Annotated in this window: 50 protein-coding genes, 2 other RNA genes and 2 pseudogenes (1 of these 54 only partly in view); 29 read left to right on the forward strand and 25 right to left on the reverse strand. The window is 67.2% G+C overall.

The window, feature by feature from the left end:
• Positions 1-238 precede the first annotated feature (238 nt).
• Both J2X52_RS06180 and J2X52_RS06185 read right to left on the reverse strand, forming a co-directional pair.
• Positions 239-619: a YraN family protein gene (locus J2X52_RS06180; RefSeq protein WP_310150311.1), complete on the reverse strand. Its 381-nt coding sequence runs from the start codon at positions 617-619 to the stop codon at positions 239-241.
• Positions 616-1854 (reverse strand): penicillin-binding protein activator, encoded by a 1239-nt coding sequence (locus tag J2X52_RS06185; RefSeq protein ID WP_310150312.1) that lies wholly within the window; start codon positions 1852-1854, stop codon positions 616-618. Before J2X52_RS06185 ends, J2X52_RS06180 begins: the two co-directional genes overlap by 4 nt.
• 56 nt (positions 1855-1910) lie before the next feature.
• Here J2X52_RS06185 and rsmI point away from each other — a divergent pair, with 56 nt between their 5' ends.
• From rsmI to lpxC, 17 genes are all read left to right on the forward strand, one after another.
• Positions 1911-2756 carry a 16S rRNA (cytidine(1402)-2'-O)-methyltransferase gene (rsmI, locus tag J2X52_RS06190; RefSeq protein WP_310150316.1) on the forward strand — a complete coding sequence of 282 codons (846 nt, stop codon included), beginning with the start codon at positions 1911-1913 and terminating at the stop codon, positions 2754-2756.
• Complete coding sequence (chrA, locus tag J2X52_RS06195; RefSeq protein WP_310150319.1) at positions 2753-3964, forward strand: chromate efflux transporter; 1212 nt, start codon at positions 2753-2755, stop codon at positions 3962-3964. The genes rsmI and chrA overlap by 4 nt, the downstream gene beginning before the upstream one ends.
• 115 nt (positions 3965-4079) lie before the next feature.
• An RNA gene (gene rnpB / locus J2X52_RS06200) (RNase P RNA component class A) lies at positions 4080-4443 on the forward strand.
• A gap of 813 nt (positions 4444-5256) precedes the next feature.
• The gene (mraZ, locus tag J2X52_RS06205) at positions 5257-5706 is read left to right on the forward strand and encodes a division/cell wall cluster transcriptional repressor MraZ (RefSeq protein ID WP_310150322.1); all 450 of its coding nucleotides are present in this window, start codon (positions 5257-5259) and stop codon (positions 5704-5706) included.
• Positions 5694-6752, forward strand: a complete 1059-nt coding sequence (gene rsmH / locus J2X52_RS06210; RefSeq protein ID WP_310151164.1) for a 16S rRNA (cytosine(1402)-N(4))-methyltransferase RsmH — start codon at positions 5694-5696, stop codon at positions 6750-6752. Before mraZ ends, rsmH begins: the two co-directional genes overlap by 13 nt.
• A 2-nt stretch (positions 6753-6754) precedes the next feature.
• Positions 6755-7018: a cell division protein FtsL gene (gene ftsL / locus J2X52_RS06215; protein WP_232134759.1), complete on the forward strand. Its 264-nt coding sequence runs from the start codon at positions 6755-6757 to the stop codon at positions 7016-7018.
• On the forward strand, positions 7015-8910 hold the full coding sequence (locus tag J2X52_RS06220) for a penicillin-binding protein 2 (RefSeq protein WP_310150324.1): 1896 nt from the start codon (positions 7015-7017) through the stop codon (positions 8908-8910). The genes ftsL and J2X52_RS06220 overlap by 4 nt, the downstream gene beginning before the upstream one ends.
• Positions 8907-10448 (forward strand): UDP-N-acetylmuramoyl-L-alanyl-D-glutamate--2,6-diaminopimelate ligase, encoded by a 1542-nt coding sequence (locus tag J2X52_RS06225; RefSeq protein WP_310150327.1) that lies wholly within the window; start codon positions 8907-8909, stop codon positions 10446-10448. Before J2X52_RS06220 ends, J2X52_RS06225 begins: the two co-directional genes overlap by 4 nt.
• A 71-nt stretch (positions 10449-10519) precedes the next feature.
• Positions 10520-11827, forward strand: coding sequence for a UDP-N-acetylmuramoyl-tripeptide--D-alanyl-D-alanine ligase (murF, locus tag J2X52_RS06230; RefSeq protein WP_310151169.1), 1308 nt, complete (start codon positions 10520-10522; stop codon positions 11825-11827).
• Positions 11817-12902, forward strand: a complete 1086-nt coding sequence (gene mraY / locus J2X52_RS06235; RefSeq protein WP_310150330.1) for a phospho-N-acetylmuramoyl-pentapeptide-transferase — start codon at positions 11817-11819, stop codon at positions 12900-12902. The genes murF and mraY overlap by 11 nt, the downstream gene beginning before the upstream one ends.
• A complete protein-coding gene (gene ftsW, locus J2X52_RS06240) occupies positions 12902-14242 on the forward strand; it encodes a putative lipid II flippase FtsW (protein ID WP_310150333.1) in 1341 nt (446 codons plus the stop codon). The genes mraY and ftsW overlap by 1 nt, the downstream gene beginning before the upstream one ends.
• Positions 14239-15693, forward strand: a complete 1455-nt coding sequence (gene murC, locus J2X52_RS06245) for a UDP-N-acetylmuramate--L-alanine ligase (protein ID WP_310150337.1) — start codon at positions 14239-14241, stop codon at positions 15691-15693. Before ftsW ends, murC begins: the two co-directional genes overlap by 4 nt.
• Complete coding sequence (locus J2X52_RS06250; protein ID WP_310150340.1) at positions 15690-16664, forward strand: D-alanine--D-alanine ligase; 975 nt, start codon at positions 15690-15692, stop codon at positions 16662-16664. The genes murC and J2X52_RS06250 overlap by 4 nt, the downstream gene beginning before the upstream one ends.
• A complete protein-coding gene (locus J2X52_RS06255; protein WP_310150343.1) occupies positions 16661-17485 on the forward strand; it encodes a cell division protein FtsQ/DivIB in 825 nt (274 codons plus the stop codon). The genes J2X52_RS06250 and J2X52_RS06255 overlap by 4 nt, the downstream gene beginning before the upstream one ends.
• Positions 17482-18717, forward strand: a complete 1236-nt coding sequence (ftsA, locus tag J2X52_RS06260; protein WP_310150348.1) for a cell division protein FtsA — start codon at positions 17482-17484, stop codon at positions 18715-18717. Before J2X52_RS06255 ends, ftsA begins: the two co-directional genes overlap by 4 nt.
• A gap of 137 nt (positions 18718-18854) precedes the next feature.
• Positions 18855-20138: a cell division protein FtsZ gene (gene ftsZ, locus J2X52_RS06265; protein WP_310150352.1), complete on the forward strand. Its 1284-nt coding sequence runs from the start codon at positions 18855-18857 to the stop codon at positions 20136-20138.
• Positions 20139-20457: 319 nt separating this feature from the next.
• On the forward strand, positions 20458-21366 hold the full coding sequence (gene lpxC, locus J2X52_RS06270; RefSeq protein ID WP_310150355.1) for a UDP-3-O-acyl-N-acetylglucosamine deacetylase: 909 nt from the start codon (positions 20458-20460) through the stop codon (positions 21364-21366).
• A gap of 213 nt (positions 21367-21579) precedes the next feature.
• Here lpxC and J2X52_RS06275 read toward each other — a convergent pair whose 3' ends face one another.
• Complete coding sequence (locus J2X52_RS06275) at positions 21580-22044, reverse strand: DUF721 domain-containing protein (RefSeq protein WP_310150358.1); 465 nt, start codon at positions 22042-22044, stop codon at positions 21580-21582.
• Between the two features lie 35 nt (positions 22045-22079).
• Between J2X52_RS06275 and J2X52_RS06280 the strand changes: the two genes are divergently transcribed.
• The 3 genes from J2X52_RS06280 (at position 22080) to J2X52_RS06290 (ending at position 27788) form a co-directional block, all read left to right on the forward strand.
• Positions 22080-22964, forward strand: a complete 885-nt coding sequence (locus J2X52_RS06280) for a M23 family metallopeptidase (protein WP_310151171.1) — start codon at positions 22080-22082, stop codon at positions 22962-22964.
• A gap of 632 nt (positions 22965-23596) precedes the next feature.
• Positions 23597-26350, forward strand: a complete 2754-nt coding sequence (secA, locus tag J2X52_RS06285) for a preprotein translocase subunit SecA (protein WP_310150361.1) — start codon at positions 23597-23599, stop codon at positions 26348-26350.
• A gap of 490 nt (positions 26351-26840) precedes the next feature.
• Entirely contained in the window at positions 26841-27788 is a 948-nt protein-coding gene (locus J2X52_RS06290; RefSeq protein ID WP_310150364.1) for a Nudix family hydrolase, read from the forward strand.
• Positions 27789-28123: 335 nt separating this feature from the next.
• On the opposite strand, the gene coaE is transcribed toward J2X52_RS06290, so the two are convergent.
• The 12 genes and pseudogenes from coaE to J2X52_RS06350 form a co-directional block, all read right to left on the reverse strand.
• Positions 28124-28738: a dephospho-CoA kinase gene (gene coaE / locus J2X52_RS06295; protein ID WP_310150367.1), complete on the reverse strand. Its 615-nt coding sequence runs from the start codon at positions 28736-28738 to the stop codon at positions 28124-28126.
• A gap of 13 nt (positions 28739-28751) precedes the next feature.
• Positions 28752-29615, reverse strand: coding sequence for an A24 family peptidase (locus tag J2X52_RS06300; RefSeq protein ID WP_310150370.1), 864 nt, complete (start codon positions 29613-29615; stop codon positions 28752-28754).
• A gap of 3 nt (positions 29616-29618) precedes the next feature.
• Positions 29619-30896 (reverse strand): type II secretion system F family protein, encoded by a 1278-nt coding sequence (locus J2X52_RS06305; protein ID WP_310150373.1) that lies wholly within the window; start codon positions 30894-30896, stop codon positions 29619-29621.
• 142 nt (positions 30897-31038) lie between these two features.
• A complete protein-coding gene (pilB, locus tag J2X52_RS06310) occupies positions 31039-32766 on the reverse strand; it encodes a type IV-A pilus assembly ATPase PilB (RefSeq protein ID WP_310150376.1) in 1728 nt (575 codons plus the stop codon).
• Between the two features lie 77 nt (positions 32767-32843).
• Positions 32844-33179: a prepilin-type N-terminal cleavage/methylation domain-containing protein gene (locus J2X52_RS06315; protein WP_310150379.1), complete on the reverse strand. Its 336-nt coding sequence runs from the start codon at positions 33177-33179 to the stop codon at positions 32844-32846.
• Positions 33180-33735: 556 nt separating this feature from the next.
• A pseudogene (locus J2X52_RS06320) lies at positions 33736-33825 on the reverse strand (prepilin-type N-terminal cleavage/methylation domain-containing protein); the annotation flags it as partial.
• Positions 33826-34237: 412 nt separating this feature from the next.
• A pseudogene (locus J2X52_RS06325) lies at positions 34238-34390 on the reverse strand (helix-turn-helix domain-containing protein); the annotation flags it as partial.
• Between the two features lie 220 nt (positions 34391-34610).
• Positions 34611-35306, reverse strand: coding sequence for a nucleotidyl transferase AbiEii/AbiGii toxin family protein (locus tag J2X52_RS06330; protein ID WP_310150381.1), 696 nt, complete (start codon positions 35304-35306; stop codon positions 34611-34613).
• The gene (locus J2X52_RS06335) at positions 35299-35766 is read right to left on the reverse strand and encodes a helix-turn-helix transcriptional regulator (RefSeq protein ID WP_310150384.1); all 468 of its coding nucleotides are present in this window, start codon (positions 35764-35766) and stop codon (positions 35299-35301) included. Before J2X52_RS06335 ends, J2X52_RS06330 begins: the two co-directional genes overlap by 8 nt.
• 16 nt (positions 35767-35782) lie before the next feature.
• Complete coding sequence (locus tag J2X52_RS06340) at positions 35783-37213, reverse strand: sigma-54 dependent transcriptional regulator (RefSeq protein ID WP_310150387.1); 1431 nt, start codon at positions 37211-37213, stop codon at positions 35783-35785.
• A gap of 255 nt (positions 37214-37468) precedes the next feature.
• On the reverse strand, positions 37469-37681 hold the full coding sequence (locus J2X52_RS06345) for a hypothetical protein (RefSeq protein ID WP_310150390.1): 213 nt from the start codon (positions 37679-37681) through the stop codon (positions 37469-37471).
• Positions 37682-37791: 110 nt separating this feature from the next.
• Positions 37792-39414 (reverse strand): ATP-binding protein, encoded by a 1623-nt coding sequence (locus J2X52_RS06350; protein ID WP_310150393.1) that lies wholly within the window; start codon positions 39412-39414, stop codon positions 37792-37794.
• Positions 39415-39586: 172 nt separating this feature from the next.
• Here J2X52_RS06350 and sucC point away from each other — a divergent pair, with 172 nt between their 5' ends.
• From sucC to rpoD, 7 genes are all read left to right on the forward strand, one after another.
• Positions 39587-40747, forward strand: a complete 1161-nt coding sequence (gene sucC, locus J2X52_RS06355; RefSeq protein ID WP_310150396.1) for an ADP-forming succinate--CoA ligase subunit beta — start codon at positions 39587-39589, stop codon at positions 40745-40747.
• 134 nt (positions 40748-40881) lie between these two features.
• Positions 40882-41754 (forward strand): succinate--CoA ligase subunit alpha, encoded by an 873-nt coding sequence (sucD, locus tag J2X52_RS06360; RefSeq protein WP_096297267.1) that lies wholly within the window; start codon positions 40882-40884, stop codon positions 41752-41754.
• Between the two features lie 211 nt (positions 41755-41965).
• The gene (locus J2X52_RS06365; protein ID WP_310150401.1) at positions 41966-42232 is read left to right on the forward strand and encodes a type II toxin-antitoxin system CcdA family antitoxin; all 267 of its coding nucleotides are present in this window, start codon (positions 41966-41968) and stop codon (positions 42230-42232) included.
• Positions 42229-42543, forward strand: a complete 315-nt coding sequence (locus J2X52_RS06370; RefSeq protein ID WP_310150404.1) for a CcdB family protein — start codon at positions 42229-42231, stop codon at positions 42541-42543. Before J2X52_RS06365 ends, J2X52_RS06370 begins: the two co-directional genes overlap by 4 nt.
• A 1-nt stretch (position 42544) precedes the next feature.
• Positions 42545-44182, forward strand: a complete 1638-nt coding sequence (locus J2X52_RS06375) for an NAD+ synthase (RefSeq protein ID WP_310150407.1) — start codon at positions 42545-42547, stop codon at positions 44180-44182.
• Between the two features lie 169 nt (positions 44183-44351).
• Positions 44352-44789 carry a D-aminoacyl-tRNA deacylase gene (gene dtd, locus J2X52_RS06380; protein WP_310151173.1) on the forward strand — a complete coding sequence of 146 codons (438 nt, stop codon included), beginning with the start codon at positions 44352-44354 and terminating at the stop codon, positions 44787-44789.
• Positions 44790-44843: 54 nt separating this feature from the next.
• Positions 44844-46724 carry an RNA polymerase sigma factor RpoD gene (gene rpoD, locus J2X52_RS06385; RefSeq protein ID WP_310150410.1) on the forward strand — a complete coding sequence of 627 codons (1881 nt, stop codon included), beginning with the start codon at positions 44844-44846 and terminating at the stop codon, positions 46722-46724.
• A 191-nt stretch (positions 46725-46915) separates the two neighbouring features.
• Here the strand turns inward: rpoD and rpiA are convergent, their stop codons facing one another.
• From rpiA to J2X52_RS06420, 7 genes are all read right to left on the reverse strand, one after another.
• Positions 46916-47566, reverse strand: coding sequence for a ribose-5-phosphate isomerase RpiA (gene rpiA / locus J2X52_RS06390; RefSeq protein ID WP_310150413.1), 651 nt, complete (start codon positions 47564-47566; stop codon positions 46916-46918).
• A complete protein-coding gene (locus J2X52_RS06395; protein ID WP_310150416.1) occupies positions 47563-48042 on the reverse strand; it encodes an EVE domain-containing protein in 480 nt (159 codons plus the stop codon). Before J2X52_RS06395 ends, rpiA begins: the two co-directional genes overlap by 4 nt.
• A 10-nt stretch (positions 48043-48052) precedes the next feature.
• Complete coding sequence (locus tag J2X52_RS06400; protein WP_310150419.1) at positions 48053-48634, reverse strand: 5-formyltetrahydrofolate cyclo-ligase; 582 nt, start codon at positions 48632-48634, stop codon at positions 48053-48055.
• 54 nt (positions 48635-48688) lie between these two features.
• Positions 48689-48873, reverse strand: a non-coding RNA gene (gene ssrS / locus J2X52_RS06405) — 6S RNA.
• A gap of 112 nt (positions 48874-48985) precedes the next feature.
• On the reverse strand, positions 48986-49285 hold the full coding sequence (locus J2X52_RS06410; protein WP_310150422.1) for a cell division protein ZapA: 300 nt from the start codon (positions 49283-49285) through the stop codon (positions 48986-48988).
• The gene (locus J2X52_RS06415) at positions 49282-49503 is read right to left on the reverse strand and encodes a TIGR02449 family protein (RefSeq protein ID WP_310150425.1); all 222 of its coding nucleotides are present in this window, start codon (positions 49501-49503) and stop codon (positions 49282-49284) included. The genes J2X52_RS06410 and J2X52_RS06415 overlap by 4 nt, the downstream gene beginning before the upstream one ends.
• 31 nt (positions 49504-49534) lie before the next feature.
• Complete coding sequence (locus J2X52_RS06420; protein WP_310150428.1) at positions 49535-51742, reverse strand: EAL domain-containing protein; 2208 nt, start codon at positions 51740-51742, stop codon at positions 49535-49537.
• Positions 51743-51932: 190 nt separating this feature from the next.
• Between J2X52_RS06420 and J2X52_RS06425 the strand changes: the two genes are divergently transcribed.
• Together J2X52_RS06425 and J2X52_RS06430 are read left to right on the forward strand one after the other, a co-directional pair.
• Positions 51933-52421, forward strand: a complete 489-nt coding sequence (locus J2X52_RS06425; protein ID WP_310151176.1) for a UPF0149 family protein — start codon at positions 51933-51935, stop codon at positions 52419-52421.
• Positions 52375-53748 carry an aminopeptidase P N-terminal domain-containing protein gene (locus J2X52_RS06430; protein WP_310150432.1) on the forward strand — a complete coding sequence of 458 codons (1374 nt, stop codon included), beginning with the start codon at positions 52375-52377 and terminating at the stop codon, positions 53746-53748. Before J2X52_RS06425 ends, J2X52_RS06430 begins: the two co-directional genes overlap by 47 nt.
• Positions 53749-53831: 83 nt before the next feature.
• On the opposite strand, the gene pepQ is transcribed toward J2X52_RS06430, so the two are convergent.
• The 3 genes from pepQ to J2X52_RS06445 form a co-directional block, all read right to left on the reverse strand.
• Positions 53832-55181, reverse strand: coding sequence for a Xaa-Pro dipeptidase (pepQ, locus tag J2X52_RS06435; protein WP_310150435.1), 1350 nt, complete (start codon positions 55179-55181; stop codon positions 53832-53834).
• A gap of 649 nt (positions 55182-55830) precedes the next feature.
• Positions 55831-56172 (reverse strand): PilZ domain-containing protein, encoded by a 342-nt coding sequence (locus J2X52_RS06440; protein WP_310150438.1) that lies wholly within the window; start codon positions 56170-56172, stop codon positions 55831-55833.
• A protein-coding gene (locus tag J2X52_RS06445; protein WP_310150442.1) for a DUF1631 family protein crosses the window boundary here: on the reverse strand, positions 56172-57063 show its 3' end. Its footprint extends 1373 nt past the window's final position; the window shows 892 of its 2265 coding nt (coding positions 1374-2265); its start codon lies beyond the right edge, outside the window; it ends in the stop codon at positions 56172-56174. The genes J2X52_RS06440 and J2X52_RS06445 overlap by 1 nt, the downstream gene beginning before the upstream one ends.

Here is a 57063-nt window from a genome sequence, read left to right on the forward strand (position 1 = left end):
CGACGGGGCACGCAGCCCAAACTCGCTGCGCTCAGACATGGGCTGCTCTTCGACCCCGCCGCCCTGCGATGCTCGGCTCGCTCTACGGCTCGATTCAAGTCAAAAGCTGGAAGCCAAAGCCAAAGCCAAAGCCAAAGCCAAAGAAAAGAACAAAGCCGAGCCGAGCCGACGCCAGAGCAAGGTCGACGACGGAAGGAAAAACCGAAAGCAACCCGAAGCTGCGTACAACCCGGACGGATCAATCATCTGCGCGAAACGCATCCTCGATCCATCGCAACGTCGGCGCATCCGCCTCGCCGCTCGCCTCGACCACATCGAATCGGCAGGGCAGATCGCGCAGCCCGCGCTCGCGCATCAGGAATTGTTGCGCCGCCAGCACTAGGCGTCGGCGTTTGCCGGCATCGATCGACGCCGCGCCGCCGCCGAACGCTGCGGTGTGGCGGTGGCGGACTTCGACGAACACGACGACGCGCGACGCACCGCGCGTGTCGAGCATCACCAAATCGAGTTCGCCGCCGCGGAAACCCACGTTCGCGGCAAGGGGGCGCAGGCCGGCGGCCTGCAGGTGCGCAGCCGCTGCCCGCTCGACGGCAGCGCCATCGCGCCGCCGGTCATTCAACCGCCGGCGTCCGCCTGCGGTACCACCTGGCCATTGCGCCACGTCGCCCATGCGGGCTGGCGCATGACGTTGCCGTCGCCGGCGATGCGCAACATGCCGGTCGCGCCACCGATGGCGGCATCGGGCGTGCGGGCGAGGTGTTCGAGATAGCCGCTCAGCAACCAGGCGTCGAAACCGAATGCGAACAGGCGCGCCGCGCCGCCGCGTGCGGTTGGCAGATCGCGGGCGACTGTGGTCAGCGGCGGCAGCGAACGCGCGCTGGCGCCGGTCGACCAGCTTTCGGTCGGAAACACGATGCCGTCGAGGATCTGGTCCTCTTCGGCCTTGCCGGTGCCCTGCGTAAGCAGCGAACTACCAAGGCGCGGGCGCGTCGCCAAGCCGGCGACCGACAGCTGCGGTGCGATCACGCGCGCCTGGTTGCCGCGGATCGCGAGATACACCGCATCGACGCCGGTGCCGCTGGCCAGCGCGTTCTGCAGCGCCGGCACCTGGTCGAGCGGGCTGTCGCCGATGATCGCGAGCGTGCTGACCACACTGCCGCCGTTCTGGGCCAGACGTGCGGTCAATGCGTCGACGCTGCGGCGCGCGGCATCCTCGCCGTTGCTGAGCACCAGGACATGGCGCGCGTTGCGCTTGAGCAAATATTGGGCGGCGGCGTCGCCTTCGTCCTCGGGCGCCAGCGAGAACGCGGCGGCGTTGTCCGGGGCCTGTATGGAGCCGCGGTTGAGTGCGAGCACCGGCACCTGGGTGGGACTGCGGAACAGTGCATCGACCTCGTCGCGGCCGAGGGGGCCGACGATCTGGTCCGCGCCTTCGGCGATCGCGCGGCGGTAGGCCTCGGCGGTCCCGGCCGCGGTCCCGGCGGTGTCGTAGAACGCGAGTTCGGGCCGCTCGCGGCGCTCGCCGTAGTAGCCGGCGAGCAGCCCATCGCGCACGGGCGCAGCGGCGGTGGCCAGTGTGCCGCTCATCGGCAACAGCACGGCGAGCTTGCGCGCGGGACGGTAGCCATCGCGTTCGGCGGCGGGGCGGGTATCGTCGAAGGCCCAGCGGGCGTCCGCAGCCGGGGCCGAGGACGGCGTGGCGGCCGGATCGCCGCCGGTGGTCTGCACGGTCGCGCAGCTGGCCAGCATCGCGGCCAGTGCGGCGCCGGCAAGCAGGCGCCAAGCGCGGGGCTGGGTACCGACGGCGCGCGGCATGCGCGTGCGGGCATTCGAAGGCTGGACCGTTGCTGCCATGTCGCGGTTCCGCTACGGGATAATGGGCGCATTCTAGCGTTCCCGGTGTGCAGACGATGAGCGACCCTTCCCGTGCCCCCGGCGTCCTGCATGTCGTGGCGACGCCTATCGGCAATCTGGGCGATCTGTCGCCGCGCGCGCAGGCGGTGCTACGCAGCGTCGATGCGATCTGCGCCGAGGACACCCGCCACACGCGCCAGCTGCTCGGCCACTTCGGCATCGAGCGCCCACTCATCGCCCTGCACGAGCACAACGAGGACGGTCTGGCCGCGCGGCTGGTCGAGCGGCTGCAGGGTGGCGAATCGTTGGCAGTGGTCAGCGATGCCGGCACGCCGCTGGTCAGCGATCCCGGCTTCCGGCTGGTGCGCGCGGCGCGCCTCGCCGGCCTGCGGGTGTCGCCGGTGCCGGGGCCGAGTGCGTTGATCGCGGCCTTGAGCGTCGCCGGTCTGCCGAGCGACCGCTTCGTGTTCGAAGGCTTCCTGCCGGCCAAGGCCGGCGCGCGGCGCGAACGCCTGCAGACGCTCGCCTCCGAGCCGCGCACCGTGCTGTTCTACGAGTCCTCGCACCGCATCGAAGAGATGCTGGCCGACGCGGTGCAGGCCTTCGGCGGCGGACGTCCTGCCGTGGTCGCGCGCGAACTCACCAAACTGTTCGAGACCGTGCTCGACGGCCCGCTGGAGACGCTGGCCGCGCGTGTCGCCGGCGAGGCGGATCAGCGCAAGGGCGAGTTCGTGGTGCTGATCGAGGGCGCGGGCGACGACGTCGATGCGCGGCTGGCCGAAGGTCGCCGGGTCTATGCGCTGCTGTCGCGCGAGATGAAGCCGTCGCTGGCCGCGAAGCTCGCCGCCGACATCACCGGCGCGCCGCGCAAGTCCTTGTACGGCGCGCCGTCGGACCTGTGAGCGGGACCGACGGCGCTACCCGGCCCGGCATCACGGCCGGCCGTATCTTCCGGGTGTTCCTGCGCCTGGGGCTGACCTCGTTCGGCGGCCCGGTGGCGCATCTGGCGTTCTTCCGCGACGAATTCGTCGTGCGCCGGCGCTGGCTGGGGGAAGCGGAGTACGCGGAGCTGGTGGCGCTCTGCCAGTGCCTGCCCGGCCCAGCCAGCAGCCAGGTGGGCATGGCGCTGGGCCTGCGCTGGGCAGGGCTGCGCGGCGCCCTTGCGGCGTGGTGTGGCTTCACCCTGCCGTCTGCGCTGCTGATGATCGGCTTCGCGCTGGGCCTGCTGCATTCGGGCAACGGATTGCCCGCGGGTGTGGTGCACGGCCTGAAACTGGTGGCGGTGGCCGTGGTCGCGCAGGCCGTGTGGACGATGGGGCTGGTGTTCTGCCGTCGGCCTGCCGCCCTCGCCCTGGCGCTGTTTGCTGCCGCCGCATTGCTGCTCTGGCCTTTCGCTGGCATGCAACTGGTGGTGATTGGCGGGGGCGCGCTGCTGGGCGCCGGCTTGTGGCGCATCGACGACCGCCTGCCGAGCACAGACGTACCCGTCTCCGGCTCGCGATGGCCGGCGCGGATTGCGCTACTGCTGTTCACGGTCCTGCTGCTGGGCCTGCCAGTGCTGGCGCACGCGTTGCCGGCCTCCACCGCCGCCGTGTTCGCGGCCTTCTATCGCGCCGGCGCGTGGGTGTTCGGCGGCGGCCACGTCGTGCTGCCGCTGCTCGAAGCCAGCGTGGTGGCGCCCGGCTGGATGACGGAAAGCGCCTTTCTCGCCGGCTACGGCGCCGCCCAGGCACTGCCGGGACCGTTGTTTGCGTTCGCCGGTTTCCTTGGCGCGGGCATGCAGGCGGGACCGGGCGGTTGGGCCGGCGGTCTGCTGGCGCTGGTGGCGGTGTTCCTGCCGGGGTTGCTGCTGGTCGTCGGCGTGCAACCGGTGTGGCAGCGCGTGCGCCGCTGGCGCCGCATGCGTGCCGCGCTGGCGGGCGTCAACGCGGCGGTGGTCGGATTGCTGTTGGCCGCGCTCGTTGATCCGTTGTGGACGAGTGCCGTGGCGGGCTGGGGCGATGTGGCGCTGGTGTGCGTCGCGCTGCTGGCGCCGGTTGGCCTGCGCATGCCCGTGTGGCTGCTGGTGCCGGCCATGGCGTTGTGCGGGTGGGCGCTGGGCGCGATCTGACGGATCGACTGCCCGCACTCTTCTCTCTATGGCGCGGTGATGGAGCGCCGGACCACATACCGGCGGCAGGCATCGACGGCTGCGGCGGGTCGTCCCGTGCGAGAATGCGCGCGGCGGAGTCGGCCAGACAGTCGCGTCACCCCGGATGCTTGCATGCGGCGGTGCCGAGGAAAGTCCGGGCTCCACAGGGCAAGGTGCCAGGTAACGCCTGGGCGGCGCGAGCCGACGGAAAGTGCAACAGAAAGATACCGCCCAAGACTGCTTTAAGCAGGACGGCAAGGGTGAAATGGTGCGGTAAGAGCGCACCGCGAGCCTGGTAACAGGCCGGCACGGCAAACCCCACCTGGAGCAAGACCAAATAGGGACCTCATGACGTTGCCCGCGTCGGGTCCGGGTAGGTTGCTCGAGCGTACCGGTGACGGTGCGCCTAGAGGAATGACTGTCCACGACAGAACCCGGCTTATCGGCCGGCTCCGCCACCTATACAACGAAAGCCTCTGAAGGATTGGAGGCTGCTTCGTCAGCGTTGCTGTCGAGGCCGATTCCGCACGACACCGTCGCCCTTCTCGCTTCGGGACGACGTGCCGCCCGGGCTCTGCCCCTGCTATTCAACGACTCAGGCGTTAAAGCGTCTAGAGGCGGTTTTTTGGGGAATTGAAATCGAGGTCAGGAATCGCGCCATTGGCTTCTCTTCAGAAAAACGATGCCCCGAAAGCGGATGAGAGTGCCCATGTAGCTCTTTTTACAGAGCCCCGGCCCTCACCCGACGCGCTGTGCGCGTCGACCCCCGGATCACGTCCGAGGCAGGCCCTCTCCCTGAGGGAGAGGTGCTGGGTTGGCTGTTCTCTTCGTTGGAGGCTGAGCCTGATGCGCGGCGTCGTCCTCGATCGGGGCAGAGCGGGGTCCGAAGTAGCTGTTCGAGGCTCGAAGCGCCCGGAATTGATTCGAACGGGCTGCTGTTCGCGCAACGCGACGCCAAGCCGCTCTCGAAACAGGCCAGTGCCGCACTGCAGCAAGTCGATTTCGTGAAGCCCACGTGAGGGTTCCGTTCATTGCCAAAATCACTCGAATCTCAAAATTTGAGACGAAACAGGTGCTTGTGGATAAAGCTTGAACAAGTCTCTGAAGAGTGCTGCAAGTCATTGACCAGACAGGTGAAAAGTTCTCGACAAAGCTGTTGACAACCCAAATGGCGGGTCCTAAGGTGGCGACTCGTGGGGAAACCGGGAATTTCGTGGTTTTCCGAACGCCAAAGCCCGCTTCAGACGGGCACTCAACGGGCAGGAACCGACGTGTTGCAGGGCGAGACCGCCATCACCATCGACGAGAAGGGCCGACTGGCGATTCCCACCGCCTATCGGGACTTCGTCGCGCGTGAATGCGACAACCGGCTGGTCCTGACCTACAACCCCTTCGATGCCGGCGGGTTGTACCTCTACCCGTTCAAGGCCTGGGAAACGCTCCGCGACCAGGTCAATGCGCTGCCGCGCACGCTCGCCCGCAACCGCACCCTGCAGCTCAAGCTGGTCGGCGCCGCCACCGTGCTCGAGCCTGACGCGAGCGGCCGGATCGGTATTCCGTCCAGCCAGCGCAATACGGTCGGCATCGACCGGCGCGCGGTGCTGGTGGGCATGGGCGACAAGTTCGAACTCTGGAGCGAACAGGCGCACCAGGCCCAGATCCGCCAGACCCTCACCGACGAGGACATGGCCGGCGACGATCTCGAAGGATTGCCGTTGTGACCGCGGGTGGTACGGATCCCACATCCGGCCACCTCCCGGTGTTGTACGCGCAGGTGCTCGAAGGCCTGCACGTCCGTCCGGATGGCCGCTACCTCGATGGCACCTTTGGCCGCGGTGGTCACGCCGCCGGCGTCCTCGCGCAGCTGGGCGCCGACGGCCGCCTGCTGCTGATGGACAAGGATCCCGAGGCCATCGCCGTCGCCCAGGCCCGGTTCGGGCAGGACCCGCGGGTGTCGATCCACCGCGGCAGCTTCGTCGACCTGGCGATATGGGACGTCGCGACCGAGGCGCCACTCGACGGAGTGCTGTTCGACCTGGGCGTGTCTTCGCCGCAGCTCGATGTGGCCGAGCGGGGTTTTAGCTTCGGCAAGGACGGTCCGCTCGACATGCGCATGGATCCAGACGCCGGCGAAAGCGCGGCCGAGTGGATCGCGCGCGCCGACGAGGCTGCGATCGCCGACGTGCTGTGGACCTATGGCGAAGAGCGCATGAGCCGGCGCATCGCGCGGGCGATCGTCGCGCGTCGCGCTGAGGCGCCATTCCTGCGCACTGCGGATCTGGCAGCGGTGATCGGCGCCAATGTGCCGCGCGGCAAGTCCAAGCCGGGCCAGAAGGAAACGAATCCCGCCACGCGCTCGTTCCAGGCGATCCGCATCCACATCAACCGCGAACTGGCCGATCTCGAAACCGGTCTCGATGCCGCGCTCGCAGCGCTGCGTCCCGGCGGCCGTCTGGCGGTGATCAGCTTCCATTCGCTGGAAGACCGCATCGTCAAGCGTTTCATTGCCGGCCACGCCAAGGCGCCGGCCGGCAATCGCCGTCTGCCTGAAGCCGCGCCGTTCGTGCCGCGCCTGCGCATCGTCGCCGATGCCACCAAGGCCGACGACGCCGAACTGCGCGACAACCCCCGTGCCCGCAGTGCAGTGCTGCGCGTGGCCGAAAAACTCGAGGGTGAGCCGCCGCGTGTGCGAGTCACTGACTCGCGCGGTGGCGAACGCCCGAGTGCTGTGCGCGAAGGCCGGGGCGACGAAGGAGCCGCCGCATGAAGCTGCGCCATCTCGTCGTCGCGATCCTGCTGGCCGCCAACGTGATTACCGCGATCGGCGTGGTGCACGCGCGCCACGACTACCGCCAGCTCTACATCGACCTGACCCGTCTGGAGCGCGCGCGCGACGAACTCAACATCGACTTCGGCCGCCTGCAACTCGAGCAGGCGACGTGGGCGATGAGCAACCGCGTCGACCAGGTCGCGCGCGAGCGTCTGGGCATGCGCTTCCCGGAGACGGCCGAGATCGTCGTGGTGCGCCCATGAACTTCCGCAAGTTCATCAAGGCCGGCGACGGCCACGCCAAGAAGCCGCGCAAGCGCGCGCAGTTCGATCTGCGTCTGCGCCTGATGCTGGTCGGCGGCGCGCTCGGGCTGGGCGCGGTGGCGCTGGTCGGTCGCGCGGTGGACCTGCAGCTGATCGACAACGCGTTCTACCAGCAGAAGGCCGACGCGCGTTTCCGCCGCGAAGTGCCGATCCCGGCCTCGCGCGGCATGATCACCGACCGAAATGGCGAGCCGCTGGCGATCTCCTCGCCGGTCGAATCGCTGTGGGCGAACCCGCAGGAACTGAGCAAGCATCCCGACCGTCTGCCCGAGCTGGCCCAGGCCACCGGTCTGCCACTCGAAGAGCTGTCGCGCGCGGTGTCGCAGCGCGCCGACAAGGAATTCATGTACATCCCGCGCCACCGCCGGATCAGCCCGGTGGCGGCCAAGCGCGTGCTGGATCTCGGCGTGCCGGGCGTGTTCTCGCAGCGCGAATACCGTCGCTTCTATCCGCAGGGCGAAGCGGTTTCGCACGTGCTGGGTTTCACCAACATCGACGACAACGGCCAGGAAGGCGTGGAGCTCGCGTTCGACGAATGGCTGGCCGGCGTGCCGGGCGCGCAGAACGTGATCCGTGATCGCCACGGCCGCATCGTCGAACACGTCAGCCTGGTGCGCGCCGCCGAGCCGGGCAAGGATCTGGTGTTGAGCATCGATCGCCGCATCCAGTTTCTCGCGCATCGTGAACTGCGCCGCGCGCTGGAAGAGACCGGCGCGAGCGCAGGCTCGATCGTCGTGCTCGACGTGGCGACCGGCGAGGTGCTGGCGATGGCCAACCTGCCGACCTACAACAACAACCGCGTCACCGGTGAGAACCGCGACGCACACCGCAACCGCGCGCTGACCGACCTGCTCGAGCCCGGCTCGACGATGAAGCCGATCACCGTCGCCGCGGCGCTGGAAAAGGGCGTCATCACCCCGACGACCACGTTCAACACCAGCCCCGGCTGGATTCCGAACGGCCGGTCCAACAGGACCAGCGATTTCCGCAATTACGGCGTGCTCGACACGACCGGCATCATCACCAAGAGCTCGAACGTCGGTTCGTCGATGATCGTGCACAAGCTCGACAACCAGTACTTCTACGACTTCGTGCGCAGCTTCGGCTACGGCCAGAGCACCGGCAGTGGCTTCCCGGGCGAGGCCGCAGGCCTGTTCCCGGATCCGTCGCGCTGGAGCGGCACCAGCAAGCAGGGCATGTCCTACGGCTACGGTCTGTCGGTCACGCCGATGCAGATCGCGCACGCCTACGCCACGCTCGGCAATCACGGCCGTTCGATCACGCCGACCTTCGTCAAGGGCCATGTCGGCGAATCGCGCCAGGTGGTCTCGGCCGCGGTCGCCGACGAAGTGGTGCGGATGATGCAGACCGTCACCGAACCCGGCGGTACCGGCACGCGCGCGGCGATCCTCGGCTACCACGTCGCCGGCAAGTCCGGCACCGCGCGCAAGGCCAGCGGCGGTGGTTACGCGCGTCGTTATCTCGCGTTCTTCGCCGGCCTGGTGCCGGTCGAGAATCCGCGTTTCGCGATGGCCGTGGTCATTGACGATCCGGACACCTCCAAGGGCGGGTCTACCTACGGCGGCGGCTACGTGTCCGCGCCGGTGTTCCAGCGGGTCATGGACGGCGCGCTGCGCCTGATGGACGTGCCGCCGGACGACATCGATACCTGGCTGGCCGCGCAGGCGACGGCCGATGCCAAGCGCGCGCGCGAGCAGGGCCGTGGCGTTCCCGCGCCGGCGACGCCTGCGGCCGCACCCGTTGCGCCTGTCGTGTCCGCGGCGCAGAGCACGCCAGTCGCCGCGACGCATGTCGCCGGAGGCCAGCGATGAGCCGCGCGATGGCGCTCAACACGCTGCTGCCCGACGTGGCTGCGGTGCCGGCCGATACGGTGATTACCGGCCTGGCGCAGGACAGCCGCGCGATCCGTCCGGGCGATGCCTTCGTCGCCATCGGCGGCTTCGGTACGCACGGCCTGCATTTCACCGAGATCGCGCGCGCCGCCGGCGCCAGCGCGATCCTGTTCGAACCCCCGGTGCCGGCCGAGATTCCGTCGTTGCCGGCCGATGCGATTGCAGTCGCCGGCCTGCGCGCGCGAATGGGCGTCATGGCCGATACGTTCCACGGCCAGCCCTCGCACGCGATGACGATGGTCGGCGTGACCGGCACCAGCGGCAAGACCTCGACGGTGCAGTTGCTCGCGCAGGCCTTCGAGGCCGTCGGCACCCGCGCCGGTACCATCGGCACGCTCGGCGCCGGCCTGCATGGCGCGGTCGAGCCGACCGGCTTCACCACGCCGCTGGTGCTGCAGACGCATGCGCTGCTTGCGCAGCTGCGTGACGCAGGCGCGCAGGCGGTGGCGATGGAAGTCAGCTCGCACGCGCTCGACCAGGGCCGCGTCGACGCCGTGCATTACGACGTCGCGGTGTTCACCAACCTCACCCGCGACCATCTCGACTACCACGGCGACATGGCTGGCTACGGCGCGGCGAAGGCCAAGCTCTTCGTGCGCGAGGGCCTCAAGGCCGCCGTGATCAATATCGACGATGCCTTCGGAGCGATGCTGCCCGCGCAACTCGCCGACAGCGCCCGCGCGATCACCATCAGCGCTGCCGGCAACGCCGCCGCCGACATCGCCGCGCACGACATCGCGCTCGACGATCGCGGCATCGCGTTCACGCTGCGCGTGGACGGCCAGTCGCTGCCGGTGCGCGCCGCACTGCTCGGCCGCTTCAATATCGACAACCTGCTGGTCGTCGCCGGCGTGCTGCGCGCGCTGGGCCACGCGCCGGCCGACATCGTGCGCGTGCTTGCCGGTCTGCAGCCGATCGCCGGACGCATGAACCGCCTTGGCGGCGGCGACGCGCAGCCACTGGTCGTCGTTGATTACTCGCACAAGCCCGACCCGCTGCAGCAGGCACTGCAGTCGCTGCGCGGTCATCTGCGCGGTGAACTGGTCTGCGTGTTCGGCTGCGGCGGTGAGCGCGACACCGGCAAGCGTCCGCAGATGGCGGCGATTGCCGAAGCGAATGCCGACCGGGTCATCGTCACCGACGACAACCCGCGCGGCGAGAACGGCGACGCGATCGTTGCCGACATCATGGCCGGCTTCGCCAAGCCTGATGCGGTCATCATCGAGCGCGACCGTCGCCGCGCGATCGAACGCGCGATCGGCGAATCGAAGCCGGGCGACATCGTGCTGATTGCCGGCAAGGGCCACGAGCCCTACCAGGAGATCGACGGCGTGCAGCATGCGTTCGACGATCGCGTCGTCGCGCAGGCTGCGCTGGATGCACGCAACGCAGAGGCGGCGACGCCGCACATGGATGTGCAAGTGCCGCGACCGCAGGATGCGGAGGAGCGGTCGTGAACCCGCTGTCGCTCGCCCGCATCGCCCAGCTGGTAAACGGTCGCCTGCATGGCGCCAACAGCGATTTTCCGATCGATGCCGTGGCCACCGACACCCGCAAGCTCGACGCAGCCGAAGTGCATGCACTGCTGTTCGTCGCGCTCAAGGGCGAGAACTTCGACGGCCACGACCATGTCGCCGATGCAGCCGAACGCGGTGCGCGCGCAGCATTGGTGGCACGTCCGCTCGACATCGCCCTGCCGCAAATCATCGTCGCCGATCCGCAGCTCGCACTCGGCGCCCTGGCAACCGCGGTGCAGCGTGCGCGCGCCGCGACGGTCGTGGCGATCACCGGCAGCAACGGCAAGACCAGCGTCAAGCAGCTGGTTGCGGCGATCCTCTCGGGTCACGCGTCCACCAGCTTCAATCCAGGCAACTTCAACAACGAGATCGGCCTGCCGCTGGCCGTGCTCGACGCGCCGGAAGATGCGGTATTCGCGGTCTACGAGATGGGCGCCGGCAAGCCGGGCGACATCGCGTACCTGACTGCGATCGCCAGGCCCCGCATCGCATTGGTCAACAACGTCGCACCGGCGCACATGGAGCGCATGGGCAGTCTGCTCGACATCGCCGACACCAAGGCCGCGGTCTATGACGCCTTGCCGGCTGACGGTACGGCGGTCATCAACGCCGACGATGCCTTCGCGCCGTACTTCGCGCAGCGCGCCCACGGCCGCCGACTGCTGCGCTTCGGAATCGAAGCCACGGCCGACGTGCGCGCGCGCGACATCCGCCTCGACGATGCCCGCGCACGCTTCCTTCTGGTCACGCCGGCTGGCGAGGCCGAGGTCACGCTGCCGCTGCCCGGTCGCCACAACGTACGCAATGCGCTGGCGGCCACGGCGATCGCACTCGCGGCCGGCGTGCCGCTCACGTCGATCGTATCCGCGCTCGCCGCCGCGGAAGCCGTGGCCGGCCGTCTGGTCCGCTACACGGTGGCGCAAGGCGCAGTGCTGATCGACGACAGCTACAACGCCAACCCCGGCTCGCTCAACGCCGCCATCGACACGCTCGCTACCAGCGGCGGTGACCGCTGGCTGGTGCTCGGCGACATGCGCGAACTCGGCCCCGACGGTGCGGCCATGCACGGCCAGGCCGGCGTACGCGCGAAGTCCGCCGGCATCGCGCGGCTGTACGCGCTGGGCGCACTAAGCGCGGCCGCCGCCGATGCCTTCGGCGACGGTGCCCGCCGATTCGATACCCACGAAGCGCTGATCGAAGCGCTGCGGGCCGACCTGCACGCCGATGCGCGCGTGCTGATCAAGGGCTCGCGCGGCAGTGCGATGGACCGGGTGGTCACCGCGCTGCGCAACACTGAAGGAACCGGACATGCTGCTTGAACTCGCCCGCTGGCTGCAGGGTCTGGAAGACTTCTTCAAGCTGTTCGAATACCTGACGTTCCGCGGCATCCTCGCGGCGCTGACCTCGCTGCTGCTGTCGCTGTGGCTGGGCCCCGCGGTGATCCGCAGGCTCGCCCAGTTCAAGGGCGGCCAGCCGATCCGCCAGGATGGCCCACAGACGCATTTCTCCAAGGCCGGCACGCCGACCATGGGCGGCGCACTGATCCTGTTGACGATCTTCCTGTCGGTGCTGCTGTGGGGCGACCTGCGCAACCGGTATGTGTGGGTCGTGATGGGCGTGATGGTCGCCTTCGGCGCGATCGGCTGGTACGACGACTGGATCAAGATCGTCAAGCGGGATCCCAACGGTCTGAAGTCGCGCTGGAAATATCTGCTGCAGTCGATCTTCGGCCTCGCTGCCGGCCTGTATCTCTACCTCTACGCCGACGTCGCCGCGGCGACGACGTTCTATGTACCGCTGTTCAAGTCGATCGCGCTGCCGCTGGCCGGCATCAGCTTCGTCGCCATTGCCTACTTCTGGATCGTCGGCTTCTCGAACGCGGTGAACCTCACCGACGGCCTCGACGGCCTGGCGATCATGCCGACCGTGCTGGTCGCCTGCGGCCTCGGCGTGTTCGCCTACGCCTCGGGTAATGCGGTGTTCTCGAACTATCTGCAGATTCCGCCGGTGCCGGGCGCGGGTGAACTGGTGATCATCTGCGCGGCGATCGCCGGGGCCGGGCTCGGCTTTCTGTGGTTCAACACCTATCCGGCCATGGTCTTCATGGGCGACATCGGTGCGCTGGCGCTCGGCGCCGTGCTCGGCACGATGGCGGTGATCGTGCGCCAGGAACTGGTGCTGGTGATCATGGGCGGCATCTTCGTCATCGAGACGCTGTCGGTGATGATCCAGGTCGCCAGCTTCAAGCTGACCGGCAAGCGCGTGTTCCGCATGGCGCCGATCCACCACCACTTCGAACTCAAGGGCTGGCCCGAGCCGCGCGTGATCGTGCGCTTCTGGATCATCTCGGTGATCCTGGTGCTGATCGGCCTCGCCACGTTGAAGGTGCGCTGATGGCCCGGACCTACGACACGATGGCCCACGACAGCGCCGCCGCCCGCCAGGCGACGCGCATCGACGACATCGTCGGACGCTTCGACCCGTGGCTGGTCGGCGTCATCGTGTCGATCGCGACACTCGGCGTGATCATGGTCGCGTCGAGCTCGATCGCGATCGGCGAGGACATGCGCGTCGGCCGCTACTACTTCCTGACGCGCCACCTGATGTTCCTCGCGCTGGGGCTCGGCCTTGCGTTCGCGGTGATGCGCACCGAACTCAAGACGATCGAGAAGTACGACCGCTTCGTGTTGCTGGGCTGCTTCGGCCTGCTGCTGCTGGTGTTCGTGCCCGGCCTCGGTCGTTCGGTCAACGGCGCGCACCGCTGGATCAACCTCGGCATCTCGAACTTCCAGGTGGTCGAGGCGGTCAAGGTCATCTACATCGTGTGGCTGGCCAGCTATCTCGTACGGTTCCGTGACGAGGTCAACGCGACCTGGCCGGCGATGCTCAAGCCGCTCGGTGTCGCCGTGGTGCTGGTGGGCCTGTTGCTGCTCCAGCCCGACTTCGGTCACGCCTCGCTGATCCTCGCGGTGACCGCCGGCATGCTGGTGCTCGGCGGCGTGCACATGCCGCGCATGGCCGCGCCGGTCGTGATCGGCCTACCAATCTTCGCCTTCATTGCGATTCTCGAACCCTACCGCGTGCGTCGACTGACCTCGTTCCTTGATCCATGGGAAGACCAGCTCGGCGCCGGCTACCAGCTCAGCAACGCACTGATGGCGGTCGGCCGCGGCGAGTTCGCCGGCGTTGGGCTCGGCGCGTCGGTGCAGAAGCTCTCGTACCTGCCCGAAGCGCATACCGACTTCATCTTCTCGGTGCTGGCAGAAGAGCTCGGCTTCATTGGCGTGTGCCTGGTGATCGGCCTGTTCGTCGCGCTGGTCGGCCGCGCGTTCTGGATCGGACTGAAGTGCGTCGAAATGCGCCGTCACTTCGCCGGCTACTGCGCCTTCGGCGTGGCGCTGATGGTCGGCCTGCAGAGCATGGTCTCGATCGGCGTGAATCTCGGCCTGCTGCCGACCAAGGGTCTGACGCTGCCGCTGGTGTCCTCGGGCGGCTCGAGCGTGATGATGACCTGCGTCGCGATGGGCCTGCTGCTGCGCGTGTCCTACGAACTCGACCGTGCCCAGCGCCAGGTCGCCCGCTTGCGCGGCGATGCCGCGGCGCCCGCCGCGGCCGGTCCCGTCCCGCCCACCACCCAGCCGCCGCTGCCTGTGCAGTCGAACGTGACGTCGCGCGGCACCAGCCGCCTGCAGCAGCGCGTCGAGCCGAGCTTCGGCGGCAGGAGTCAAGCATGATCCGTCGTCTCCACCAGACCCGTGGCCTGTCGAAGGAAGACTTCGCCAAGGTGTTCTCGCGCGTGCATTTCGTCGGCATCGGCGGCATCGGCATGAGCGGCATCGCCGAGGTGCTGTGCACGCTGGGCTACAAGGTGTCGGGCTCCGACACCGCCGACAGCGCCACCACGCGCCGCCTGACGCGCCTGGGCGCGACGGTGCATCGCGGCCACGCCGCAGCCAACGTGCTGGGCACCGATTGCGTGGTCGTCTCCAGCGCGATCCGCCCCGACAATCCCGAACTGATGGAAGCGCGCGCGCAGCGCATTCCTGTCGTGCCGCGCGCCGAGATGCTCGCCGAGCTGATGCGCTTCCGCCGCAGCATCGCGGTCGCCGGTACGCACGGCAAGACGACGACGACGTCTCTAACCGCCAGCGTGCTCGCCGAAGGCGGCCTTGATCCGACCTTCGTCGTCGGCGGCCAGCTGCTGGCCGCAGGCGCGAATGCGCGCCTGGGTAGCGGTGACTGGCTGGTGGCCGAGGCCGACGAAAGCGACGGCAGCTTTCTGCGTCTGAATCCACTGGTCGCGATCGTCACCAATATCGACGCCGATCACCTGGAAAACTACGGCGGCGACTTCGCCCGTGTGCAGGCCGCGTTCCATGAATTCCTGCACCGCCTGCCGTTCTATGGTCTCGCGGTGCTGTGCATCGACGATGCCGAGGTCGCGCGTCTCGCCTCGGAAACGCCGCGTCACGTGATGACCTATGGCCTGTCCGAAGACGCCGACGTGCGCGCCGAGGACATCGGCCAGGACGGCGCGGCGATGACGTTCACGCTGTGCCTGCCCGAGAACACCCGCGTTCGTGCCCGCCTCGCGCTCCCCGGTCGCCACAACGTGCTCAACGCGCTGGCCGCGGCCGCGGTGGGCTGGCAGCTCGGCGTCGCGCCCGAGGCCATCGTCGCCGCGCTTGGGCGCTTCGAGGGCATCGGTCGTCGCTTCAATCTGCTCGGCGAACTGGTCACTCCGACCGGCGCCCGTGTGCAGCTGGTTGACGACTATGGCCATCACCCCAAGGAACTCGCCGCGGTGTTCGAAGCCGCCCGCGGTGGCTGGGGCGATCGCCGTCTGGTCGTCGCGTTCCAGCCGCACCGCTACAGCCGTACCCGCGATCTGTTCGACGATTTCGCCGGCGTGCTGTCGGATGTCGACGCGCTGGTGCTGACCGAGGTGTACCCCGCCGGCGAAGCGCCGATTGCGGGCGCGGATGCGAAAGCGCTGGCGCGTGCGATCCGTGCGCGCGGTCGTATCGATCCCGTCGTCGTCAACGGTGCTGACGAACTCGCCGGCGTGCTGCCCGACATCCTCCAAGACGGCGATTTGTTGTTGATGATGGGCGCCGGCGATATCGGCGCGGCCGTGCAGAAGCTGGCGCAGGCCGGTTTCCAGGCCGCGGAGGCTGCGCGATGAGTCTCGCCTTGTCGCCGCCCCGTTTCACCGATCCCGCCGTGTTCGGTCGCGTCGCCGTGCTGCTCGGTGGTCCGGGTTCGGAGCGCGAAGTCTCGCTGCAGTCGGGACAGGGCGTGCTCGACGCGCTGCGCTCGCGCGGCGTCGATGCCCATGCCGTCGATGGCGTGCCGGCGCTCGCGAAGGACATCGTGGCCGGCCGCTTCGATCGGGTGTTCAACATCCTGCACGGCGGCGATGGCGAGAACGGCGTGGTGCAGGGCCTGCTCGACGCCTTCGCGATTCCCTATACCGGTTCGCGCGTGCTGGGTTCGGCGCTGACCATGGACAAGATCCGCACCAAGCAGGTGTGGATGAGCCTCGATCTGCCGACGCCGCGTTACCGTCGCCTGCAGCCGGGCGATGACGTGCACGCCGCGGCGCGCGAGATCGGCCTGCCGGTCATCATCAAGCCGTCTAAGGAAGGTTCGAGCGTCGGTATCAGCCGCGTGTTCGAGGACGCCGACCTGGACGCCGCGGTCGCACTTGCCGCACGTTATCCCGGCGAACTGCTGATGGAGCAGATGGTCGAGGGCGACGAACTGACCGTCGCGGTGATCGAAGACGTCGACGGCCCGCTTGCATTGCCGTCGATCCGCATCGTGCCCAAGGGCGCCTGGTACGACTACGACGCCAAATACGTCTCCGATGACACCCAGTATCTGTGCCCGGGCCTGGATGGCGACGACGAGACGCGCATCGGCGCGCTCGCGGTCGACGCGTTCGTGGCCGCGGGCTGCAGCGGCTGGGGCCGCGTCGACGTGATGCGCGACCGTCGCACCGGCGCGCTGCTGCTGCTGGAAGTGAACACCGCGCCGGGCATGACCAGCCATTCGCTGGTGCCCAAGGCGGCGGCGAAGATCGGCATCGATTACCCGGCGCTGTGCTGGCGCGTGCTCGAAGCGACCGTTCCCGCGGAGGTGGCGCCGCGATGAACCAGGCGTTCGGCACGATGGCGCGGGTCCTGGCCTGGGCACTGGCGATTGCGCTGGTGGCCCTGCCGGTGGTGGCCGTTGTCAACGGCTGGATCGGCGCCGAGCGCTGGCCCTTGCGCGTGCTGCGGGTCAATGACGGCCTGGAGCAGGTCGATACCGCGCGCGTGCGCGCTGCGGTGCTGCCGCACGCGCAGCGCGGCTTCTTCGCGGTCAACCTGGGCGATGCGCAGCGCGATGTCGCGCGCGTGCCGTGGGTGGCCGGTGTCGAAGTGCGCAAGAAGTGGCCCGACGTGCTGGAAGTGCGGATCGCCGAACACGTGCCGTTCGCGCACTGGGGCGATGCACGCCTGCTGTCGACCCGCGGCCGCCTGTTCGCCGCCGAGGGCGTCGAGGCCCCGGCGCAGATGCCGCACTTCGAAGGTCCCGAGAGCCGCATCGCCGACATCGTCGCGCTCTACAACGAATCCCGCGATCTGTTCGGCGGTGCCGGCGTGCAGGTCGAACGCGTGGTGCTCGACGCGCGCGGCAGCTGGCAGCTGACGCTGTCGAGCGGCACCGAAGTCATCGTCGGCAGCCAGGAAGCGCGCATGCGTCTCGCACGTTTCGCGCGGATGCTGCCGCGCCTGACCACCGGCCGCGCAGAGCCGCTCGCGCGCGCCGATCTCCGCTACACCAACGGCTTCGCCCTCGTCTGGGCGCAGCCCGAAGCGGCCGAAGCCGCCGCCGAGGCAGGCGTCGCAGCGCCTGCAGGCGCACCTGCCAACCGCATCGCGGTGGCTCCGATCTCCCACGCACGCATCCAGAAGCACGGCCTCACATGAACCGCAAAGGCGACAAGACGCTCATCGTCGGACTCGACATCGGCACCTCGAAAGTGGTGGCGCTGGTCGGCGAGTACTCGCCCGGCAACCCGATTGAAGTCATCGGCATCGGCAGCCACGAATCGCGTGGGCTCAAGCGCGGCGTGGTCGTGGACATCGAATCGACGGTGCAGTCGATCCAGCGTGCGGTCGAGGAGGCCGAGCTGATGGCCGGCTGCGAGATCCGCTCGGTCTACGCGTCGATCTCCGGCAACCACGTGCAGTGCCGCAACTCGCCGGGCATCGTGCCGATCCGTGACAACGAAGTGACCTGGGCGGATCTCGACCGCGTGCTCGATGCGGCCAAGGCGGTCGCGATTCCGGCCGACCAGAAGATCCTGCATGCGATTCCGCGCGAATACGTGCTCGACGACTCGCAGGAAGGCATCCGCAATCCCGTCGGCATGACCGGTGTGCGCCTCGAGGTGCACGCGCACCTCGTGGTCTGCGCGCAGTCGGCCGCGGCCAACATCAGCAAGTGCGTGCAGCGCTGCGGCCTGTCGATCGACGATCTGATCCTGTCGTCGCTGGCGTCGAGCACTGCGGTGCTGACCTCTGACGAGCGCGAGCTTGGCGTGGTGCTGGTCGACATGGGCGCGGGCACCACGGATCTGGCGGTGTTCGTGCAGGGCGCGATCTGCCACACGGCCAGCTTGCCGATCGCTGGCGACAAGGTGACAGAGGACATCGCGCACATGCTGCGCACGCCCACCCCGGAAGCCGAGCAGATCAAGGTCCGCTACGCCTGCGCGCTCGCGCAGTTGGCGACCAGCGAGGAATCCATCCAGGTGCCGAGCGTCGGCGATCGTCCGCCGCGTCGCCTGCCGCGCCAGTCGCTCGCGCAGGCGGTGCAGGCGCGCTACGAGGAAATCTTCGAAATGGTGCAGGCCGAACTGCGCCGCTCGGGCTTCGAGCAGCACGTCCGCGCCGGCATGGTGCTGACCGGCGGCGCCTCGAAGATGGAAGGCGTGGTCGAACTCGCCGAGGAAATGCTGCAGATGCCGGTGCGCGTGGGCATCCCGCAGCACGTCACCGGCCTGGGCGAAGTGGTCGGCAATCCGGTGCATGCCAGCGGCGTGGGCCTGCTGCTGATGGGCAGCCAGATCGAACACCCGCGGCGTCCGGTGGTGTCAGGCGGTCGCGCCGGCGGGTGGCTGAAAAAGATATGGGCGCGGTTCAACGGCGAATTCTGATTCGCGCCAGTGCGGGATGCGGCGGGCAGAGCGACGGCGACAGACGCAAGTGCGGCAGGCGGTACCTAAACCAATAGATGCCGGGAAGGACGTGGACACCACGCCGAAACCCGGCCCAAACCCAGAGGACGACGGACATGGCACATTTTGAACTGGTAGAAAAGATGGCTCCCAACGCGGTGATCAAGGTCATCGGCGTGGGCGGCGGCGGCGGCAACGCGGTCGCACACATGGTCAACAACAGCGTCGACGGCGTGGAGTTCATCACCGCCAACACCGACTCGCAGGCGATCAAGAACTGCGGCGCCAAGCTGCAGCTGCAGCTCGGCAGCAGCGTCACCAAGGGTCTGGGCGCAGGCGCCAACCCGGAAGTCGGCCGTCAGGCCGCACTGGAAGACCGCGAAATCATCATGGACGCGCTGCAGGGCGCCGACATGGTCTTCATCACCGCCGGCATGGGCGGCGGTACCGGCACGGGCGCAGCCCCGGTCGTTGCGCAGCTGGCCAAGGAAATGGGCATCCTGACCGTCGCCGTGGTCACCAAGCCGTTCCCGTTCGAAGGCCGCCGCCGCATGCAGGTCGCGCTCAAGGGCATCGAAGAGATGTCGGCGCATTGCGACTCGCTGATCACTATTCCGAACGAAAAGCTGATCACCGTCCTCGGCCGCAACGCCACGATGATCCAGGCCTTCCGCGCCGCCAACGACGTGCTGCTGGGCGCCGTGCAGGGCATCGCCGACCTGATCGTGCGTCCGGGCCTGATCAACGTCGACTTCGCCGACGTGCGCACCGTGATGTCGGAAATGGGCCTGGCGATGATGGGCACCGGCAACGCACGTGGCGACGACCGCGCGCAGGCCGCCGCCGAAGCCGCGATCCAGAATCCGCTGCTCGACGACGTCAACCTGGCCGGCGCCAACGGCATCCTGGTCAACATCACCGCGGGCGCGGACTTCACGATGGCCGAGTTCGATGAAGTCGGCCGCACCGTCGAGAACTTCGCCAGCGAAGACGCGACCATCGTCATCGGCACCGTGCTCGATCCCGACATGCAGGACGAAGTCCGCGTGACCGTGGTCGCCACCGGCCTCAACCGCGCGCCCGCGCGCGCCACCGGCTACAACGGCGACAGTGCGAACCGCGGCAAGCCGCAGGTGCAGCTGATCAGCAACAACCAGCGTGGTGTCCGCGACGGCACGACCGGCATGCTGATCGAAGACGAGTCCGACGCCGTGGCCCCGTACAGCCCGGGTCACAGCATCGCCGCGTCGCTGCGTGGCAACGGTGGTGGCGCGTCGGCAGCCTCGCCGCTGCGTGGTGCGACCCGCGGCGACGCCCCGGAAGCTCCCAAGGCGGCCGATTTCGGCAACGACAGCAGCTACCTGGACATTCCTGCGTTTCTGCGTCGCCAGGCCGACTGATCCGCGTCCATCGCGGCAGTCCGTTGCGCGCGCACCGGTGAACGGTGCGCGGCGATGGGATGCCGCTGCATGACGGATCGTCCTCCCGTCATGAAGTGTTGCCCGGCGTCGCGTTGTCCGCGCGGCGCCTTTGGGTCCACCGGGTGTTCCGGTGGACCGTTTTCCGGCGCTGCAGTGCGGCGTTTCCGCACGCGTCCAGCGTCTCGATGCAGCACCACACTTTCGTTCAGGTTCAGGCGGTGCCGTGATAATCTGCCCCCCGGTTCCGATGACAGTCCGATGACGGACACGCGGATCCTTCCTCCCTGCGGACTCCCCCATGCCCCGCCAACGCACCATCAAGAACGTGATCCGCGCGACAGGCGTCGGCCTGCACAGCGGCGAGAAAGTGTTCCTGACCCTGCGTCCGGCAGCGCCCGATACCGGCATCGTGTTCCGCCGTGTCGACCTGGACCCCGTGGTCGAAATTCCGGCTGACGGCAACCTCGTCACCGAAACCACCCTGTGCACCGGCCTGAGTTGCGGCCCCGCCAAGGTGCAGACCGTCGAACACCTGATGTCCGCGCTTGCGGGCCTGGGCGTCGACAACCTCTATGTCGAACTGTCCGCGGCCGAAGTGCCGATCATGGACGGTTCGTCCGGTCCTTTCGTGTTCCTGCTGCAGTCGGCCGGCGTGGTCGAGCAGGAGGTGCCCAAGCGTTTCATCCGTGTGCTCAAGCCGGTGGAAGTGCGCGAAGGCGACAAGATCGCGCGCTTCGAGCCCTATGACGGCTTCAAGCTCGACTTCACCATCGCCTTCGATCATCCGGCGATTCCGCTCGCGCAGTCGCGCGCCGAAGTCGAGTTCTCGACCGAGGCCTATATCCGCGAGGTCAGTCGCGCGCGCACCTTCGGCTTCATGCGCGATCTCGAATACATGCGTGAGCGCAACCTCGGCCTCGGCGGCTCGATGGACAACGCCATCGTGCTCGACGAGTTCCGCGTGCTCAATGACGACGGCCTGCGCTACGCCAACGAGTTCGTGCGCCACAAGATTCTCGACGCGGTGGGCGATCTCTATCTGGCCGGCCACCCGATCCTCGGCCGCTTCGTCGGCTACAAGTCCGGCCACGCACTCAACAACAAGCTTGTGCGCGCATTGCTGGCCGAGGTCGACGCCTGGGAGAAGGTCAGCTTCGACCAGAGCGCGCGCGCGCCGGTCGCCTATGGCACGCCTGCGATCGCCTGACCTGCGGCGTTCACCTATGGAAATCGTGAATGAACTTCGGCAGCGAACTCGCCGCAAGGTTCAGCATCGTCGGCGCAACTAACAAAAATTTAACTTTAAATTTCTGATTCCTTAATTTTCAGTTAACTTCCTGCCGTGGATGCGTCGGTAGGATGCCCGCACCCCTTCACCCGACGTCGACGTCGGTGACCAGGGGGGAAGGGATCACCCGACTCATCGCGTCCCGTTGTCGTCGTCTGGCGGTTGCAACGAGGCCAGCGCGGCCGCCACGGCCTTGCGGGCCACGGCGGACGGCGGTTTCGGGCGTGCGCGGCCTGCATCGACCTCCGGTCGCAGCGGCCGGGTCGAGGTCCTGATCACGATGTCGCTGACATCCAGCCCGATGGACCGGGCGGCGTCGAGCAGCACATCGGCCGACAGGCGCAGCCTGGCGTGCCAGATGGGCGAATCGACGAGGAAGACCAGCCTGTTGCCGTCGACATTGGCCAGCCGCGCATGTGGCGCCAGCGACGGAGGCAACAGGGGAACGAGGCGGCGATCCAGCGCGTCGAGCCACATGGCCCGGCGGATCGGATCGGCCGACGCACCACCCAGAGCCGCATCCAGTGCGGCCGTCGGAATCCCGGTACGGGATGCACCGATGCGGGGTGGCTTGAATCTGGACCTGAAATCAGACATTGGCACGCATGACTCTAGATACGTTGTTGAATGATATGCGCGGCCGCGCCGCGCAGGTGGCCGCCAAGGCCCGCGCACTCGCAGTCCGCAAACCCCTCACCGTCATGACCGCCGTTGCGGTCGCCAGCCTGTGCGGCGGCGCTGCGCTCAATGCCGCCGAAATCGCGCGCATGCACGGCGTGGCCTCAGCGAACGAGCGGGCCATCGAGGACACCCGCCGCGAAGCGCAGCGCGAGATCAACGCGCTTGCTGCCCGCATGGGCGAACTGCAGGCACAGGCCAACCGGCTCAATGCCCTCGGCGACCGCCTCGCACGCGGCGCGGGCCTCGAAGACGGCGAATTCGATTTCGACCGCCCGGTTGGACAAGGTGGTGCGGAACCGGCGCGCGACATGCCGGCGCGCAAGCTGCTCGGCGGCATGGACGCACTCGACGGCGACCTCGCCAGCTCCGGCCAACAGCTCTCGGTGCTCGAAGCCCTGCTGTTCGATCGCCGCATCGAACGCAACGCCCTGCCTTCGCGCTCGCCGGTTGCGAGCAGCTTCGTGACTTCGTCCTACGGCTATCGCGCCGACCCGTTCGGCCGCGGCGGCCAGTTCCATAAGGGCATCGACTTCGACGCCCGCACCGGCGACCGCGTGATGACCGTCGCCGATGGCGTGGTCAGCTATTCCGGTGTGCGCAGCGGCTACGGCAACGTGGTCGAGGTGGACCACGGCAACGGCTACGTGACCCGTTACGCGCACAACTCACGCAACGTGGTGAAGGTGGGCGATCTGGTGCGCGTCGGTGACGAAATCGCCAAGGCCGGCTCGACCGGCCGCTCGACCGGCGCCCACGTGCACTTCGAAGTCTGGGAGAACGGCCGCGTGCAGAACCCGCGCAAGTTCCTCGGCGACATGGGTGTCAGCCGGCAGTAAGGGTATCGCTGCGTTTGCGTAGGATGGCGAGAGCGCAGCGATACCCCTCTGCGCTGATCCAACGCGCAGTCGCTGGAGGATCGGCACCTCGTCCCTATGGGAGAGGTCGACGCGGCTAGCGCGTCGGGTGAGGGTGGGGCTTTTGGCGACCTTCGCCCTCACCCCCAACCTCCGCTCCGCGCCCCTGCCCTCGCGCTGACGCGAGTTCGTTCGCAGGCACGCGAGCCATAGGCGCGCAAGCGCGCCTTCTCACCACAGCGGGAGAGGGGCTTGAAGCGCCCAGCACTGATCTCCCGCTTGGCTTGGTTAAAGGCTCCCTTGCGGATCACAGAGAACTTTCACCTCTCCCGTCGGGAAAGAGCCTGCCCCGGACTTGATCCGGGGTTGATGAGCCTAGCGCGTCGGGTGAGGGCAGCACGTCCATGCGAGCCACGCCCGCCAGGACGCAGCGCGGTCGTCGCGCCGTCTGCTCCCCCCCGTCTGCTCCGCCCCGTCCCGCTTGAAAACACCCCCGCGCTCCCCAAGCTACAATGCGTGTTGCCATCGAAGGGCGCTTCGCGCCCTTTTTCTTGTGTGCGGATTCGGGGGAAACCGTCCCGGGCCGCGTTCCGCCTTCAGAACCCGGACTTCCAATGCTCAATCGCCTGCTCACCAGCGTCTTCGGTAGCCGCAACGACCGCTTCGTCAAACAGCTCGAGAAGATCGTCGCGAAGATCAACGCGCTCGAGCCGCAGATGGAGGCGCTGTCCGACGCCGAGCTGCAGGCCAAGACCCCCGAGTTCAAGGCCCGCGTCGCCAACGGCGAGACGCTCGACAAGATCCTGCCCGAAGCGTTTGCGGTGTGCCGCGAAGCCAGCAAGCGCGTGCTCGGCATGCGCCCCTACGACGTGCAGCTGATCGGCGGCATGGTGCTGCACATGGGCAAGATCGCCGAGATGCGCACCGGTGAGGGCAAGACCCTGGTCGGTACGCTGCCGACCTACCTCAATGCACTCGAGGGCAAGGGCGTTCACGTCATCACGGTCAACGATTACCTGGCCCGCCGCGATGCCGCGCAGATGGGCAAGCTCTACAACTGGCTGGGCCTGTCGGTCGGCGTGATCTGGCCGGGCATGCCGCACGGCGAAGCCAAGCGCGATGCCTACCGCGCCGACATCACTTACGGCACCAACAACGAGTTCGGCTTCGACTACCTGCGCGACAACATGGCGCTGTCGAAGGCCGATCGTTACCAGCGCGGCCTCAACTACGCGATCATCGACGAGGTCGACTCGATCCTGATCGACGAAGCGCGCACGCCGCTGATCATCTCCGGCCCGGCCGACGATTCGCCGGAGCTCTACATCAAGGTCAACCGGATCGTGCCGTCGCTGGTGCGTCAGGAAACCGAAGACGGCGACGGCGACTTCTGGGTCGACGAGAAGGGCAAGCAGGTCCATCTGTCCGAGGCTGGTCAGGAACACGCCGAAGAACTGCTGCGCAAGGCCGGCATCCTCGGGGAAGAGGACAGCCTGTACGCGCCGCAGAACATCCACGTTGTGCATCACCTCAACGCCGGCCTGCGCGCACACGCGATCTACCAGCGCGACGACCACTACATCATCCGCGACGGCGAAGTCATCATCGTCGACGAGTTCACCGGCCGGACGCTGCCGGGCCGGCGCTGGTCCGACGGCCTGCACCAGGCGGTCGAGGCGAAGGAAGGCGTGCCGGTGCAGCGCGAGAACCAGACGCTCGCCAGCATCACCTTCCAGAATCTATTCCGCATGTACGGCAAGCTTTCGGGCATGACCGGTACCGCGGATACCGAAGCCTTCGAGTTTGAAAGCATCTATTCGCTCGAAGTCGTGGTGATCCCGACCCATCGCCCGATGATCCGCAAGGACGCGCCCGATGCGGTGTTCCTCAACCGCCCGGGCAAGTACCGCGCGGTCGCGCGCGAGATCCAGGCCGCCAACGAACGCGGCCAGCCGGTGCTGGTCGGCACGACCTCGATCGAAGTGTCGGAACTGCTGTCCGAGCACCTGCGCAAGGAAGGCATCCATCACGAAGTGCTCAACGCCAAGCAGCACGAACGCGAGGCGACGATCATCGCCCAGGCCGGTCGCCCGGGCGCGGTGACCATCGCGACCAACATGGCCGGCCGCGGTACCGACATCGTGCTCGGCGGTTCGCTCGAAACCGAGCTGGCGACGCTCGAAGCCGAGACCGGTGCGCCGGTCGACGAGGCCACGAAGGCGCGGCTCAAGGCCGAGTGGCAGGTGCGTCACGATGCGGTCAAGGCGGCCGGCGGCCTGCACATCATCGGCACCGAGCGCCACGAATCGCGGCGTATCGACAACCAGCTGCGCGGCCGCTCGGGCCGCCAGGGCGACCCGGGTTCGAGCCGCTTCTACCTGTCGCTCGAAGACAATCTGATGCGCATCTTCGCCGCCGACTGGGTGCAGAAGGTCATGGCGCGCATGGGCCTGCAGGAAGACGACATCATCGAGTCGCCGCTGGTCACCAAGCAGATCGCGAACGCGCAGCGCAAGGTCGAGGCGCACAACTTCGACATCCGCAAGAACCTGCTCGACTTCGACGACGTCAACAACGACCAGCGCAAGGTGATCTACGGCCAGCGCGACGAACTGCTGGACGCCGAGAGCATCCAGGAGAACGTGGACGGCATCCGCGCCGACGTGATCGCCGGCATCGTCGCCCGCTACGTGCCGCCGCAGTCGATCGACGAGCAGTGGGACCTGCCGGGTCTGGAGTCGGAGATCGACCGCGAGTTCGGCCTGCGCCTGCCGCTGACCGACATGGTCAAGACCAACGACGAGCTGGATGCCGAGCAGATCGCCGAACGCGTGCAGCAGGAAATCGACCGCCTGTTCGCCGAGAAGGAAGCCTCGCTCGGCGACGAGACGATGCGCATGCTCGAAAAGCACATCATGCTCAACGTGCTGGACCAGGGCTGGAAGGAACACCTGGGCCGCATGGACTACCTGCGCCAGGGCATCCACCTGCGCGGTTATGCGCAGAAGCAGCCGAAGCAGGAGTACAAGCGCGAGGCGTTCGAGCTGTTCTCCGAGATGCTCGACAAGGTGAAGCACGACGTCGTGACGATGCTGGCGCGCGTGCGCGTGCGTAGCGAAGACGAGATCGCCGCGCTGGAAGCCGAAGAGCGCCGTCAGGTGGAAGCCAAGCTCAACCAGGCGCAGTTCCAGCACGCCGACGCTGGCGGTTACGGCGCCGACGAGGAAGCCGAGGAGGTCCGCGCGGCCGCCGCGGCGCAGGGCCCGCAGGTGCCGATCGTCCGCGACGGTGACAAGGTCGGCCGCAACGATCCGTGTCCCTGCGGCAGCGGCAAGAAGTTCAAGCACTGCCATGGGCAGTTGAACTGAGTTCCGATCAGTTTGTTTCCCTGCACCTCTCCCTCCGGGAGAGAGCCTGCCCCGGACTTGATCCGGGGTCGACGCGCAGAGCGCGTCGGGTGAGGGTAAGCCTCTCGCGTAGAGCACCCTCACCCCAACGCCCGCTCCGCGCCCCGGCCCCCGCGCCGGCGCGAGGGCGTTCGTAGACACGCGAGCCAGTGGCTCGCAAGCGTGCCTGCTCACCCCAGAGGGAGAGGGGCTCAACAGTCTCAAAGCTCAGGGCGACTGGGCGGTCTTCCAGCAACTGCGGTAATCACACCTCTCCCTCGGGGAGAGGTCGACGCGCAGAGCGCGTCGGGTGAGGGCGGGGCGCCCGCGGAATGCCTGCAAGCCAGTCTTGCCTGGGACTTTTGGCGCCCGGGCTGACCACCGCATCGGGTGCGAATCTGACCATCGCGATGGCTGGAAAACCGCCCGCGCCCCGCCTAACCTGACTGCCCTGTCCGGAGTGCCGAGCGGCATGAGCGAACGCGTCATCGAAGTCGTCGCCGGCGTCATTACCGACAAACGCGGCCGGATCCTGCTGTCGCGTCGTACGCCCAACCGCGACATGCCGGGGCTCTGGGAATTTCCCGGCGGGAAGCGCGAAGCGGGCGAGACGCCGGAAGCTGCGCTGATTCGCGAACTGGACGAGGAACTCGGCATCCGTGTCACCGTCGGCCCGCCGCTGATGACCGTGCCGCAGCAGTATCCGAGCAAGCGGCTGCGCCTCGATGTCCGCCATGTCACGCACTGGGACGGCGTGCCCAAGGGGCGCGAAGGGCAGGCGCTGGCATGGGTCGCGCCCGGCAAGCTGAGCCGCTATTCGATGCCGCCTGCCGACCTGCCGGTCGTCGCGGCGCTGCAGGCGCCCGATCGCTATCTGGTGACACCACCCCCCGGCGACGACGACGCGCCCTGGCTGCAGGCACTCGAGCAGGCCCTGCGCCGCGGGATCCGGCGCATCCAGCTGCGCCTGCCGGGCGTGCCCGTCGAGCGCCAGCACCTCCTGCTGCAACAGGCCGCCATCCGCTGTCGCAGGCGCGATGCACAGCTGCTGTTCAACGGCCCGGTCGATCTCGCGCTTGCGGCGGGCGTCGGGGTCCACCTGCGGTCGGATTCGCTGCGCACATGCGAGGGGCGCCCCGTCCCGGACGGGGTGCTGCTCGCGGCCTCCTGCCACGACGCGGAGGAACTCGCCCACGCCGCGCGTTTGGGCTGCGACTTCGTCGTGCTGGGGCCGGTGGCCGAAACCGCGAGTCATCCAGGCGCGCCGGGTATCGGCTGGACCGCCTTCGCACGCCTGCGCGAGACCTCGGCCCTGCCGATCTACGCGCTCGGTGGCATGACCCCCGACGATATTCCCGAGGCCCGCCGCCACGGCGCCCAGGGCATCGCCGCGATCCGGAGCCTGTGGGCGCCGGATTGAGCATGCAAGGGCAGGCGCAGTCTTGCGGAGCCCCTCTCCCTCCGGGAGAGAGGTTGGGGTGAGGGCAGACGCTCGCGCGGACGCCCGGTTCGATGCGCGGCACACCGGACTGATCGAGCCGTGAGGCGGCTCGAAACGGCACGCCCAGAACGTATCGGTGCGCGTTCTTCAGAACCGACCAGCGCATCTACAGGCGCTCGCCTGCCGACATGCTGCGCCCCAAGCCGTGCCACCGAATCCCAAGCGATTGGCGTGGGGGCGCAGAGCCTCCAGGCGGTATGACATTCGAAGCGAGCGACGGGCGCCGCTGAAGCCGGGCGGAGGCCCGCTGAGGCCTACAAGCCCGCCGCCGCCATCCCGCGATACTTCTTGTCCAGCACCTCTACCGCCGCATCCAGCGCATCCAGCGTGCCGTCATTGACGATCACATCGTCCGCAATCGCCAGGCGCGCAGCGCGCGTGGCCTGGGCGGCCACCATGCGCTCGGCGAGCAGGGCGTCGATGCCGTCGCGTGCCAGCAGCCGTGCCAACTGAAGTTCGCGCGGCACGTCGATCACCAGCACTCGCTGCAACCACGGATACGCCGCGCGGCCACCTTCGGTCAGCAGCGGAATCGCCGCGACCGCGTACGGGCCGGGCGCCGCCTCGCAGGCCGCACGCAGCGCTTCGCGCACCCGTGGATGGATGATGGCTTCCAGTTGCACGCGGGCATCGGGTGCTTCGAAGATCCGGCGCCGCATCGCGGCCCGGTCGAGGCTCCCGTCTTGCGCAAGTGCGCCGACGCCGAACACCTCGACCACCTCAGCCAGGCCCGCGCTGCCCGGTGCCACCGCCTCGCGCGCCGCCAGGTCGGCATCGGCCACCACGATGCCGCGGCGTTCGAACGCCTGGGTCGCCGCGGTCTTGCCCGAGGCGATGCCGCCGGTCAGGCCGATGATCAACCCACTCATGCCGAGGCAGGGGTCAGCCGAGACCGGCGAATTGCTTGTAGCGCTCGACCAGATCGTGACCCCACATGAAGGTCACCCAGCCGGCGATGGCCAGATACGGGCCGAACGGGATCGGCGTCGAGCGGTCGCGGCCCTGCACGGCCAGCATGATCGAGCCGATGATCGCGCCGGCCACCGCCGACAGCAGGACGATCGGCAATAGCCCGCTCAGTCCGCACCAGGCGCCAAGGGCGGCCAGCAGCTTGAAGTCGCCATGGCCCATGCCTTCCTTGCCGGTGGCCTGCTTGAACAGCCACCACACCGTCCACAGGCTCGCATAGCCCACCACCGCGCCGAGCAGGGCGGGCTTGGCCGGCATGTAGAGGTTGTCCAGGCTCGCGATCAACCCCAGCCACATCAGCGGCAGCGTCAGCGAATCGGGGAGCAGCTGCGTGCGCACGTCGATACCGGACAGCGCAATCAGAAAGCCGGTCAGCACCAGCGCGCCGAAGCCCTGCCAGCCGAAGCCGAAGCGCCACACGCAGGCCACGAACAGCAGCATCGTCAGCAGTTCGACCGCCGGATACTGCAGTGAAATACGCTTGCCGCTGTGCCGCGAGCGCCCACGCAGCATCAGGTAACTCAGGACCGGAATGTTCTCCCACCACGCCAGCGGCGTGCCTGTGTCCGGGTCGTGCGAACGCTCGACGACAATCCCCGGCGGCGGCGGATCGTAGAGCTCCGGCTCGCCGAGGATCTCGCGCGAGTCACGCTTCCACTGCCACTCCATGCGCCGCGGCAGCCGCAGGATCACGACGTTGAGAAAACTGCCCACCAGCAGGCCGAAGCCTGCGACCAGCGGATAACCGAGTTCGGGGTTCTGATCGAGAAACGCCATCCGTCAGCTCATTGCCGCCATCGCGATCTTGAAGATCGGCAGGTACATCGCGATGACGATCGAGCCCACCAGCGTGCCGATGATCACCATGACGAAGGGTTCGATCAGGCTCGAGATCGTATCCACCGCGTTGTTGACCTCTTCCTCGTAGAACTCCGCCACCTTGAACAGCATGGTGTCGAGCGCGCCGGCCTCTTCGCCGATCGCGGTCATCTGCACCACCATGTGCGGGAACAGCGCGGTCTGCTTCATCGCCAGGTTCAGCTGGTAACCCACGGCCACGTCGTCGCGCATGCGCAGCACCGCCGTCTCGTAGACCACGCTGCCGGTGGCGCCGGCCACCGAATCCAGCGCCTCCACCAGTGGCACGCCGGCCTTGAAGGTCACGCCGAGGGTGCGCGCGAAACGCGCGATGGCGGAGTTGTGCAGCACCTTGCCGATGATCGGGATGCGCAGCATCGCCCGGTCCACCGCGTGCTGCAGCTTGGTCGAGCGCTTGAATGCGGCGATGAACGCGAACGCGCCGCCGATGGCGACCACTGCCATCAGCCACCACCAGCCGACGACGATGTCGGAAATCGCGAACATCAACTCAGTGAACGCCGGCAAATCGGTGCCGAAGCTCTTGAACGTATCGCGGAAGGTCGGCACCACGAAGATCATCAGCACCGCACACACCAGGATGGCAACCGCGACCACTGCGATCGGATAGAACAGGGCCTTCTTGATCTTGCCCTTGATGGTCTCGATGCTTTCCTTGTAGTTGGCGATCGTCTCGAGCACCGTTTCCAGTGCGCCGGCCGATTCGCCGGCGCGCACCAGGTTGCGGTAGAGCTCGTCGAACTGCACCGGATGCTTGCTCAGCGCCTCGTAGATCGACGCTCCGCCCTCGATATCGGTGCGGACGTCGTTGACCAGCTTGCCCATGCGCGGGTTGCGCTGGCCGTTGCCGATGATCTCCAGCGACTGCACGATCGGCACACCGGACTTCATCATCGTGGCGATCTGACGGCTGAAGACCGCGATGTCCTTGGCGGTGATCGTCTTGCCGGCACCGCCGAACAGCGGCTTGCCCTTGGCCTTGACGGTCTTGGGCTGGATGCCCTGGCGGCGCAGTTCGGCGCGCAGCAGGTTGGCGTTCTTGGCCTGCTGCTCGCCCTTCATGGTCATGCCGCGCTTGTCGGTGCCCTCCCAGATGAAGGTCTCGAGCGCGGGCAGTTCGCGGACAGGCTTCGCGGGCCTGCCGGCGGTCTTGCGGACAGCGGTGCGTGTGGTCGACATCAGGAATTCCCCGGGCACCGGCTCCCCAGCCGGAATGGTCGCTCGCATGGTAGCCGTTCGGCGCGTGAAGTGTCAGGGCCGCCGGGCAGAGCGTGACCGCGCGCAGAAACCGGCAGCAATCGACGCGCGTGCCGCCCGGCGCTCAGTCGGTGGTGACGCGGTTGATCTCGGCCAGGCTGGTCAGGCCCTGCTGCGCCTTGCGCAGTGCGGATTGCCGCAGGTCGCTGACGCCGGCGCGCTGGGCGGCTTCGGCGATCTGGATCGCATTGCCGCCCTGCAGGATGATCTCCTGGATCTGCTCACTCATCGGCATGACCTGGTACACACCCACGCGGCCCTTGTAGCCATTGGTGCATTCGTCGCAGCCCACGGCCTCATACATCTCGATGCCGGCGCGCACCTGGTCCTCGGTGAAGCCTTCCTTGAGCAGCGCATGGTCGGGCAGGTCGACGCGTCGCTTGCACTTGGGGCACAGCCGGCGTGCCAGACGCTGGGCAATGACCAGCGTCACCGAGCTGGTGATGTTGTAGGGCGCAATGCCCATGTTCATCAGGCGGGCAATGGTCTGCGGCGCATCGTTGGTGTGCAGCGTGCTGAGCACCATGTGGCCGGTCTGCGCGGCCTTGATGGCGATTTCCGCGGTCTCCAGATCGCGGATCTCGCCGACCATGATGATGTCCGGGTCCTGGCGCAGGAACGAGCGCAGCGCGGCAGCGAAGGTCATGCCGCGCTTGTTGTTCTGCTGCACCTGGTTGACGCCTGGCAGGCGGATTTCCACCGGATCTTCCGCCGTCGAGATGTTGCGCGTCTCATCGTTGAGGATACCCAGCGCCGTGTACAGCGACACCGTCTTGCCCGAGCCGGTCGGGCCGGTCACCAGCACCATGCCGTAGGGCTTGTGGATGGCATCGAGGAACAGCTGTTGCTGCTCGGGCTCGTAACCCAGCTTGTCGATGCCCAGCTTGGCGGCGCTGGCATCGAGAATACGCAGCACCACCTTCTCGCCGAACAGCGTGGGCAGCGTGCTGACGCGGAAGTCGATCTGCTTGGTCTTGGACAGGTTGAGCTTGATGCGCCCGTCCTGCGGGATGCGCTTCTCGGCAATGTCGAGTTGCGCCATGACCTTCAGGCGCGCGGTGATGCGCTGGTTGAGCTTGACCGGGCTTTTGGCGACCTGCTTGAGGATGCCGTCCACGCGCAGGCGCACGCGGTAGTCGGTCTCATACGGCTCGAAATGGATGTCCGAGGCGCCGCGCTTGATCGCATCCACCAGCACCTTGTTGACGAACTTGACGATCGGCGTGTCGTCCTTGCCGTCGACCACGTTCTCCAGCTTGCCGCCGCCGTCTTCGTCGCTGCCGACATCCAGCGAATCCAGGCCGTCGGAATCCTCCAGCGCGTCCTCGAAGCTGTCGCTCGCTTGCAGCCACATGTCCAGGGTCCGACGGATGCTGTCCTCGTCGACCAGGATCGGCTCCACCGTCAGATTGGTGTGGAACTTGATCTCGTCCAGCGCCTGGGTATTGGTGGGATCCGCGGTGCCGACAAACAGCCGGCCACCGCGCTTGAACAGCGGCAGCACCCCATGCTTGTTCAGCAGTTCCTCGCTGACCAGTTTCACCGCATGCGCCTGCGGTGCCATCGTGGCCGGGTCGAACAGCGGCATGCCGAACTCGATCGCATTCGCCGCGGCCAGCTGTGCAGCGGTGACCAGCTTGTGCTCGCGCAGGTAGCCGGCCACCTGCTTGCGCGCGGCGGTGGCTTTTTCCAGCGCATCGCGCGCGGTGGCTTCGTCGAGCGCGCCGTCCAAGACAAGGCGGCGCACGATGCCGGTGATCCCGACAAGGTTGGCGGTGGACACAGCATTCATGCCGCGAGGACTCCCGGATAACGTCGGGGCCTAATGTACTACGTCATTCCGCGTGACCATGCCGCACTGGGCGGATATCACTGCAGCTCGCAGGTGCCGTTTGTCATGTTGCAGCGGGTCTGCTGTATGCCTGGCGAGCGGGGTGTGCCGGTGATGTCGACGTCCAGCGCCGTGGCGTCGTCCGCTGCACTGCAGGCACTCCGGGGGGCTGGGTCAGGCGCGTCGCTCTCCTGATCCTGCAAGAGCACCATGGCAAGGTTGGCGTAATGCTTCATCTCTGCCTGGCAGGCGCTCTCGGCGGTGCGTACCTGGTACTGGTTGTAGGCCGGCAAGGCGATGGAGGCCAGCACCGCGATGATGGCAACGACAATCATCAATTCGATCAGGGTGAAACCGCGTGCATGGCGATGCATGGCGTATGTCTTCGGGGCGTGTGTCATCAAAAGAGATGCAACAAGCGGGCCAATGACAAATTGCTGCAGCGTGATCTTAGAAAAAGCCGCATTAACGTCATTTGGCGTGCAGTTAGTGGTCTGGTGAGGTGGGCCTAGTTAGGGCGAAAGATCACCCGATAACCCGGCACATTAAAAACAAAAGCCCCGCCGAGGCGGGGCTTTTGTAATTCGAGGGTCAGGGGCGCGGTCAGTCGCGTTCTAAGCGAGAAGTCCGACTTCGCCTATACCTTTTCGCTGATTAATCGGTTGCTGCTGCGCCAAGGTCGCAGTTGCCGTCTGCCAACGTGCAGACCGTCGTCCGCAGGCCCGGCTCCTGCGGACGGAATGTCGCAGTGGTAGCCAGAGCTCCGCCGCTGCCAGTGCCCGTGCCGATGTTCGTGGCGCCGGTCACACACGCCCGAGCCGGCTGCGTCGGCAGCTCCATTTCCGAGAAATTCGCAGCAATGTAAGAGTTCACGAAAGCCTTTGCTTCCGCTTGGCAAGCGCCTTCAGCAGCACGGATGCGGTAGTTGTTATAAGCCGGCAGCGCAATCGCGGCCAGGATCGCGATGATCGCAACGACGATCATCAGTTCGATCAGGGTGAAGCCCTTCTGATTCTTCATGGTGTATCCCCTAGGAGTGAGTGGTTCCACGTGCCGCGTGGCCCGGCTGGTGCCGATCCGTGGGCAGCCGTGCGACATGCACGTGCGAGGGGGGTGACGCACAAGGCGTGCCAACTTCTTGTGGCGGCCGAGCTAGGGCTTTCGATCTGTTCAGGCAAGGGCGTTGCCGGCGGCTGCGGTCGGGATTGACCCGAAAGGTCACTTATTGACGCAAAACGGCGTTTGGATCGATATCGGCCGGGTTGGAGACGTCTTCAGTTCTGTTGCGGGACGTGTTCGGGGGCGGCTCAGGTGCGGGGGCGATTTGCGGGAGATGCGCTTTCGAGGGGGCCCGGGTTTGGGCGGGCGGCGATGGGGGAATCTTGGGACAGCCTCGTCGCGCGCGAGCGCGCTCCTACAGGTGGGCGTAGGGTCAATCGATGCCGAGCTTCTTCAGCTTGTAGCGCAGTGCGCGGAACGTGATGCCGAGTGCCGCGGCGGTCTTGGTCTTGTTCAAGCGGTGTTCCTGCAGCGACTGCTGGATGGCGGCGCGCTCGATAGCCTCGATACAGGCGGGTAAGGCGGCGCCGGCGATCTCGCAGGGCTGATGGTGGGCGGATTTCGGCTTCGGCAGAAGCGCTTGGTGGGCATTGGTGGTGAACGCTGATGTGATGTGTGCTTGGGCGGTCGCTTGCGTCGCCCACGTACGGCAGATGCAGATCCGCAGCGGTCATCCTGTCTTCGTCCGCCTGGGCCGGGGCGCGTACGAGGCTGCTCTCCAGCCTGCGAGGATCTGGCCGGGACCGCTACTGCATCGCTTGGAGGGGCGATGGACCCGTCAAGGCATCGAGAATCGGATCTGCGTATCCGGGATCGATGGACATGGCGGACAGGCAGGTCTCGAGATGGTGACGATCCTGCAGCATTGCGATGCCCAGTTCGAAGTGACGCCGGATCGCGTCGCCGTAGGCGCTGGTTGCCTTTTCGACGGCTGCGGCGGGGATGGGGCCCCATCCCCGGATCATGAATGCCAGATCGATCAGATTCCGGCTGCGCTGGGAGCGGTCCAGCGCCCGGTCGGCATTGGTGAGCAGCTTCTCTGCATACATGTCGCTGCGGTCGAGCACCGGTACCGCGAGTTTCGGATGCGGTTGCCCTCTGATCGGGATGCGCCCTTCCAGTACGAATTCGACGCGGACGGGCGTTTCGTCGATGGACAGGTAGGTCGAGATCTTGTCGCGCTGCGTACGGATGTCCCGCGCGTAGGGCAATGGCGTGCGCAGAATGGCGCCGAGCGTATGCGAGGTCACGGTTTCCCGGAGCAGGCGGTAGCCTGCGGGATCGGCACACAGGAAGTCGATATCGACCGACTCCCGATACTCGCCCAATTGCAGGACGATCGCGGTTCCACCCGCGAAGTAACAGTGCGCCCGCGCCAGCAGATCGGCGTCGAAAGCGCCGAGTGCCTTGGCGATGCGTCGATGATGCAGTCGTTCAAACATGGAGACTGCCCCGGCCGTACCACTGGACCAGGCGTTCGAGCAGCGCGCGTTCGCGCTCATCCATCAGGTCGGCATCCACGAGATCCCAGTAACGCTCGTACAGCGCCAGGGCGTCGCGCTCGTCCAACGCGTCGACGCCCGGCTGATTCCAGGTCAGGCGTTTGAGCTGCGGATAGGCGGCCAGCTGCACCCGTGCCGGGCGCACATCCGGCTCCAGCCCGAGCGCGTGCATGGCGGCGGCGTATGCGGCCATGGCGACACCGGGTTTTCCCTGTTCGATCTGGATCAGCTTCTGCCGGGCAATGCCCGCACGCCGGGCGGCTTCGGCCTGGGTCAGGCCCAGGCGCAGACGCGCTGTCCGCAGGGTGTCGCCCAGGTGACGGGTGGGGATGCTGTAGTCGGCGGTACGCATGTCTGGAATAGAGGACATTCCATTGGCGATGTCCGGAATCCAGGACATCTGCCATATGCGGTTGCTAGTCGATGCCGAGCTTCTTCAGCTTGTAGCGCAGGGCCCGGAACGTGATGCCCAAGGCCGCGGCGGTCTTGGTCTTGTTGTAGCGGTGTTCTTGCAGCGACTGCTGGATCGCGGCGCGCTCGATGTCTTCGATGAAGGACGGCAGGGCGGTGCCGGCGGTCTCGTAGGGGCTGAGGGTGCGTGGGTCACGCGGGGCGGCCGCGTTCTGCGGCAGGGCCTGATGGGTGCCGGTGACGAAGGGGGAGCCGTGCTGGCCCTGGCCCGACTGCGTGCCGCTGCGCGGGACCGGTAGATGCAGGTCGGCCGCGGTGATCCGGTCCTCGTCGGCCATCGCCAGCGCACGCTCGAGGATGTTCTCGAGCTCGCGGACGTTGCCGGGAAAGCCGTAGCCCTCGAGCGCGGCGACGGCGTCGTCGGCCAGTGCCGGTGCGGGGCGGTGCATGGCCTGGGCGAGACGCTGCAGGATGGCACTCGACAGCAACGGCAGGTCGCCGGCGCGTTCGCGCAGCGGCGGCACCTGCAGGCCGATGACGTTGATGCGGTAGTAGAGGTCATGGCGGAAGCGGCCGTCGTTGACCAGTTGCGCCAGGTCCTTGTGCGTGGCCGACAGGATGCGCACGTCGACCTGCACTTCGGCCGAGGCGCCCACCGGGCGGATCGATTTTTCCTGGATGGCGCGCAGCAGCTTGACCTGCATCGGCAGCGGCAATTCAGCGATTTCGTCGAGGAACAGCGTGCCGCCATCCGCGGCCTGGAACAGGCCGGGCTTGTCGCTGTGCGCGCCGGTGAAGCTGCCCTTCTTGTGGCCGAAGAACTCGCTTTCCATCAGTTCGGTCGGAATGGCGCCGCAGTTGACCGGCACGAATGGACTGCTGGCGCGCGCGCCCTGGGCGTGGATGGTGCGGGCGACGAGTTCCTTGCCGGTGCCCGATTCGCCGTTGATGAACACCGGCGCCTGGCTGCGGGCGACCTTGGCGATGGTATGGCGCAACGTGACCATGGCGTCGGAGGTGCCAAGCAGGCGGCTGCTGTGTTCCTCGGTGTCGCGCTTGGCCCGCTCGCCCAATTCCAGCGCCTGGCGGACGAGGCCGCGCAGCACGTGGATGTCGACCGGCTTGCTGACGAAATCGAAGGCGCCGACCTTGAGCGCCTCGACAGCCGCCTGGACGTTGCCGTAGGCGGTGATCATTGCGACCGGCATGCCGGGGTAGCGGGTGCTGATCTCGCCGACAAGCTCCAGGCCCGAGCCGTCGGGCAGACGCATGTCGGTCAGGCACAGGTCGTAGGGCGCCGCGGCCAGCAGTTCGCGGGCGGCGGCCAGCGTGGCGGCGGTTTCGGTGCGCAGCCCCATGCGGCCGAGGGTGAGGACCAGCAGTTCACGGATATCGTGTTCGTCATCGACGATCAGGACGCTGCGGGATTCGCTCATCGATGGGCCACACAACCGGAACTGGGGTGTGACGCATAGTGACAGATTCTGCCAAACGCGACGAGGGTCACACGAGGGACGCTAGTCACGATGGGGGGCGCGAGTCTGCAGGCGTCTGTGTAGTCGCCGACAGTGTGCTGCGCTCTTCCTTTTCATCTCACGCATTCCCGCGCCGTCGGGTTCCGGTGGGGCCCGGAATGCCTGTGTTGAGGCTCGCCGGGAGAATGGCCGAGCTGTGCGGTTGGCATAGCAATGTCAGTCCAGTCCGACGTTGTCGACTGCGACACCGCGGTCCAGTGCCGGGCATGGGGGCTTCGGAGTCATCGATGCAAGGCACTGGACTCCGGCCTGCGCCGGGGTGACGGCGTTGGGAGCCTTGAGCAGCGCGAGCGTCGGGGAGTCGGTGAGGGCTCGGGTGGCATGGGTGCCGAGATGCGTGCCCATGCCTGCGCCGGTGTATGCGCTCAAGCGTTCCGCGCTTCGAAGCGCGGCGCTCTTCAATTCAATGTTAGGCCGCTGGAATTGAAAGCCGACTTTCAGCCACGTCGTAGAGATGTGCCCGGCTGCATGAAGCGCAGTCAGCCCCTAGTCCGCAGCAGCGTCTTCCGCGCCGCCAACGTGACCCGGAAGCAGGCGCCGCCGCCGGGCACGGCGACGTATTCCAGATGCGCCTCGTTCGCGCGGCACAGTTCATGGGCGATGTAGAGACCGAGGCCCGTGCCGCTTTCGGAGGTGGTGAAGAACGGGCGGAACAGCTGCGAGGCGACCGCGTCGGGCACGCCGGGGCCGCGGTCGAGCACGCTGAGGGTGGGGCATTCGCCCGTCTGTTCGAGATGCAGGGTGATGCGCGCCGGTTCGCCGGGCATGCGCCCGTAGCGCACGGCGTTGTTGACCAGGGCGGTCAGCACCTGCTGCAGGTGGCGCGGGTCGAAGATCGCGCGCAGCGCGGACTGCGCGCAGGTGACCTTCAGTTCGGCGTTCTCGTCGCTGACGATCATCCGGTAGTCCAGCACGAAGCCGTGGGCCGCGGCGACCAGATCCACGTGTTCGGGCCGGGCGCGCTCGCGGCGGGCGAGGCCCAGCACGCTTTCGACGATGCCGTTGGTGCGCATGCACTGCTGGTGGATGATCTGCAGCAGGCGTCGGTCGGCCTCGCCGATCTGGTCGGATTCTTCCATCAGCTGGGTGGCGTAGCTGATCGCGGCGAGCGGGTTACGGATCTCGTGGGCAAGGCTGGCGGAGAACCGGCCCATGGTGGCCAGGGTCAGCGATTCGGCGCGGCGCGAGACGAGGGAGGTGTCGTCGAGGAACACAAGGGTGCTGTCGCTTTCGGCCAGCAGCCGCACGAAGCGGGGCATGACGTCGGTGTGCTCGCGCAGGGTGAGCGGCGCGCTGTCCACGCTGCCGCTGCGCAACCATTCCGCCAGCCGCATCGCCAGTGGCGGCGCGAGCTGCGACAGCGTGCGGCCGTGCAGGCCGTCCTCGCCCGGCGCGTCGCTCTCCCCGATCAGCAGCGTGGCGGCCTCATTGGTCAGGCGGATGTGGCCGGCGCCGTCGACCAGCAGCACCCCGGTCTGCATGCGGCGGATGATCAGCTCGTTGATTTCGGCGAGGTTCTCGGCCTCGGCGCCGCGCCGGTCGGCCAGGGCCTGGGTTTCGCGGACCTGCTTGCCGAGCTGGCGGGTCAGCGAGGCGGCCGCAAAGAATCCGAGCCCGAACATCATCATTTCGGCGAACGGCCGGTCGAAGGTGCCGGTGCCGAGCAGGCCGACCATGCGTTCGACCAGTAGCGCCAGCGACGCGGCGGCGGCGATCAGCAGGCTGGTGCGCAGGGTCACGAACAGCGAGGCGGCGCCGATGTTGAACAGCATCAGCATGGCGATGCCGGGGGCGACCTCGGGGATCGCGTGGGTGATCAGCGTCGCGACTACGATGTCCACCAACACGCCGACCACGGCGTGGCTGGGGAAGTCGGCCCGGGCGCGGCGGGCGTGCACCAGCAGGCCCACCGAGGCGATCAGGTAGCCGATGGCCACCGAGATCGCGATCGGCGCATCCGTCACTTCGCCGAGCACCGCCCCCCAGGGGCTGAACACCAGCAGCGCGAGCAGGGCGGCTTCCAGCACCCGATAGAGCGCGAACAGCGAGAGTTCGCGCTGTAGCAGTGACGGGGACAGCGCGGAAGCTGCGAGCAGGGGCACGGGCGCGTTCCATCGGAGCCGGACGGCCGAGTATAGGCGTCGGTCCGGGGCGGTCGGCGGGGCGGTTTTGCCCGTCACCGCCGCATGAGCGAGAATAGCGGACCCCGCCGACCCGCCGCGCCCTGTGTGCCGCCCGTCGACCGGTGTCATCTCCTTTCTGTACGGACCCCACATGAACTTCCACGAATACCAGGCGAAGCAGTTGTTTGCCGATTACGGCATCCCCGTGCCGGCCGGGCGCGTCGCGTCCACCGCCGACGAAGCAGTCGAAGTAGCGAAGTCCCTGGGCGATGGCCCCTGGATGGTCAAGGCCCAGATCCACGCGGGCGGCCGCGGCAAGGCCGGCGGCGTGAAGTTCTGCAAGACCACCGACGACGTGAAGGCCGCTGCTGCCAAGATGCTCGGTACCAAGATGGCCACCTATCAGACCGCTGGCGTTGAACTGCCGGTCAATCTGGTGCTGATCACCGAAGCTGGTGAGATCGCCAAGGAACTGTATCTGTCGGTGCTGGTTGACCGCGGTACGCAGTCGATCACCTACATCGTCTCGAGCGAGGGTGGCGTGGACATTGAGCAGGTGGCTGCCGAGACGCCGGAGAAGATCGAGAGCCTCAACGTCAGCTTCGTCGAAGGTTTCCAGCCCTACCAGGGCCGCGAGATCGGCTTCAAGATCGGCCTGACCGCCAAGCAGGCCAACCAGCTCGCCAAGATCATGGGCGGCCTGTACACCCTGTTCAACGAGAAGGACCTGGCGCTGGTCGAACTCAACCCGCTGGCGATCCTCGACAATGGCGACCTCTACGCCCTCGACGGCAAGGTCGACTCCGACGACAACGCCGCGTTCCGTCACAAGGATCTGGCGGCGATGCGTGACGCCACGCAGGAAGACGAGGCCGAAGCGCGTGCCAGCCAGTACGACCTGAACTACGTGACCATGGACGGCAACATCGGCTGCATGGTCAACGGCGCGGGCCTGGCCATGGCGACGATGGACGTGATCGCGCTCAACGGCGGCTCGCCGGCGAACTTCCTCGATGTGGGCGGCGGCGCAACCAAGGAGCGCGTGACCGAGGCGTTCAAGCTCATCCTGTCGAGCGACAAGGTCAAGGCGATCTTCGTCAACATCTTCGGCGGCATCGTCCGCTGCGACATGATTGCCGAGGGCATCATCGCGGCGGTCAAGGAAGTGGACGTCAAGGTGCCGGTGATCGTGCGCCTCGAGGGCACGAACGTCGAAGCGGGCAAGAAGTTGCTGGCCGAATCCGGCCTGGCGATCACCGCGGCCGACGACATCAACGACGGCGCCAAGAAGGCCGTCGCCGCCGCCGCCTGATTCCGATCGACTCTATTTCCTTCCCTTCTCCCTCTGGGAGAAGGTGCCCGAAGGGCGGATGAGGGCGCTTGCATCCATGCAGCCCTCACCCCAACCCCTCTCCCAAGGGGAGAGGGGCTCAACAGGACAACTCCATGAGCGTTTTGATCAACAAGAACACCAAGGTGATCGTGCAGGGCTTCACCGGCCAGCAGGGCACCTTCCACGCCACCCAGATGGTGGAATACGGCACCCAGGTCGTCGGCGGCGTCACGCCCGGCAAGGGCGGCACCACGCACATCAACCTGCCGGTGTTCAACACCGTGCGCGAAGCGGTCGAGGCCACCGGCGCCGATGCGTCGGTGATCTACGTGCCGCCGCCGTTCGCGGCCGATGCCATCCTCGAAGCGGCTGCGGCCGGCATCAAGGTCATCGTCTGCATCACCGAGGGCATTCCGGTGCTCGACATGCTGCGCGTCAAGAACGTGCTCAAGTCGCACCCGGACGTCACCCTGGTCGGTCCCAACTGCCCGGGCGTGATCACGCCGGGCGAGTGCAAGATCGGCATCATGCCGGGCCACATCCACATGCCGGGCAAGATCGGCATCGTGTCGCGCTCGGGCACGCTGACCTATGAAGCGGTCAAGCAGACCACCGCGGCAGGCCTCGGCCAGTCGACCGTCATCGGCATCGGCGGCGACCCGATCAACGGCCTGAACTTCGTCGACTGCCTCAAGCTGTTCAACGAAGATCCGCAGACGCTGGGCATCATCATGGTCGGCGAAATCGGCGGCGACGCTGAGGAAGCGGGCGCCGAGTACATCAAGGCACACGTCAAGAAGCCGGTCGTCGGCTTCATCGCCGGCGCGTCGGCCCCTCCGGGCAAGCGCATGGGCCACGCCGGCGCGATCGCGTCGGGCGGTTCGGGCACGGCGGAGGGCAAGTTCAAGGCGATGGAAGCGGCGGGCGTGAAGACCGTCCGTTCGCCGGGCGACCTGGGCGAAGCGATCGCTGCGCTCGTGAAGTAATCACGCCGCATCGCGTGATTCGAGAAGGCCGCCTCCGGGCGGCCTTTTTCGTGGACGGACTTTTAGTAGGAGCGCGCTTGCGCGCGATGGCGGTTTCCCGGCGCGTGTCACTGCGCGCGCAAGCGCGCTCCTACAGTGGGATTTCAAGAGGGGCGGTTGACAGGGCGCTTTTCGATGCGCATCTTGAATGCGCATCCACGAGGGCTCCGTCATGCGCATTCGCGAAGATTATGCCGGCTACGGCAAGCGCGCCACCAACGTCAGCGTGAACCAGGGCCTGCTCGAGGATGCCCGCGCGCTGGATATCAACCTGTCGGCGACGCTTGAAAAAGCGCTGGAAGCGGAGGTGCGCGCGCGCAAGCGGGACAAGTGGCTGGAGCAGAACCGGGACGCGATCGAGGCTTACAACCGCCGCGTCGAGCGAGACGGCATGTTGAGTGATCACGTGCGCACGTTTCTGTCCAAGGCCGGTGGATGAGCCAGTTCGCCGTCTACGCGAACGCCGACGCCGCATCGAGAAAAGTCGTTCCGTACTTTCTGGATGTCCAGAGTGATCTGATCGAGACCATCGGCTCACGCGTGGTCGTGCCGCTGGTGACGGTCGAGCGCGCAGGTGGCGTGATCGAACGACTGATGCCGTGCCTTGTAGTCGGCGAGCGGCGCATGGTGATGGACACCGCGCAGATCATGGGAATCCCGATGCGCATGATCGGCAAGCGTGTCGCCGACATGTCGGATGAGCGGCATGCCATCCTGTCCGCTATCGATCTTTTGACACATGGCATCTGACATGACCGACCCCCTGCGCATCGCACTCGCCCAGTTCGACTTTCCGGTGGGCGATGTCGGCCGCAACGCCGAGCGCATCGCGGAGATGATCGTGGCGGCGCGTGACGAGTTCGGTGCGCATGTGGTGGTCTTCCCCGAACTTGCAATCAGCGGGTATCCGCCGGAAGACCTGCTGATGCGCCCCTCGTTCCTGATCGACTGCGAAGCGGCGTTGATGCAGATCGCCAAGGACGTGCGCGGCATCGTCGCGGTGGTCGGTTGGCCGGAGTCCGCGGGCAGCGTGCTCTACAACTCGGCGAGTGTGCTGCGCGACGGCATGCTCGAGCGCACCTATCGCAAGCGCGAACTGCCGAACTACAACGTGTTCGACGAGCGCCGATATTTCCATGTCGATCCGGACGGCGAACCCTGCGTGGTCGACGTCGGCGGCGTGCCGGTCGGCGTGCTGGTCTGCGAGGACCTCTGGTTCCCTGAGCCTTTGGCCGATACCGCCGCCGCGGGGGCGGCCGTCGTGGTGGTGCCGAACGCATCGCCGTACGAGCGCGGCAAACATCGCCAGCGCGACGCGCTGCTGGCCGAGCGCACCCGCGAGAGCGGTGTCGCGCTGGCCTACGTCAACGTCGTCGGCGGACAGGACGCACTGGTGTTCGACGGCGCCTCGGTCGTTGCCGATGCCGACGGCACCGTGCACCCGGCGGCGGTTGCGTTCGACGACCATTGGCTGGTGGTGGACTTCGATCCGGCGACGCGCAAGTTCTCGCCCGTGGTCTGGGTCGACGATGGCGACGAAAGCATCGACGCGCTGGCCTGGCGCGCGGTGGTCCGCGGCACGCGCGATTACTGCGGCAAGAACGGGTTTTCGAAAGCCTGGGTCGGCCTATCGGGCGGCATCGATTCGTCGGTGGTGCTGGCGATGGCGGTCGATGCGCTGGGCGCGGAGAACGTCACCGCGGTGCGCATGCCCTCGCGCTTCACCGCTGGGCTCAGCAATGACCTTGCCGCCGAGCAGTGCGAGGCGCTCGGCGTGCGCATGCTGACCATTCCGATCGAGCTGCCGTTCCAGGGCTTCCTCGATACATTGGCCGAAGCGTTCGAGGGCAAGGACGGCGACATCGCCGAGGAAAACCTGCAGTCCCGCACCCGCGGCGCGATCATGATGGCGTTGTCGAACAAGCACGGCGGCCTGCTGCTCACCACCGGCAACAAGAGCGAATACGCGGTGGGCTACGCGACGATCTACGGCGACATGTGCGGCGGCTACGCGCCGATCAAGGATCTGTACAAGACCGAAGTCTTTGGCCTGTCGAAGTGGCGCAACACCGTCGGCGGCGCACCGGTGATTCCGCCCGCGGTGATCGCCCGCCCACCCTCGGCCGAACTGCGCGACAACCAGCTCGACCAGGATTCGCTGCCGCCCTACGACGTGCTCGATGCGATCCTGCGTCGCTTTGTGGACCAGGAGGAATCGCGCGACGAGATCGTCGCGGCCGGCTTCGATGCGGCCACCGTCGACCGCGTGTTGCGACTGGTGCGCATCAGCGAGTGGAAGCGCCACCAGGCCGCGCCGGGGCCGAAGATCTCGCGGCGCGCGTTCGGTCGTGAGCGCAGGTATCCGATCAGCAACCGGTATTCGGGGTGATTGGCGGGTTCCGCGGCCAGCCTGCGACCCGGGCAGCCTTTTGTCCTTGTAGGAGCGCGCTCGCGCGCGATGGCGCTTTCCACGGACCACTCTTCGCGCGCGAGCGCGCTCCTACAGGGTGGGACGGCGCCTTCGAATGTCTCGGAGGGCCGCCTGGCGGCGCACGCCTGTGTTGAGCCTGATCCAGCGCGTCAGCGAAGCCGCCGTCCGTGTCGATGGCGCGGTCATCGGCCACACCGGCCCCGGCCTGCTCGCGCTCGTCGGCATCGAACCGGGCGACGGCGAGACCCAGGTCGCCCGCATGGCCGATCGCCTGCTCGCGTACCGGGTGTTCTCGGACGATGCCGGTCGCATGAACCTGTCGTTGGCGCAGATCGGCGGTGGCCTGCTGCTGGTGAGCCAGTTCACGCTGGCGGCGGATACACGCTCGGGCAATCGGCCGGGTTTCAGTACCGCCGCGCCGCCCGAAGAGGCTGAACGGATCTTCGATCGCCTGGTCGCCGTCTGCAGGTCACGCCATCCGGGGGTGGAAACCGGCCGCTTCGGTGCCCATATGGAGGTCAGCCTGGTCAACGACGGCCCGGTCACCTTCCTGCTCAGGGCATGATCCCGGCCCCGCTGGTGGTATAATTACGGGTTCACTTTTCAGACGGTGCGCCACATGGCGAATGAACGTCCCGCCCAGCAGTCCGATATCAAGATCCTCATCAGCAAGGGTCTTGAGCAGGGCTATCTGACCTATGCCGAAGTCAACGATCATCTGCCCGACGACATGGTCGATCCGGAGCAGATCGAAGACATCATCGGCATGATCAACGGCATGGGCATTGCTGTCCATGAAGTGGCGCCCGATGCGGAAACGCTGCTGCTGGCCGGCGAATCGGGTGGCAACCGCGAAGTCGACGAGACCGCTGCGGAAGAAGCCGCCGCCGCGCTGACCTCGCTCGATACCGAAGGTGGCCGCACGACCGACCCGGTGCGCATGTACATGCGCGAGATGGGCACGGTCGAGCTGCTGACCCGCGAAGGCGAGATCGCGATCGCCAAGCGCATCGAGGAAGGTCTGAACCAGATGATGACCTCGGTGGCCAGCTTCCCGTGGTCGGTGCAGCTGCTGCTCGAAGAATATGAACTGCACAAGGGTGGCAAGAAGCGTCTGGCCGAAGTCGTCGCCGGCTTCAACGACCAGCTGCTCGAAGAACTGGCGGCTGAAGAGGAAGCGGCAGCGGGCAACGCGCCGGCCGTCGTCGAAGCGGTGGAAGAAGCCGAGACCGACGACGACGATTCCGACGATTCCTCGGACGAGGAAGAGAGCACCGGCCCGACCGGTCCGGACCCGGAAGAAGTCCTGCGTCGCATGGACCTGATGGCCGACCTGTTCAACAAGTTCCAGAAGTCGTACGCCAAGCACGGTGCGACTGCGAAGTCATCGATCAAGCTGCGCGCCGAGATGGCCGAGGTCTTCATGACCTTCAAGCTGCCGCTGCCGCTGACCGATCTGCTGGTCCGCAAGCTGCGTGAGGTCGTGTCCGAGCTGAAGGACCACGAGCGTCGCATCCTCGACCTCTCCACCCGCGTCGCCAAGATGCCGCGTAAGGATTTCATCCGCGCGTGGGATGGCAACCAGACCAATACGGGCTGGGCGGACGAGATGATCAAGCGCAAGCAGAAGTGGTCGTCCGGCCTGAAGGACGTGCGCGACCAGATCGTCGCCGAGCAGGAAGCGACGCTCGCGATCGAGAAGGCGATGGGCGTCACCCTGGGCGATCTCAAGGAGATCAACCGCGCGATGGCCTACGGCGAGGCCAAGGCCCGCAAGGCCAAGAAGGAAATGGTCGAGGCCAACCTGCGCCTGGTGATCTCGATCGCCAAGAAGTACACCAACCGCGGTCTGCAGTTCCTCGATCTCATCCAGGAAGGCAACATCGGCCTGATGAAGGCCGTGGACAAGTTTGAGCACCGTCGCGGCTTCAAGTTCTCGACCTACGCCACGTGGTGGATCCGCCAGGCGATCACGCGCTCGATCGCCGACCAGGCGCGCACGATCCGTATCCCCGTGCACATGATCGAGACGATCAACAAGCTCAACCGCATTTCCCGCCAGATGCTCCAGCAGTACGGCCGCGAGGCCACGCCGGAGGAGCTGGCCAAGGAAATGGACATGCCGGAAGACAAGATCCGGAAGGTCATGAAGATCGCGAAGGAGCCGATCTCCATGGAGACCCCGATCGGCGACGACGAGGATTCGCACCTGGGCGACTTCATCGAGGACACCAATGTGGAGTCCCCGATCGACGCGACCACCAACACCAACCTCATGGAGACAGTCCGCGACGTGCTCGCCGGCCTGACCCCGCGTGAGGCCAAGGTGCTGCGCATGCGCTTCGGCATCGACATGAACACCGATCACACGCTCGAGGAAGTCGGCAAACAGTTCGACGTCACCCGCGAGCGCATCCGCCAGATCGAGGCCAAGGCGCTGCGCAAGCTCCGTCATCCCTCGCGCAGCGAGCAGCTGCGGAGCTTCCTCGACGTCGAGTGAGTCGAGGCTGCGCGTAATACGAAAAAGCCCGCCGGAAGGCGGGCTTTTTTGTGGGGCATGTCCAGAACGAACGTCTTGCGGTTCTCTCTGGTCTCACCCCTTTGTAGGAGCGCGCTTGCGCGCGATTGCCTGTTGCCGGTTTCTTCGCGCGCGAGCGCGCTCCTACAGGATGGCGTGTCCTCCCGATCGGGTCAGCTGATGATCGTCGGCGTCGCGGTGCCTACGATCACCACGTCGGCCTTGCGGCGGGCGAACAGGCCTACGCTGACCACGCCCGGGATCTGGTTGAGCTTCGCTTCCAGCGCCACCGGATCGGTGATCGAAAGGCCGTGGATGTCGAGCACCCAGTTGCCGTTGTCGGTCTTCACGCCTTCGCGCCAGACCGGCTGGCCGCCGGTCGTCTCTAGGATCGTGCGGGCCACGAGACTGCGCGCCATCGGAATCACTTCGATCGGCAGCGGGAACGCGCCGAGCACGGGGACCTGCTTTGCGGGATCGATGATGCAGATGAACTGCTTGCTGGCCTCGGCGATGATCTTCTCGCGCGTCAGCGCGGCCCCGCCGCCCTTGATCAGATGTCTACCGGGATCGCACTCGTCCGCGCCGTCGACATACAGCGCCAGTGGGCCGGTCGCATTGAGGTCGAGCACGTCGATGCCGTGGCCACGCAGACGCTCGGTGCTCTGGTCCGAGCTCGACACCGCGCCGTCGATGCGATGCTTGATGCGCGCCAGTGCGTCGATGAAATAGGCGACCGTCGAGCCGGTGCCCACCCCGACGATCATGCCGTCTTCCACGTACTCGATCGCCTTCTCGGCGGCCAGGCGCTTGCCTTCGCTCATCGCTTCTTCTCCAGGGACAACAGCAGTTTCCACTGCGCGGACGTGACCGGCAGCACCGACAGGCGCGCGCCCTTGCGGATCAGCGCGAATTCCTCGCCGAGGTCGGCGCTGTGTTCGCGGATCTGCGCCAGCGAAATGGGGTGGGCCAGGGTGCGCACATAGCCGACATCGACGAGGAACCAGCGCGGAGCCTCCTCGGTGGCCTTCTCATCGAAGTACTTCGACGACTTCTTGAACTGGCTCGGGTCGGGGTACGCAGTGGATGCGACCTCGGCGATGCCATAGATGCCGGGCACGTCGGTGTTCGAGTGATAGAACAGCACGCCGTCGCCGACCTGCATGCCATCGCGCATGAAGTTGCGCGCCTGGTAGTTGCGTACGCCCGTCCAGGGCTCGGTGCCGACGCGGGCCAGGTCGTCGATCGAGAAGTCCTCGGGCTCGGACTTCATCAGCCAGTAGCGCTTGCGGGTGCTCATCGCGTCTCGGTCAGGCGGCTGTGTGCGGGTGGAGGGTGTTCGATTCGGTGCAGATCGCGTCGAGCGGCACATCCCACTGCGCGGCGTCGAGCGCTTCCACCTGCTGCAGCGCGAACGCCGCGCCCACAAGCAGCGGCGGCGCGGACTGCGTGCGGCGGAAGTCGAAACTGCGGTCGTACCAGCCGCCGCCCATGCCCAGCCGGTTGCCGCGCGCGTCGAAGCCGACCAACGGCGCGACGACCAGCGCCATCGCGCTCGCATCGAGCGCGGAAGCGGGTTCGATATCAGGTTCGGGAATGCCGTAGCGGTTGGTGACCAGCGGATCGCCGGCACGCCAGGGCGCGAAGCGCAGCACCTCGTCATGCAGCACCGGCAGGCAGTAGATCAGGCCGGCGGGCAATCGCATCTGGAAGACATGCAGGCCGATCTCGCCATCATTCGCCCAGTAACCGGCCACATAGCCCGTTGCGGGCAACGCGGGCAGTGCGAACAGTTGGGCGGCGAGTCCCTCGGCGGCAGCAATGCGCGCAGGCGCGGGCAGGGCGCGGCGCTGGTCGCGCAGGCGTCGGCGGAGGGCGGTGCGGTCGGTCATGCGGCCGGGCTCGTCGTCGGAAATGCCGGCGACGCGGCAGGGAATTCAAAAAATACGTTCTCCGCCGATGCCGATGCAGGCGAAACGACCTTGAACCCGGGGTTCAAGTGGGAACGCTGGGATTCCTTTGGGCTTTCCGCTCGGGGGCGGACTGGCACTCCCGGTTTCCTGACGTCCCCGGTGTCGTTATTAAGGGACAAGGCGAATGTTTTGCACGCTGTCGAACACGGCAGAGAACGCACGCGCAGTATAGCCAATCGACCCGCGGCCTGGGTTCCGTTCGTCGGTCACGTCGCCGCGGACAGCGGTGGGGATTCAGTTGTGTGGAGGTGCCGCGAAAAGCGGCCGCCCTCAACGCTGTTCGGCGTCGAGTCCATCCAGCTTGCTGTGCAGCGACGCCAATGACTCGGCGATTTCGCGCGAGCCATGCGACTGGCCGTCGCCGAGCATCTGCAGCTCATGGGCCAGATTCAACGCGGCGAGGATCGCGATGCGATCGACCGCGGCCATGCGGTTGGCGCCGCGGATCTCGCGCATCCGCGCGTCGAGCAGCTTGGCGGCCGCCATCAGGCTGTCGCGTTCGTCGGGGGTGACGCCGACGGTGTATTCGCGATCCAGCACGCGAACGCTGACGGCCTCGGTGGCGCTCATGTGTGCTGCTCCAGGGACTTGAGGCGGGCGATCATCGCTTCCACCCGCGAGCGCGCCTGCTCGTTCTTCGACAGCAACTGGGCGCGCTCGCCGACAATGGATTCCTGTTGCTGGCGCAGGCTGCGGTTCTCGTCGCTGAGGACGCGGACACGTTCGATGAGCGCGTCGATCCGCGACGTCAGTCTGTGCAGCTGGGCGATGACGTCGGGCTCGGTCATTGCCGCACCTTAGGCAGCGCGCCGGTGGCGGTCAAGGCAGCACGACCGCTGGCGCGTGGCGGACGACGGGCAGGTCGTCGGGCCGCCAGTTGCGCATGAAGGCCAGGCACTGCAGTGCGTCGAGCGGCGGCGACACCCAGAAGCCCTGGATCTCGTCGCAGCCGCGCTCGGCAAGGAAGCGCATCTGGGCTTCGGTCTCGACGCCTTCGGCGACCACGCGCAGACCCAGCGAGTGGGCCATGGCGACGATGGTCGGGGTGATCGCGGCATCCTCGGCGTCGTGGGGCAGGCCATCGACGAAGGCCTTGTCGATCTTGATCGTGGTGATCGGCAGGCGTTTGAGATAGGCCAGCGACGAGTAACCGGTGCCGAAATCGTCGATCGCCAGCGACACGCCGAGGGTGCGGAAGGCCTGCAGGCGCTCTGCGGTCTGTTCGGCATTCGCCATCAGCACGCTTTCGGTGAGTTCGAGTTCGAGCAGGTGCGGCGGGATGCCCACATCCGCCAGCACGCGCTCGACCACGCCGACAAAATCTCCGCGCAGCAGCTGCAGCACCGAGACGTTGACCGAGACGTTGAGCTGGTCCATGCCGTGCTGGCGCCAGCGCTGGAGAACCAGGCAGGCCTCGCGCAGCACCCATTCGCCGATCTCCAGGATCAAGCCGCTTTCCTCGGCGATGGGAATGAACTCGGCCGGCGGGATGTCGCCGTGCTCGGGACTCGACCAGCGCAGCAGCGCCTCGACGCCGGTAATGCACGGGGGCGACAGCGACAGCCGCGGCTGGAACACGAGCCGCAGTTCGCCACGGTCGAGCACCTTGCGCAGCGCGCCGGAAATCGTCGCGCGCTGGCGCACCGCCAGGTCCATGGTGTCGTCGTAACACATGAAGGTGCAGCGTCCGGCCGCCTTGGCCTGGTACATGGCGGTGTCGGCCTGCTTGAGCAGTTCCGTCGGGACCTGGGCGTGGTCGGGATAGAGGCTGATGCCGATCGACGGCGAGATCGAGACCTCGCGGCGGTCATCGAGCGACAGCGGTGCCCCGAAGGCATTGATGATCTCGCGCGCCATGTGCTCGGCGTCATCGGCCTGGGCGAGACCTTCCAGCACGACCGTGAATTCGTCGCCGCCCAGCCGCGCCACCGTGTGCTGAGCGCCGACGGTCTGCTGCAGGCGCACGGCAGCCGCGCGCAGGATGCGATCGCCGGCGGCATGGCCCAGCGAATCGTTGACGTCCTTGAAGCGGTCCAGGTCCAGGAACAGCACCGCCAGCCGGCTGTCTTCCCGGTGCGCGCGCACGATCGCGCGCGAAAGGCGTTCCGACAGCAGCGAGCGGTTCGGCAGGCCGGTCAATGTGTCGAAGTTCGCCAGATAGCGCAGTTCCTGCTCGGTACGCTTCTGCTGGGTGATGTCGGTGAAGACGCAGACGTGCAGCAGGCTGTTCTCGTCGGCGTCGCGCACGGTGCGCAGCTCGAGCGCGGACAGAAGTTCGTCGCCGTCCTTGCGGCGCTGCCAGAGTTCGCCGCTCCAGTGCCCCTCGCGACGCGCCTGCGCGCGGATGCGACGGTAGAAGGCGCTGTCGTTCTGCGCGCTGTCGAGCAGGGACGCGCCCTGCCCGAGCACCTCGGCTTCCGTGTATCCGGTCATGCGCAGGAAAGCCGGATTGACCGAGACGTAGCGGAACTCCGCATCGAGGACCGCGACCGCTTCGCCCATGCTGCGCAGGACGGTGGCGGCGATCTGGCGTTCGCGCTCGGCCTCGCGCGTGGCCGAGACATTGAGTGAGGTGCCGGCGATGCGCCGCACCATGCCCGCGTTGTCGCGTTCGACCGCGCGCCCGCGTGCACGGACCCAGGTCCAGCCACCGGCGCCATCGGCCACCCGCAGCTGTACCTGGAAGCGCTCGCACTCCCCTTCGAGATAGCGACGCAGGGCCTCGCGGGCGAGCGCGTGGTCGTCGGGATGCAGCAAGGCTTCGACCGGCATGCTGTCTTCGAGCATGCGGGCTTCGCCGTGCGTGTCAGCGAGCAGGCGCCGCAGCTGGCCGCTGCCCACGTGGTAATCCCAGTAGCGTTCGCCCGTGGCCCACAGGGCGAGCTTGAGCCGATCGATGTGATCGTTGATCTCGGCGACGTAGGCGCGCTCGCTACTGCGTCGGCGCACCAGCACCACCACCAGCAGCACCAGCAACGCCATCAGCACCGCGGCGCCGGGCACGTGCAGCTGACTGGGTTCGATCACGCGGCGGCACTCCGTGCCGGGGTCGGCGAACGCGAGTGTAGGCACGCCGGCGCTGCGGCAACAAGCGCGCCGGCGTCGCCGCGGACGCCGTTGGTACACTGGCACCCCCCGTCCAAGAGCGCCCGCCGTGTCCGAAGTCCTGCCGAGCCTTGCCGAAATCGATGCCGAGATCCGCCACCTGCAACTGGCGATGCCGGGCAGCGAACTGCATGGTGGGCTCAGTGGCTGGTTGGCCGGTGGTGGCGACGCTGGAGCCGCGTGGCTGGCGCCGGTGCTGGCGGACCCGTCGCTGCCCGCGCCTGCGCCCGGCGGTGCGCTCGATCGTCTTCGCGTGGCGACTGCTCACCAGCTCGAGGACCGCGATTTCGCCTTCGCGCTGCTGATGCCCGAAGACGGCGAAACGCTGGCGGTGCGCAGCGCCGCGCTGTTCGACTGGTGCCGCGGGTTTCTCGGCGGCTTCGGCCTGGCGGCGGGTGAGCGCGCCGGTCTGTCGGACGAGGGCAGCGAGGCGCTGGCCGATCTTGCGCGTCTGGCGGCGGCGCAGCCCGATCCGGACGACGAGGACGATGCGGTCGAAGAGGACGCATTGACCGAGATCGAGGAATTCGTGCGCGTGGCGGTGCTGCTGCTGCATGGCGACGCCGCGCTGGGGCCGCGTCACCGCAACCGGCTCAACTGACGTGGCGACGCATGCGACCGGCATCACCGCGGCGACGTACCAGAAGCGTCGCCGCCAGCTGATGCGCCTGGCCGGCGACAACGCGATCCTGGTGCTGGCCAGCGCCCCCGAGCGGGTGCGCAGCCGCGACACCCACCACGCCTATCGTCCCGATTCCGACCTCTGGTACCTGACCGGCTTCGCCGAGCCTGACGCGGTGCTGGTGCTAGTGCCGGGGCGCAAGCATGGCGAAGCATTGCTGTTCTGCCGCGAACGCGACCTGGAGCGCGAGGGCTGGGACGGGCCGCGCGTCGGTCCCGAAGGCGCGGTGGATGCGCTCGGCATGGACGATGCGTATCCCATCGACGATCTCGACGAGATCCTGCCCGGCCTGCTCGAAGGCCGCACGCGCGTCTACTACCACTTCGGTCGCGACACCGAGTTCGACCTGCAGCTGATCGGCTGGCTCAACCGCGTGCGCGCCCAGGTACGCGTCGGCGCGCAGCCGCCGCACGAGTTTCTGGAGCTGGGCCATCTGCTCGACGAGATGCGGCTGTTCAAGGACGCCGGCGAACTCAAGCTGATGCGGCGCGCGGCGAGGATCAGCGTCGACGCCCATGCTGCGGCGATGCGCGCGGCGCGTCCCGGCATCCACGAGTACGCGCTGCAGGCGGAACTCGAATACATCTTCCGTCGCCACGACGCCAGCCCCGCCTACGAGAGCATCGTCGGCGCCGGTGCCAATGCCTGCGTACTGCATTACCGCGCCAACAACGCGCAGGCGCGCGACGGTGATCTGGTGCTGATCGATGCGGGCGCCGAATATCGCGGTTATGCCGCCGATATCACCCGCACGTTTCCGGTCAACGGCCGTTTCACGCCTGCGCAGCGTGCGCTGCATGAAGTCGTTGAATCCGCGCAGCAGGCCGCGCTGGCGCAGGCGCGCCCGGGTGTGGCCTACGAGGCGGGCCACAACGCCGCGGTCGAGGCACTGACCGAAGGGCTGCTGCGGCTCGGCCTGCTCAAGGGCAAGCTGGCGAAGCACATCGCCGACGGCACGTACAAGCGTTTCTACCGCCACAAGACCGGGCACTGGATCGGCCTCGACGTGCACGATGTCGGCGATTACCGCATCGAAGGCGAATCGCGTCTGCTCGAGCCCGGCATGGTGTTCACCATCGAACCCGGCCTGTATGTGTCGAGCGACGACACGACGGTGGATGCGAAATGGCGCGGCATCGGCATCCGCACCGAGGACGACGTGCTGGTCACGAAGACCGGGCACGAAGTGTTGACGGCCGGGCTGGCGCGCACGGCCGACGAGATCGAGGACTTCATGGCGCGCTGAAGCGCCGCGGTGTGTGGGGCGTGCTTGCGCGCGATGGGGCTCTCACGGGAATGCCCATCGCGCGCAAGCGCGCTCCTACAGGTTCAGATCGTGTTCTCTGCCGCCCATGCATCGCGCGTGAGGTTCTCTGGCGCGTCGTCGGTGCAGACCACATCGTCCTCGATGCGGATGCCGCCATAGGGGCGGAAGGCGTCGATGCGGGCCTGGTCGATGCTGTCGCCGTGCCCGGCGGCCTTCAGGTCTTCGAGCAGCATGTCGATGACGTAGATCCCCGGCTCGATCGTCACCACCATCCCCGGTTCCAGCACACGGGTCAGGCGCAGGAAGGGATGACCCGCCGGCTTGGCGATGACGCCGCCGGTTTCGGAGGCGGCGAAGCCGGCCACGTCGTGGACCTGCAGGCCGATGCCGTGGCCGAGGCCGTGCGGGAAGAAGGCGGCGCTGACGCCGGTCGCGAGCGCGGCTTCCGGGGAGACCTTGATCAGGCCGAAGTCGCGGAGCACACCGGCCAGGGCGAGATGCGCGTCGAGATGCAACTGCTTGTAGTCCGCGCCGCTGCGCACCTGCGCGACCATCGCCTGCTGCGCGGCGTCGACCGCCTCGATCATCGCCTGGAACTCGCTGCCGGTATCGCTGGCGTAGGTCCGGGTGATGTCGGCGGCATAGCCGGCATGGCTGGCGCCGGCGTCGATCAGGAAGCTGTGCACGGGATCGGGCGGCAGGCGTCCCAGCTCGGTGTAGTGCAGCACCGCCGCGTGCTCGTTGAGCGCGACGATGTTGCCATAGGGAAGTTCGTTCGCATCCTGACCGGCGGCCTGGCAGTACGCCAGATGGATGCCGAACTCGCTGGCGCCCGCGCGGAACGCACGCTCCGCCGCCGCATGTGCGCGCACGGCGCGACGCGAGGCCTCGCGCAGCATCGACAGTTCGTAGGGCGTCTTGAACGCGCGGTGGTAGTCGAGGTGATCGACGACCGCCTGCGGGTTGTTCGGCTTGTAGGCACCGTAATGCCCCAGCGCGCTCTGCGGCTCACCGAGGATCGCGCAACGCGCCGCGTTCTTGGGTAGATGCTGTTGCGCGTCCTCGGGCTTGCGGATCACGACGATGTCGAAATGCTCGACCCAGTCCCCCGACGGCGCTTCCGGCACGACATGCCAGTAATCGCGCGGCTGCAGGTACACCAGCTTCGGCCGCGCACCGGGCGTCACGATGAGCCAGCTGCCCGGATTGCGCGTCAGGGGCAGCCAGGCCTTGAACTGCGGATTGACCGCGTACGGGTAATCGCGGTCGTCGAACACCTGGTAATGGAGCGTGCCGCTCGGAATGACCAGGTGCTCCAGACCCGCGCGCTCGAGCGCGGTGGCAGCGCGCGCCTGCAGCATCGCGAGGTGGTCGGCGTACAGGCTGGCGGCGGACGGTGCAGGCGTGGACATCTTGATCCCGGGGTGGCAGGTGGATCGGACTATTCTGCCGTATCGAGGGAGGGGTGTTGTGTTGCGGCCTTCGACCATTGCTTGCCGACGTGCCGCGCTTCCGCTGATGGCGCGCCTGTTGCCTTTGCTCGCCTTTCCTGGATCGGTATGCGACAGCGAACTCACAGACCCGGAGGGCGCCGCCCATGGACGGGCGGCGTTTTCCGATCGAGGCAAGATGCCGAGTCGGAAAATCCCGGTGCGCTAAGAGCCGCGGGCTTCGGACGCGTCGGTGGAGACGTTTTTCTTTGGTTCCGTTTCTTTTGGCGTCAACCAAAAGAAATGAACTCGGCCGCGACAGCGGACGAAAGCGTTTGATCTACGCCTGTGCGTTTGCCTCCCGCAGGAGAAGCAACATCAAACGCTTTCACTCGCCTAGCGGCGAGCCGGTTCATTTCTTTTGCTGGCCCAAAAGAAAGGGAACCAAAGAAAAGGGCCAGCCCCGACGAAGCAAATCCGGCCAGCCATTCGTTCCGGGATTTTTCGACTCGCCATCCTGGCTCGGTCGAAAAACGCCGCCCATCCATGGGCGGCGCCCAATGGGTCTGCTCACATGGGCCATTGCGTCTAGACGAAAAAAAGCTGGCGCAGTGCGCCGCGACGCCAAACGTCAGGCGTAATGACTTCCCGGCGCATTGACCCACCCTTGCAGCCGATGCGCCAGCGACGGCGTCGTCGCGATGAAGCGGAAGCCTGCCCAGCTGGCGCCTGCAAGCGTCGCGTCGTCGAGCCACAACAGATGGGCGCCGATTTCGATGGGTGTGTCGGGTGCGTCGGGCAGGGTGAACGACAACTGGTAGAGCGCGTCCTCGACGAAGGGTTCGCTGGCGATCAGCAACATGCCGGTTTCCGACAGATTGCCAATGCGGCCGACGACGCGCGCCGTCATCGCATCGGTCACCAGGATGATGTCGGGTGCCTTGCGGCGCTTGGCGCGGCGGAACTCCTGCATCATGCCGTGACCTCCGGTGCACGGCCTTCGCTGCGGCCGGCGAAGCTGCGCAGGGCGCCCATCGCGGCCTGCCAGGCACGGTCGACGAGATGTCCGCGGTCGGCGGTGACCACGCGTGCATTGCCGGTCGCCATCAGGCGCGCGACAGCATCAAGTGACTGTTCGCCGGTGCGCTGGCCGCGCTGGTTGACGAACAGCACATGGTCGGTGATCGGGCTGTACCAGGACATGCGCCGGCGCACGATGTCCCCCTGCTGATTGGTGGTGAATTCGATCCAGGTGCCGAACGGCAGCGTGCGCAGGTAGTCGTACTGCACCTGCTCCTCGCTGGAGCGGACCGGTGGTTTCTCGCGACGCGCGGCGCCTGCCTCTTCGCCCAGGCGTGCCCGCGCCTTGAGCTTCATCGCCAGTTCGGTGCGTGAGGCCGCATCGACTTCGTCGCTGCGATGACTGGTCAGGCGCTGGGCGATCACCGTGGCCTCTTCACCGTGGTAACCCACCTGGCTGAGCGCGGATTCGACATCCGCTTGCAGCGCTTCGTCCGCGCACGGCGTGGTGTCGAGCGAGGCGTCGACGATGCGCCGGGTCATCGCCAGTTGCCGGCCGGCTTCGCTGGAGGATTCGCCATGGCGCAGCAGGGTCAACGTGAGCACGTCGGCCCAGGCCTGGTCGAGCAGGGCGCGGGAGAACCGCGGCAGGCGCCGTTCTCCGACGATGTCCTGCATCAGTTCGTCGGCCCGCGCCCGCGCGGCGACCAGCTTTTCGCGGCCGCGGGCGGCTTCGATGTGGCGACGTTCCTGTAGCTCGGCGGTGCGTGCCTGGGTCTGCAGCTGCGCCTGGACGCGCGCATTGCCCTCGGCGAACACAGCGACGTCGCCTTCGTAGTTGTCG

Origin of the sequence: Luteimonas sp. 3794 (genome assembly GCF_031456825.1) — a bacterium.
Taxonomy (GTDB): Bacteria; Pseudomonadota; Gammaproteobacteria; order Xanthomonadales; family Xanthomonadaceae; genus Luteimonas.

Excerpts from the sequence above, each read along its gene's own strand:
- J2X52_RS06395 (WP_310150416.1), bottom strand. The coding sequence starts at position 48,042 with ATGAGCACCCGCAAGCGCTACTGGCTGATGAAGTCCGAGCCCGAGGAC.
- J2X52_RS06220 (WP_310150324.1), top strand. The coding sequence starts at position 7,015 with ATGAACTTCCGCAAGTTCATCAAGGCCGGCGACGGCCACGCCAAGAAG.
- J2X52_RS06400 (WP_310150419.1), bottom strand. The coding sequence starts at position 48,634 with ATGACCGACCGCACCGCCCTCCGCCGACGCCTGCGCGACCAGCGCCGC.
- rsmI (WP_310150316.1), top strand. The coding sequence starts at position 1,911 with ATGAGCGACCCTTCCCGTGCCCCCGGCGTCCTGCATGTCGTGGCGACG.
- J2X52_RS06370 (WP_310150404.1), top strand. The coding sequence starts at position 42,229 with ATGAGCCAGTTCGCCGTCTACGCGAACGCCGACGCCGCATCGAGAAAA.
- J2X52_RS06375 (WP_310150407.1), top strand. The coding sequence starts at position 42,545 with ATGACCGACCCCCTGCGCATCGCACTCGCCCAGTTCGACTTTCCGGTG.
- J2X52_RS06275 (WP_310150358.1), bottom strand. The coding sequence starts at position 22,044 with ATGTCTGATTTCAGGTCCAGATTCAAGCCACCCCGCATCGGTGCATCC.
- J2X52_RS06430 (WP_310150432.1), top strand. The coding sequence starts at position 52,375 with ATGGCGACGCCGCGCTGGGGCCGCGTCACCGCAACCGGCTCAACTGAC.
- J2X52_RS06290 (WP_310150364.1), top strand. The coding sequence starts at position 26,841 with ATGAGCGAACGCGTCATCGAAGTCGTCGCCGGCGTCATTACCGACAAA.
- ftsW (WP_310150333.1), top strand. The coding sequence starts at position 12,902 with ATGGCCCGGACCTACGACACGATGGCCCACGACAGCGCCGCCGCCCGC.
- J2X52_RS06255 (WP_310150343.1), top strand. The coding sequence starts at position 16,661 with ATGAACCAGGCGTTCGGCACGATGGCGCGGGTCCTGGCCTGGGCACTG.
- sucC (WP_310150396.1), top strand. The coding sequence starts at position 39,587 with ATGAACTTCCACGAATACCAGGCGAAGCAGTTGTTTGCCGATTACGGC.
- mraY (WP_310150330.1), top strand. The coding sequence starts at position 11,817 with ATGCTGCTTGAACTCGCCCGCTGGCTGCAGGGTCTGGAAGACTTCTTC.
- J2X52_RS06340 (WP_310150387.1), bottom strand. The coding sequence starts at position 37,213 with ATGAGCGAATCCCGCAGCGTCCTGATCGTCGATGACGAACACGATATC.
- J2X52_RS06335 (WP_310150384.1), bottom strand. The coding sequence starts at position 35,766 with ATGTCCTGGATTCCGGACATCGCCAATGGAATGTCCTCTATTCCAGAC.
- rpiA (WP_310150413.1), bottom strand. The coding sequence starts at position 47,566 with ATGAGCGAAGGCAAGCGCCTGGCCGCCGAGAAGGCGATCGAGTACGTG.
- secA (WP_310150361.1), top strand. The coding sequence starts at position 23,597 with ATGCTCAATCGCCTGCTCACCAGCGTCTTCGGTAGCCGCAACGACCGC.
- murC (WP_310150337.1), top strand. The coding sequence starts at position 14,239 with ATGATCCGTCGTCTCCACCAGACCCGTGGCCTGTCGAAGGAAGACTTC.
- coaE (WP_310150367.1), bottom strand. The coding sequence starts at position 28,738 with ATGAGTGGGTTGATCATCGGCCTGACCGGCGGCATCGCCTCGGGCAAG.
- J2X52_RS06425 (WP_310151176.1), top strand. The coding sequence starts at position 51,933 with ATGCCGGGCAGCGAACTGCATGGTGGGCTCAGTGGCTGGTTGGCCGGT.
- J2X52_RS06300 (WP_310150370.1), bottom strand. The coding sequence starts at position 29,615 with ATGGCGTTTCTCGATCAGAACCCCGAACTCGGTTATCCGCTGGTCGCA.
- J2X52_RS06410 (WP_310150422.1), bottom strand. The coding sequence starts at position 49,285 with ATGAGCGCCACCGAGGCCGTCAGCGTTCGCGTGCTGGATCGCGAATAC.
- J2X52_RS06185 (WP_310150312.1), bottom strand. The coding sequence starts at position 1,854 with ATGGCAGCAACGGTCCAGCCTTCGAATGCCCGCACGCGCATGCCGCGC.
- J2X52_RS06305 (WP_310150373.1), bottom strand. The coding sequence starts at position 30,896 with ATGTCGACCACACGCACCGCTGTCCGCAAGACCGCCGGCAGGCCCGCG.
- pilB (WP_310150376.1), bottom strand. The coding sequence starts at position 32,766 with ATGAATGCTGTGTCCACCGCCAACCTTGTCGGGATCACCGGCATCGTG.
- pepQ (WP_310150435.1), bottom strand. The coding sequence starts at position 55,181 with ATGTCCACGCCTGCACCGTCCGCCGCCAGCCTGTACGCCGACCACCTC.
- rpoD (WP_310150410.1), top strand. The coding sequence starts at position 44,844 with ATGGCGAATGAACGTCCCGCCCAGCAGTCCGATATCAAGATCCTCATC.
- J2X52_RS06330 (WP_310150381.1), bottom strand. The coding sequence starts at position 35,306 with ATGTTTGAACGACTGCATCATCGACGCATCGCCAAGGCACTCGGCGCT.
- J2X52_RS06225 (WP_310150327.1), top strand. The coding sequence starts at position 8,907 with ATGAGCCGCGCGATGGCGCTCAACACGCTGCTGCCCGACGTGGCTGCG.
- ftsZ (WP_310150352.1), top strand. The coding sequence starts at position 18,855 with ATGGCACATTTTGAACTGGTAGAAAAGATGGCTCCCAACGCGGTGATC.
- lpxC (WP_310150355.1), top strand. The coding sequence starts at position 20,458 with ATGCCCCGCCAACGCACCATCAAGAACGTGATCCGCGCGACAGGCGTC.
- J2X52_RS06415 (WP_310150425.1), bottom strand. The coding sequence starts at position 49,503 with ATGACCGAGCCCGACGTCATCGCCCAGCTGCACAGACTGACGTCGCGG.
- J2X52_RS06440 (WP_310150438.1), bottom strand. The coding sequence starts at position 56,172 with ATGCAGGAGTTCCGCCGCGCCAAGCGCCGCAAGGCACCCGACATCATC.
- J2X52_RS06280 (WP_310151171.1), top strand. The coding sequence starts at position 22,080 with ATGCGCGGCCGCGCCGCGCAGGTGGCCGCCAAGGCCCGCGCACTCGCA.
- J2X52_RS06250 (WP_310150340.1), top strand. The coding sequence starts at position 15,690 with ATGAGTCTCGCCTTGTCGCCGCCCCGTTTCACCGATCCCGCCGTGTTC.
- J2X52_RS06315 (WP_310150379.1), bottom strand. The coding sequence starts at position 33,179 with ATGCATCGCCATGCACGCGGTTTCACCCTGATCGAATTGATGATTGTC.
- J2X52_RS06365 (WP_310150401.1), top strand. The coding sequence starts at position 41,966 with ATGCGCATTCGCGAAGATTATGCCGGCTACGGCAAGCGCGCCACCAAC.
- ftsA (WP_310150348.1), top strand. The coding sequence starts at position 17,482 with ATGAACCGCAAAGGCGACAAGACGCTCATCGTCGGACTCGACATCGGC.
- sucD (WP_096297267.1), top strand. The coding sequence starts at position 40,882 with ATGAGCGTTTTGATCAACAAGAACACCAAGGTGATCGTGCAGGGCTTC.